Raw genomic sequence first — 55717 nt, forward strand, 5'->3', positions numbered from 1 at the left:
GGCGGGACGGGTCTTCGCGGTCGACCAGCTTGACCCGCGTCCCCGGAACAGGCTGTCCCACGGTGCCCGGCTTGTTCAACCCTTCATATGGATTGGAGCAGACCACGGGGCTGCTCTCCGTCAAGCCATAGCCTTCGCACAGTTTCGCGCCGGTCATGGCTTCGAACCGTTGCTTCAGTTCCAGCGGCAGGGGCGCCCCGCCCGAAATGCAAAGGCGCAGAGAGGAAAAGTCGATATTCGGCGTCGCGGGATGATCCAGCAACGCTTGATACATGGTGGGCACGCCGGGCAGCGACGTGGCCTTCGTCCGTTGGATCGCCGCCAGCACCTGCACCGCTTCAAACCGGGGTAGCATCACCATCTCGCCGCCATTCAACACCGTGCGGTTGAGCACGCATGTGTTGGCGAAGACGTGAAAGAAGGGCAGCACTGCCAGGATGCGGTCGGGCGCTTGCGGATGCGGATCGATCATACGGACCTGACGCGCATTGGCCGTCAGATTCTGATGGGTCAGCATCGCACCCTTGGGCCGTCCGGTGGTGCCGCCGGTATATTGCAGCAGGGCGACATCTTCTTCAGGGTCGATGCTGACCGCCACCGGATCATCGCCATGGCGCAGCAGGTCGGCATAGCTGGTGATGCGGGGATCGTGGGGAACGGCGGCTGTTTCGCTACGTTTGAACAGGCGGAACAGCACTGACTTGGCGGGCGGCAGCGCCTCTGCCACGCATCCGACGACCAGCCGTTCAAGGCTGCTATTGTCCAGCACTTCCTGCGCGGTCGGAAGCAGCGCCTTGGCTGAAAGCGTGAACAGGACCTTGGTCCCGCTATCCTCCACCTGATGTTCCAGTTCGGCGGCAGTATAGAGCGGAGAGAAGTTAACGACGGTGGCGCCCGCCATCATCGCTCCATAATAGGCCGCGACATAATGCGGGACGTTGGGAAGGAAAAGGCCGACCCGATCGCCTTTGCCCACGCCCATATGCTGCAGGCCCTTGGCAACGCGCCTTATGACGTTGAGCATTTCGCCATAACTGGTCTTGCGCCCCAGGAAATCGACCATCACCCCATCGGGCTTGGCCGTTGCGCTGCGCAGAACCATGTCCACCATCGACATGGGGGGGAACGCCTGATCCCATGGCACGGGATGACTATAGTGGTCTTTCCAGACCTCTTCGCTGCTCTCCATATCAACAGGAGTAAGTGAGGGACCTGCTTTACGCAAGCGTAAAGCAGTCCGCGCCCGCCTGTCGGATCGGTCCTTCCATCCCTGCGGGGATGGAGGGAGGTAAAGGCTTAAACGTGGCCCTTATTGTCGCTGAACGGATCCAGGATCTTGGCGGCGCTCGAAATTAGCTCCGCTTCGCTCTTCAGCGCCTCTTCCGCGCGCTGTGCGGCATCGTCGCGTTCACGGCGCAGTTCAGCGATCAACGCTTCGCGATCGCCATCAAGCCGCGAATCGGTTGGCGCTTCGATACCCGCCTTCTTCGCGGCCTTTGTCACCAGTCCGTCCAGTTCACGCTGCGAACACAGGCCAAGCGTCACCGGGTCCTTGGGCACGATGTTGGAAATGTTCCAGTGGGTACGGTCGCGGATCGCGGCGATGGTGGTGCGCGTGGTCCCGATCAGCTTGCCGATGGCGCCATCCGAAATTTCGGGATGGTTGCGCAAAATCCATGCAATGCCATCGGGCTTGTCCTGCCGCTTCGACACGGGCGTGTAGCGAGGCCCCTTGGTCCGGCGCACAGGCTCCGGCCCCTTCAGCATCTTGAGCCGATAGTCAGGGTTCGCTTCGCCCTTATGAATTTCATCCATGGTGATTTCATGGGCGCGCACCGGGTCGCGACCGGTATATTTCGTGCCTGCGGTATCGTCAGCGATAGCCTGCACTTCCAGAATGTGAAGCCCGCAGAATTCCGAAATCTGATCAAAGCTCAGCGCGGTATTGTCGACCAGCCAACTGGCAGTCGCATGGGGCATGAGAGGCTGGGACACGGGGACTTCTCCGGCACTAAAAATGACAAGGGCCGCCCAAGCAGGGCGGCCACGCCCGTGCAGAGATAATGCATGACGTGCGAGCGGGCAAGGAAAAGCGTCAAGCCGCTTTGTCTGTGCCTGTCGAACCGATGCAATGAAGGCCGGTCAGGAACTCCTGCGCGCTGCGTTTCCAGCTGAACGTCCTGCCATAGGCGGCGCACGCCCCACGGTCGCAGGGCAGCGCCGCGACGATAGCATCCTCCAGACAGTCCGACAAAGCGCCCACTTCGGGCGTCACTATGTCGATCGGGCCGGGCACGGGATAGGCTGCGACGGGCGTCCCACATGCCAACGCCTCTATCATCACCAGACCGAAAGTATCGGTGCGGCTGGGAAACACGAACAGGTCCGCCCCGGCATAGGCGCCCGCCAGTTCCTCACCGAACAGGGGGCCAAGGAAGTGTACGTCGGGATAGGCCCGCTCCAGCGCCGCGCGCGCAGGGCCGTCGCCTACCACAACCTTGCTGCCCGGATGATCGCAGGCCAGGAACGCTTCCAGATTCTTCTCGACCGACACACGACCCACGGACAGCAGTATCGGCCTGGGCAGATCGGCGAACAGGGCCGGTGGCGGCGCGTCGGGCGTGAAGGCGTTCAGGTCGACCCCTCGCCCCCATTTGCGCACTTGGGCGATGCCATGGGCGCGCAGTTGCTGCCTGACGGACCGGGTGGACACAAGCACCGCGCGCGCAGGACCATGGAACCAGCGTATATAGCGCCAGAACCAGGCGGCAGGCAGACCAGTGCGCCGCGATACATAATCGGGGAAATGCGTGTGATAGGCAGTGGTGAACGGCACGCCCGATCGCAGGCACCAGCGCCGCGCGGCCAGGCAAAGCGGCCCTTCCGTCGCCAGATGCACGGCGTCGGGCGCAAAATCGGCTATTGCCTGCCCAATGACACCCGATCGAACGAATGCCAGCCGGATTTCAGGATAGGTCGGACAGGCGATGGAGCCGTAGAGATCGGGCGAAATCACCTTTACCGAATGGCCCGCCCTTTCCAGTTCACCCCTGATCGTCAGCAATGTCCGCACGACGCCGTTGACCTGCGGCGACCATGCGTCGGTCACGATGACGATCCGCATCGGACGCGGCCCGGTCATGCCGCCATACGGACGGTCTGGCCCGCCTCCCGCGCGGCGATCTCATCGGCCCAGTGCAATATTTCCATCCGTCCGTCGAAATGTTCGACCAAGGCGGTGCATCCTTCCACCCAGTCGCCGTCATTATAATATTGGATGCCGCCAATTTCGCGCATTTCGGCATTGTGGATGTGGCCGCATACGACGCCATCCACGCCGCGCGATCCGGCCTCATGCGCCACGACCTCCTCAAAGCGGGAGATGAACTCGATGGCATTCTTGACCTTGTGCTTGGCGATCTTGGACAGCGACCAATAGGGCAGGCCCATGCGTTGGCGCACCGCGTTCACCACCACGTTCAGACGCATCAGCAGCGAATAGGCCGCATCCCCGACAAAGGCGAGCCAGCGGTGGGCGAGCATGATCGTGTCGAACTCATCCCCGTGCAGGACCAGCAGCTTGCGGCCGTCGGCAGTCTCATGGATTGCCTTGCGCCGAATCTCCACACCGCCAAAGCTGAGGCCCGTGAACTGGCGGAACATCTCATCATGATTGCCCGGAATGTATATGACCCGCGTGCCGCGCTTGGCCCGCTTCATCACTCGCCAGACAATGTCGCTATGGGCGGCAGGCCAGTAAAAGCGCCGCTTCAACCGCCAGCCGTCGATGATATCGCCCACCAGATACATGGTATCGCTATCAACGCTGTCGAGGAAGTCGATGAGCATTTTGGCATTGCACCCGCGCGTGCCCAGATGAATGTCGGAAATCCAGATCGTGCGATATCTTTGCCGCTCCCCTTCCCTTTCCGGGCTGGCGATGCGGTCGATGCCATCCTGCAGTTCGGCAAGAAAGGGCAAGCGCGTAATGGCGTTCATGATGCGGCCTTCGGAGCTGTTGTCCTCAGGCCCGAATCCCTAGCCTCTCATTATGACAATCTCGCACCGAATATGACCGTAATACTACGGCCATGGCGCGTCAGACAGTCAGCACGATCTTGCCGAAATGATCGCCCGCGCCCATCCGGGCATGCGCCTGGGCCGCGTCGGCCAGGGGGAAGCGCTGGTCCATCGCTGGACGAAGCTTGCCCTGCTCGACAAAGCCCCAGACGTTCTGCACCAACTCATCCGCCACCAGCCCCTTGAACGCTGCCGACCGGGGCCGCAGCGTCGATCCGGTGAGCGTGAGGCGCTTGCTCATGACTTCGGGTATGAAGATGCTGGCCTTCGCTCCGCCCAGCACGGCGATGGAAACATGGCGGCCATCTTCGGCCAGGCATTGCAGATTGCGCGGCACATAGTCGCCCCCAACCATGTCCAGCACAGCCTGCACGCCCTGCCCCCCGGTGATGCTGCGGACCTGCTCCACGAAATCCTGGCTCTTGTAATTGATCACATGGTGCGCGCCCCAGGCCTTTGCCTGTTCGCATTTCGCGTCGCTGCCACAGGTGACGATGATTTTGATGTCGAACAGTCGGCACAGCGAAATGGCCATGGTGCCGATCCCGCTGGTGCCGCCATGGACCAGGACAGTATCGCCACTGACCACATAGGCCCTTTCAAACAGGTTCGTCCAAACCGTGAAAAGCGTTTCGGGCAGCGCCGCCGCTTCGACCAGATCATAACCTTCCGGGACCGGCAGGCACTGACCGGCAGGCGCAACCGCATATTCGGCATATCCTCCACCCGGCAGCAGGGCGCACACGCGCTGGCCGAGTAAAAGGTCGTCGTCGCCGCCAGTAGCAACGATGGTGCCCGCGACTTCCAATCCGGGGATGTCGGTTACACCGGGCGGCGGCGGATATTTGCCTTCTCGCTGCATGACGTCGGGGCGGTTGACGCCAGCGGCTGCCACACGGATCAGCACCTCGCCGGGACCTGCTATCGGTACGGGCCTCCGCTGGGTGACCAACGCTTCCGGTCCCCCTGGGTTGGGGGCCACAACCGCGGTCATTTCAACCGGAAGTCCTTCTTCAACCGCCATTCTGGCTGCCCCCAAAAACCTGTTCGCCCGCCGCTTTCGGTAAACGGTATCAGCGCCTTATTGACAGACTGGCTTAGGCGGTCAACATTGGCGTTATGGACGTGGACGACGATCTTGCCCGTAGGGCTGATGATCCGCTGGCCCAACTGCTCCGACAGGATCTGGGTCCGCTTTCCGTTGCCGAGCTGGAACAGCGCGTCAAAGCGCTTGAGGGCGAAATAGCACGGACCCGCCAAGTGATTGAAAGCGCCGTTAACCATAAAGCAAGTGCCGAGGCGTTATTCAAACGATGAACAAACGCCCCGCCCCCTGCGGCCTTGAATATGGCTTCACCGGGCACGGGCAGTCTGGCAATTCCGGTGATCGGGGACTCCTCCTTGATCCACCGTCGAGCAATGCCGACATAGTGTTCAAGACAACCCCTTTTTGGGGTCAGGAGTAGAACAGAAATGCCATCTTTCGCACCCGCCCTTGAAACCACCCTGCACAATGCGCTGACGCATGCGTCGGAACGTCGCCACGAATATGCGACGCTCGAACATCTGCTGCTCGCCTTGATCGACGACGAACATGCGTCGAAGGTGATGCAGGCATGCGGTGTGGAAATTGGCGAATTGGGCGACGCCGTCACCCAATATCTCGACAGCGAACTCGACAGTCTGAAAGTCGAAGGCGTCAGCGACCCTTCGCCTACCAGCGGCTTCCAGCGCGTCGTCCAGCGTGCGATCCTGCACGTCCAGTCTTCCGGCAAGGATGAAGTGACGGGAGCTAATGTGCTCGTCGCGCTTTTTTCCGAACGGGAAAGCTATGCCGTCTACTTCCTGCAACAGCAGGACATGAGCCGTCTCGATGCCGTCAGCTATATCAGCCACGGCGTAGGCAAGGGCACGTCGGCGCCTGAATCCCGCGAAACGAAAGGATCGCAGGAGGATGAAAAGAAGGCGCAGGATGGCAAGGGCAAGAAGGACAGCGCCTTGGACCAGTTCACGGTCAACCTCAATGAAAAGGCGATGCGGGGCAAGGTTGACCCGCTGATCGGCCGCAGCGCCGAAGTCGACCGGACGATCCAGATTCTGTGCCGCCGGTCCAAGAACAACCCGCTTTATGTGGGTGATCCGGGCGTGGGCAAGACCGCCATCGCGGAGGGCCTGGCGCGCAAGATCGTCGAGGGCGAAGTTCCCGACGTGCTCAAGGAAGCGGTGATCTACTCGCTCGACATGGGCGCGCTGCTCGCCGGCACCCGCTATCGCGGTGATTTCGAGGAGCGGCTGAAGGCCGTCGTGACCGAACTTGAAAAGATGCCGCACGCGGTCCTCTTCATCGACGAAATCCACACCGTCATCGGCGCTGGCGCGACCAGCGGCGGGGCGATGGACGCGTCCAACCTGCTGAAACCCGCTCTGTCGGGTGGCACGATCCGTTGCATCGGTTCGACCACCTACAAGGAGTTCCGCAACCATTTCGAAAAGGACCGCGCCCTGCTGCGCCGGTTCCAGAAGATCGACGTCAACGAACCGACGATCGAGGACACGATCAAGATCCTCGCCGGGCTGCGCAGCGCCTTTGAAGAGCATCACAATGTCAGATACACCCCCGACGCGATCAAGGCGGCGGTGGAACTGTCGGCGCGGTACATCAATGACCGCAAGCTGCCCGACAAGGCTATCGACGTGATCGACGAAGTGGGCGCGATGCAGATGCTGGTGGTGCCGTCGAAGCGCAAGAAGACGATTACCCCGCGCGAGATCGAAGCCGTGATCGCCACCATGGCGCGCATCCCCGCCAAGACCGTCTCTGCGGACGACAAGTCAGTGCTGGGATCGCTCGACACCGATCTAAAGCGCGTCGTCTTCGGGCAGAACCGGGCAATCGAGGTGCTGTCCTCCGCGATCAAACTGTCGCGGGCGGGCCTGCGCGATCCGGAAAAGCCCATCGGCAGCTATCTCTTCTCCGGCCCCACCGGCGTCGGCAAGACAGAGGTCGCGCGCCAGCTCGCCAATCTGCTCGGCATTCCGCTCCAGCGTTTCGACATGTCGGAATATATGGAACGCCACTCGGTCAGCCGCCTGATCGGCGCGCCTCCGGGCTATGTCGGCTATGACCAGGGCGGCCTTCTGACCGATGCAGTTGACCAGAACCCGCACAGCGTGCTGCTTCTGGATGAAATTGAAAAGGCGCATCCCGACCTGTTCAACATCCTGTTGCAGGTGATGGATAATGGCCGCCTGACCGATCACCACGGCAAGACGGTGGATTTCCGCAACACCATCCTCATCATGACCACCAACGCGGGCGCGTCGGACATGGCAAAGGAAAGCATCGGCTTTGGTGAACTCACCCGCGACGATGTGCAGGAAGACGCAGTGAAGAAACTCTTCACCCCGGAATTCCGCAATCGCCTGGATGCCATCGTTCCCTTTGGCTATCTGCCGCCGGAAATCGTGGCGCGGGTCATCGACAAGTTCGTGCTTCAGCTTGAACTGCAGCTGGCCGACCGCGACGTCCACATCACGCTGGACGACGATGCCAAAGGCTGGCTCACCAAGAAGGGCTATGACAAGCTCTATGGTGCCCGCCCAATGGGCCGCTTGATGCAGGAAAAGATCAAGCAGCCGCTGGCCGAGGAATTGCTGTTCGGCAAGCTGGTCCATGGCGGTGAGGTGCATGTCCGGCTGAAAGACGATGCGCTGGCCTTCGAAATCACCCCGGCCGCTCCTAAAAAGGGCAAGAAGGGTGGCAAGGCAAAGCCTGCGGAATCCGCGAAATAGGTCCACCACCGATCTACGTTGAAATTGAGGGCGGCTCTTTTGGGCCGCCCTTTTTCTTGTCCACTCGGCACGGCAGCGGGGCCGTTCGATATGGCGCGAGCCATTGAAATACCGCGATACCAGCTGATAAGGTGCCCCGCCCTACAGCCGTGGAGACTATCGATGGCAGATGAAATCATCTTCTACACCAATCCCATGTCGCGCGGGCAGATCGCCCGCTGGATGCTGGAGGAAGTGGGGCAGCCCTATCGGGCCATCATTCTCGATTACGACACGACGATGAAGGCCGCCGACTATCTGGCCATCAACCCCATGGGCAAGGTTCCAGCCATCCAGCACAGGGGCAAGACCGTCACCGAAGCCGCCGCCATTTGCGCCTATCTGGCCGACGCCTTCCCCGCTGTGGGGCTGGCCCCGCCCACTGACCAGCGCGCCGACTATTATCGCTGGCTGTTCTTCGCAGCCGGGCCGGTGGAAGCAGCCGTGTCCAACAAGGCGCTTGGCCTCGTCGTGCCCGCAGAGCGGGAGAGATCGATTGGCTACGGCAATTATGACCAGACCATCGATACGCTGGAACAGGCCGTATCAGCTGGTCCATGGATATGCGGCGGTCAATTCACGGCAGCCGACGTCTATGTCGGGGCGCAGGTCGACTGGGGCCTGTCCTTCGGCACCATAGCGAGCCGCCCCGCCTTCGAAGCCTATGCCGCCCGCATAAGGGATCGCCCGGCCTACAAGCGGCAGAAGGAAATCGACAACGCCCTGATCACGCAAATGCAACAGCCCACATAAGGAAAAGGCCCGGCAGTTCGCATCGCCGGGCCTTTCGGCTTCAGTCCACTGTCACGCGATCATTCGCGATTGCCCATGAAGCGCAGCAGGAACATGAACATGTTGATGAAGTCGAGATACAGGCTCAACGCCCCCATAACGACCGACTTGCCCATCATGTCCGTTCCCGCGACCTGGGCATAGATGCTCTTGATCTTCTGCGTGTCATAAGCGGTCAGGCCAGCGAACAGCAGGACACCGATGAAGCTGACCACCATGTCCATCACGCCCGACTGCAGGAACAGGTTGATCACCATCGCAACCAGCAGGCCGACCACGCCCATGATCAGGAAGGTGCCAAAACCCGACAAATCCTTCTTAGTCGTATAACCCCACAGGCTAAGGCCCGCGAACGCCGCCGCCGTGGCAAAGAATGTCTGCGCGATCGACGCCTGGGTATACATCAGGAAGATGGACGACAGCGACAGCCCCATCACCGCCGCATAGGCCCAGTAAATGGCCTGTGCCGCAGGTGTCGATAGCTTGCCGATGCCAAAGCTCAACACCATCACGAACAGCAATGGCGAGAACATGATGACATATTTCAATATGCCGGGCTGCAACAGGATCTGAGCAGCGGGCGAGTTCATCCCACCCCATGAAAACAGCAATGCGACGATGCCGGTCAACAGCACGCCGCTGGACATATAATTATAGACTGACAGCATGTAGCTGCGCAGGCCCGCGTCGTACGCCTCCCCTCGCGCTACAGTCGTGCCGCCAAAGCTCGCCATGTCGGAGCGGGGATCGGACCAATTGGCCATGGGAAAATCTCCTTCGCCGACGCTCTTCCGCCGGTGACTCTATTATCGGCATATACGGCCATTAATTCAAGCGTAGAGCGCAATGCTGACTCGACGCGGCTACTATCCTATATGACGGACATGCATCGGCTGTTTATCGCCATTCGTCCGCCTGCTGAAATCCGTGCGAGACTGCTTGCCCTATCCGGCAACATAGCTGGAGCGCGGTGGCAGGATGACATGCAATTGCACCTCACCCTGCGTTTCGTTGGGGAAGTCGACCCGCATCAGGCGCAAGACCTCGCCGACGCGCTGGCCCTGGTCAATTTCACTCCCTTCACCATCGCACTCTCCGGCTTGGGGGAGTTTGAACGAAAGGGCCGGGTCGACACGATCTGGGCAGGCGTCCAGCCGCGCGACATCTGGGCAGGCGTCCAGCCGCGCGACGCCCTTACTCAATTGCATCAAAAGGTCGATCGCGCCTGCGTTCTGGCGGGATTGACTGCGGAAGAACGCGCCTATCTGCCCCACATCACCTTGGCCCGCCTCAGCCGCGGAGCCGGATCCACGCGAGCCTTCCTCGAACAAAATGCCGGTCTGTCCAGCCCACCCTTTCTGATCGACAGGTTCGGACTTTTCGAAAGCCATCTGGGTCAATCAGGCGCGATCTATCATCAGGCGGCGATCTACCACGCCGTGCCCCAAAGCCCAGAGGCGATATAGGCCCACGAAACTCAGCCGCCGGAAATCACCCCGCACGCCACCCGTCCGCCAGCATTTCCGGCCGGGTCAGACTTATTGTCATCGGCCTGCGCGTGGATCACGATGGCCGCGCCGTCGGCATCCAGCATTGGCATGGCGCCATTGTTCAGCCTGGCGCCCGGTATGACATATTCCATCTGGCCCGAACCATCGGCGCCGGCGATCATATTGGGCATGTCCCCCATATGCATGCCTGCCGGATTGTCCCTGCCATGCTGTCGATTGCCGGGATTCCAATGTCCTCCTGCGCTGGTAAAATCGGGCGGAGTGCAACTGCCCGTGCCGTGGATATGGACTGCGTGCATGCCCGGCGTCAGCCCCCTGGCATCGACCATTATGTGCAGACCGTCGGACGCCTCCGTCACCTTAGCCTCTCCACGGGACGACCCGTCCGCCGCCAACAACACAGCCGCAGCGGAAGCGGATGCCGTGCCATCAACACCCTCATCCTGAGTGGTCGCACAGCCAGTCAGCATCGCCGACACCGACAAGGTCATGGCAAGGATAGAATGTCTCATGATGGGCTGGGCTCCAGGTTGATGAACATGTTGGGCAAACGCGACCCGGGCCGCTTTTGTTGCGTATCCATCATGATTACGCGAAATCGACGCTGATTGCGCATCGCGAAACGTATCGACAGATGCAAATCCGCCTCAACGGCTGGCAATCTCAAACAGCAGCAGGCTTGGACAGACCCCGCAACGCTGAATTCATTTTCAACAGCCGCACGCATGGAAAAGGGGCCAGTCTTTCGACCGGCCCCTCCCATTTCTTCCGTCCCGAAAGACGGAATATTCTTACTGACCCGAACCCGGACCGTAGGTGATTTCCACGCGACGGTTCTGCAGTTCGCGAACGCCGTCGGCGGTTTCGACGCGGGGGTTCGATTCACCGAACGCCTGGGTCGTCATCACACCGTCTGGGATGCCCTTCGAAGCCATGTAGGCCTTGACGGCATCAGCGCGACGCTGCGACAGACCAACGTTGTACGAGGCCGAACCCGAACGGTCCGCATAACCCGCCAGCATGACCTGGGCGCTGCCGCAGTTGCTGTAGGCCGAAACCGCGTTGTCCAGAATGGTGGCGGCGTCAGGCGTGACGTCGGCCTTGTCCCATTCGAAGAACACGATGTACGGTCCAGGGCTGCACTCAGCGACCGGCGGAGGCGGCGGAGGCGGCGGGGGAGGCGGCGGAGGCGGCGGGGGAGGCGGCGGCGGAGCAGCCGGCTCACCGAAGTTATACGCCAGACCCAGCAGCAAGCTGTGCGTGCGCAGCTTGGTGCTTACGTCCGAGCCAGCCGGCCCGGCCGTCGGGAACGCGTTAACCAGGTCGATGTCGTCCTGGTTGAAGAAGCGATACTTCAACGAGACGTCAACGTTATTGGTCAGCGGATAACGAACGCCAGCGATTGCCTGCCAGGCAAAGCCAGTGTCGGAATCGTTGACAAGGTCGTTGGCCAGCTTGGCGCGCGAAACGCCAACACCACCGCCGACAAAGCCCTGCAGGCCGTCGTCAGAACCGAAGTCCAGCAGGCCGTTCAGCATGAACGACAGAGCCGAGGCCGAACCGCCGAAGTTGCTCTTGTCCAGATCAACCTTGGCGCGCTTGTAGGCCGCTTCGGCTTCCAGGCGGAAACCGCCGAAGTCATAACCGATGACGGCATCGCCGTCCCAACCCTTGTGGTAGTCCACATCGGGAACAGTCACGCCGGGGGTAAATTCAATGTCCTGATCTTCGACAATCATGACGCCAGAGTCGATACCGATGTACCAGCTGTCGTCACGCGCCAAGGCCGGAGTGGCCAGGGCACTGGTCGCAAGCGCAGCCGCGAGGGCAAGCTTCCGCATTTGGATTCCCCTTTCAAAAGTGTCACGAAGGACTGTGGAAACCATGTATCGGCAAGAAAGTTTCATGGCAAGTCCACATTTGCCGGAACTGTTGCGTTTTTACATCACCCTTCCCGAACGGCGGGCCGCCAAGGCTAATTGGAAACAGCTCCTCATGTAATAGCACCCGCCCCGCAAGTCACGGCGCGATCAATCCATGGTGCCGCATGGCGGCCAGCATAGCGTTGATACAGCTTCTGGCCTCGCCATCGACAGTTGCGCCGCCAGTTGCATCAGTAATCGCCGCCACCTGGGTCCCGACCACTCGCACGCCATCTACATACAGTCCGTCCTCACCTACCCCCCGGTCCTGCCAGACCCCATCCAGATAGTGCATGCTATTGGCACGATCGACCACCCATATGGACAATCCGGTGCGCGGCGCGACGAAGCGCCAACCGCCTTCGGTCCAACAGGCAATTGCCTTTTCCCGTCCGGCCCACGCCCCTGTGGCGGCAGCGGCGACGATCCAGCAATCCCCGACGTCAGGCGTCACCGGCGGGACATTTTCATCGGCGCTTTCAACTTGCCCATGCAACAGCATGTCGATGCGGGCCAGCGCCTCATTATGGAAAACCTCCTTCTGCGCCTGTCCCGAAAATAGCTGCGGCAATGCCCAGCGGGGGGTAACGTCCGTCGTCATATTTCGATTTCCTGTCCCGAACGGTGAAATTTCAAAGCGAAAGCGGCAGCCTGGCTGCCCGCCCCATGGCGAATGATCCGATCTGCCGAATTTCGACCGTCACATCTCCGCCCCCGTCAGCGGCGATCATGGCCGCATCATATGTCCAGGCCGGAACCACCATTTCCACCCGGCGGATAAGGGTGGCGCCGTCCAGCACCTTGACCTCATATCGCTCGCTTTCCTCCGCCAAAGGAACGTCGGCCCCGCTCAGCCATCGCCACCCGGTCCTGCTGCGCCGCGTCCATGTGACAGCCCACCCGCCAGCGCCGTCAGGAACGGCCCCGGCATGAACCGGCGACGGCGGAACCAGCGCTTCGCCGCTCACGGTCAGCTCCGTTTCGGATGGCTCCGCATCGCCCACGCCGATTGCCGCCAGACGAAGCGCCGCGCCGGTTTCGATCCCGCTCTGCGTTGCAAAAGGTTCGACCAGCCGGTCCTCCTCGACCAGCAGGAAAGGCTCATCGGCTTCATGCCCTTCCATCGCCCATTCGGTTCCGCACAGCCCGCGCCGCAATCCGTCCAGGCGGAAACTCAGCGGTCCGGTCTGCACCGCGCGTGAAAACTGGATCAGCTCGCGCCCCGCCAGCGCAAGGTTGCGCCCCAGCGACAGGGCCGCCTCATCGGCATCGCCCAATTCCCATTCCGCCGCCAGCAAGGTGACATGCAGGGAATTGCGCTCATCGATCATCGCCGCGCTGCCCGGCGGCAGCAGTTCGTCCACCTTGCCCATCACGGCGGCAGGCGCGGTTCGACCCACGGGGGTGGCTTCGCCCGTCGGGCTCATCGCGAACAATGCCGCGCCCCGCCAACCGGCCCCGCCGCTGGCCGCCGCGACGATCACCGGGCTGGTAGCCAGCCCGTCCCTGATCGACGGCAGGTCAGCCAGCATCAGTGTCGTCGGGCCATGCGGCGCATCTTCCTGCCGCATAACCGTTCCAGATGAAACGCCCGGCGGCAGCAAGGACTCCCCGCCCGGCACCCGTCGCAGGGTCAGGCGGACCGCCATGGCCTCCCATTCACGTTCCTCGATCCGCCATCGACCGGGCGCGCCTTCCACCAGCACGACATCGCCCGCATCGTAACGCAGCGCGTCCCAGCCACAGCGCAACATGATCGTCGATCGTCCAGCCCACGCATGAGCCAGCCGCCGCGCGGACAGGAACCGCGCCGCACCGCCCGACAGGACCGCTGGCAGGTCAATGCCTTGTTCCACCCTGCCGGGGCCAGGGCGACTTATCCGCTGGACCCCCGCCTGATAATCCCGCTCCGCATCATAATGGCGCAGTGAAAGCGCTACCGGCACGCCCTCCGCAGCCGCGCCGGACCGCTCCGCCGGGTCCAGCTTCCGCCCGTTGACGCGCTGGCACAGAGCGGCCTTGCGCAGTTCGGCCTCTTCCGCACCTTCCTCGGCGACGGTCCCCGCCAGCCGCATACCCCCTGCCCCGTCGATAAAGGCAAGGTCGTGCGCCTGCGCCAAAGGCATGATGGCATCGGCGACATCCGTCCCGCCCGCCGCAAAGCCGTCCACTTCGCCCAGGACCCCGACGCTCAGCAGGTCGCCGCACAAGTCCCGTGCGATAAAATCAATGCCGACAGCCCCATCGTCGGCTTCCACTTCAAAGGTCAGCGACGGTATCCGGTTGCCAAAGTCCGCCAGTTGCAGGTCCTCAAACACCACATAGGCGATGCCGCGATGCGCAGGCGTGTGCGCCAGCCCCTGCGCGGACGCGATCAGCGGGTCCACCGCCTGCGCCTCTCCGCCCAGATATACCCGGAAAGCGCCCCGTTCCGACTTGAAATCCCCTGCCGCCCCGCGCAACAGATTGCCGTCCGCCCAGATGCGCCGCACCGCCTTGATCTTGCGCGTCGACAGCGCGACGGCAAAGCTGGATGAATAGCTGTAGCTGGTGACGCTGGGCCGCCCCTTCCCGCCGCCGCTCTTTTTCCGCTTTTCCTTCAGGTCCGTCGCCCAGATCACCGTGCCCGCGACCCGCATCTTGCCAAAGATCTTCGGCATCTGCGCGCCATAGGTGGATGTCTGGACCTGCAAATCGGCCAGCCGCCGCCCTTCCACGCCCTTGGGCTTGAACAGGACCGCCTGGTCCAGGCTGTTGCCGATCAGCCCGCCGATCGCGGCGCCCAATGGCCCGCCAATCGCCGTGCCCAGCGCCGTCAGCACGATAGTCGCCATCTCTCCTCCTATATTGTTCGCCAGTAACCGATCACCGGCCAGGGTGACTCCCCCGGCATTTCCACCACGCGCCCCAGTCCCGCGTGGGCATGGACATGGCCGCCGGGCACCACCAGCATCAGATGCAGTTGCAGCGGCCCCGGCCGCACCAGCGCCAGATCGCCCGGCTCGCCCTGCGCCACGGCGGCCAGTCCCGCCTGCGCCAGCCAGGCGCGGGCCACCCCTTCATTCCCCGACCGCAGCCCATATCCGCGCGGTGGCGCGACCTGATGCCCGGCCCGCGCGAAAGCCAGCGCCGCCAGCCCCACGCAATCGACGCCCTGCTCCACGCTGCGACCGTGCAGGCGAAAAGGCGCGCCCACCATGGCGCGCGCTGCGGCGACGATGCGCGCCGCCCCCTCCTCCCCGCTCATGCGCCGGGATAGCGGGTCAGCAGGTCGGTGCCCGGCAGATAGGGTTCGCCCCTGAAATTCGCCGCATTGGCAAAGCGCGTGGCGCAACTTTCCAGCTGCCGGTCGCACCCTTCCGTCAGCATCGCGATCGTCCCGGCCTCCACCGCAAAATGCGGCGCGTCCGCCAGCGTCAGCCCGTCCCCGTCATTGTCGATGACCGCCTGCACCATTCCGCCGTTCGCGCCCGTCAGCCAGCGCAGGCTGCCATAGCCATAGGCTCCCGCCGCCAGCCCCGCGACACTCACCACAGCGCCATCCACGCCGGTCACAGTCACGATCCTGCGCCGCCCCGCCATATCGACGCGGCACTGCGCATCGCCCAGCTGCGCCCGGCAATCGGGCGACGTCGATGGCGCGACCGGCGCTTTCAACGCGGCCATCGCGCCCACCAGTTCCGCCGTGAAAGCACCACCCCGGCAAGCGACATTGCCGATCTCACCCCGCGCCAGCAGCAGCCACATGGCTCCCGGCTCTTCCCATTCGGTCAAACACAGCTCCAGCGCCGCGCCGTCCCAGCGCCCGGCCATCAGGTCGCGCTCGCTGATCGCGTCGGCGACCAGAGCGCCCTCCACATCGGTATCGCCGCCTTCCGCCGTGATCCGGCTATGGATCGCCGATGGCATCATCCCCGGCGCGGCGCGATAGCGCACATGGCCGATCTCCAGGTCCCGGTCATGGCTGGTCAGCCCGATCGTCACTCCGTCGCGCCGTTCCAGCCGCCAGCAAAAGGCCAGCGTCGCCAGCGGCCTGTCCAGCCCCTCCAGCCCGCTCATTCCCTGATCTCCACCAGCGGCACCGAAGGCGCTTCGCCCGCCGCGAAAGTCACGCGGTTGATGTCGATCCGGTCCTCGGCAAATCGCACCGGCACATCGAACCGGAACCCCGCCGTCAGCACGACGCCATCGGCAGGAGCGACATCGAAAGCGATGACGCCACCCCCTGCATGGCTCCACCCGTCGGCAATCTCTACGCCGTCCACCGCGACCCGGATGCTGCCCGGCGCAGGCCGCGTGATCCGCCTCGCCTGCGCATCTTCGCCGTCGCCATAATAGCGCTGCAATGGAAATTCGGCGCGCACGCCGTCGCCGATGCCCAGCCGCTGGTCCATCGGCCCCGGCACGCCCCCGATCGCGCAGCTACGGTCGTCATAAGGATCGGTCAGCCGAAATCCCCGCGCCGCCCCCCGCCGCGCCCGGAAGAACGCGATCAGCGTCGCGATGTCCGCTTCCGACCGGACCCCCGGCCCCACATCGAACGACAATCGTGCATCGGCCCAATCGCTGCTCCGCCGCTCATGCCCCGACGGACTTTCAACGATCTGCGTCGAAAAAGCCGGAGCAAGGCTCGTCTCCCGCCCAATACTCAGCGGAAAAGCCACATCGTCAAAGGCTTGCATATCTTCGTCCCCATTCAATCTGAAGCAGGTGAAGCCATCTCGCGCCACCTGCGGCAAAGCCCACACAAATGTCGCCGCCGTGCCCCGCCTGACCGCCGCGTCCGCAGCATCGGCGATCTGTCGCCATTGCCCCGCCTGCTCCGGCATCAGCACGAAGCCGGAAAAATAATGCTGCTCTGCCACCGGATAGCCCAGCCTCTGGGTGGCAAGGTCGATCCCCTTCACGGTCAGGCGCGGTCGCCCTTCGGTGACCCAGTCATAATCTTCCAGTTGCAGCACATCGAATGCGGGCGAAGCCCACCCCACCGGCATGTTCGCCCGCTTTGCTTCGGGGGCCAGCGGGTCCAGCACCGTGGGCAGATAGGCCAGCAGCAAAGTCACAGCATCCGGCGCAATCCCCTTGACCCATGCGCATAGCGCGGCGGTGGATGCCGCCAGCATCGCGCCCGCCTGGTCCAGCAAAGCCTTCTGCCCGCTGTTCAATGTTCCGCGAATATCGGGAATGGACACCGGACTCCCGCCAAAGGCCGCCCGCGCCGCACTGTCGTACAGGCAAATGCGCCCGTCGGCAGGCATCACCCACCACCATGGCTCGCCAACCTGAAACTTGACCGCAATGTCGGTGGCCAAGGCTATGGAAACAAAGGCGCCCGCCACCACCCGTAAATAGCTCATCGCCCCGTCATGCGCGGGCGACAGCAGCGTCGAAGGCGGCGACCATCCCGTCAGGGCCGGATCGCCATTTTCCGCCCGCTGCTTCCAGTCGTTCCAGCAATGGGCGTCGAACAGCTCGTAGGACAGCGACCAGATGACCCCCATGTCCATCGCCCTGGCCCGTCGCGCGAAATCCGCGTGCCATGCGGAACATGGCGTGTTCAATACGCCGCCCGCCAGGCTGACATAATGGCCGCCGCCCAACGGTTCGAGCCGGAAATAATGGCTCATGCCGACATAATGATTGATGTCGCCGCGATAGCCCAGCGCATGGATCGACGCGACGATCCGTTCCGGCGTCTGGTTGAAACAATCGTCATAGCCGGTCGCCATGGACAGCCCATGTTCGGGCACCATCACGTCGCCGATGCTCAGGACGGAACCCGCCCCGTCGCATGCTATTCCGCTGACCTCTGCCCACCCTTCCACCGCCGCGCCAAAGACCGTGGTCCCCGCATCATAGTCCGGCGGCGCGATGGAAATGAACATCCGGTCGACATCCCCGGCCCAGACCGGATCGGCCTCTCCGGGCAGCAGGAACCCGCCATCCAGATCCGAAAAATCCAACCTGACCCACGCATCCTCGGCGGTTCCGTCGGCATAGTTCCACAACCGCACATACCAGGATCGCGGATTGCCAGCCTCGTCCCTGCCTTCGATGGTCAGGGTCGGCCCATGGGTTTCGTCCAACTGCCTCAGCCCGCCGCTGCGCCACCGGAAACGCAGCACGCATTCCCGAAAGTCCCTGGCCGTTTCATAGGCCAGCAGCGGATGGCTCCACTTGTCCTCCGCTTCCCAGATCAGCCCCGCCAGGTCGCCCGATCCGTAAAAGACCGCATCCACCCGCAACGCATCGGGGGCGGTGGTGACGACGCCCGCCATCATCGGTCGGGGGAAATTCACCGTCCAATGGGTCGGCGCAAAGCGTTTCATGTGCCGCGCCTCCTGACCCCTGCGCTTGTCTGCCAGCCAGTAATCCAGTCCGCTCATCCGTTCAGCGCTCCCCTGACCGCGCGCGCCACCTGCCGCGCGCTGCGCGCCAGCAGCCGGTGCCCCTCCTGCCCCTCACCCCGGCCCGACACGGCGATACTGACCCGCACATCGCGCGCACCGCCGCCGCCATTGGGCACCACCTGCCCGCTGGCCGTCGGCACGAACATCTCCGGCCCGCGCTCGCCGACCATATAGGCCCGGCCCGGCGTCACCGGCCCGCCCGTCGCCCGGCCGGGCAGGCCCAGCGCCGCCGATGCGAGCGTCAGCAACGTGCCGCCGGTTCCCCCCATGCCACCCGCCGCCGACCGCACCGCCGCTGCGGCAATGTCCTCCAGGATCGACGAAGCAACGCGCTTCAACTCCTCAAAGCCGAACCGTCCCGACCGCACCGCCCGCAACAGCCCTTGTTCGATCCGCCGCCCGGCCCGTTCGGCGCCGTTCGCCAGTGGCCCTTCCATCTCGCCACGCATCGCATCCACGTCCCGCGAAAGCCCCTGCGTATCGGCGCGCACCCGCACCACCAGCGTCTCGATTTCCTCGTCCATCCAACGCCTCCCGCACACATAAAAAAGCCCCTCCCTTCAGGGAGGGGTTGGGGGAGGGCCTGTCCCTCAACCCGCTTACCTACAGCCGTTCGGGCTGAGCTTGTCGAAGCCTTCCCCTTCCCTTTCACGTGCCAGAGAAGTGAAGCCCTTCGACAAGCTCAGGACGAACGGAGTAATGGCCCCAATCCCACCTTCCCCCTCAATCCGGCATCATCTCCTTCAGCCGCCTCAACTCGCCCGTATCGACGCCGCTATCGGCCTCATCCTCCCCACGCGCGGCGCGCAGAACCGCCTCCAGCTCGACCGGGGTCGACCGCCAGAACTCGTCAGGCCGCCAGCCCAGCAGCCATCCCGCGACCCCCGCCAGGCGCGCCGCCATTTTGAAAAAGCTCATCGTCCCCCCAAAATCTGTTTCAATATGCCGCGCAGCACAGGCGACAGCTTCGCCAGCCCAACCTCGACGATCGCCTCGCCCAGCCCGTCGCGGGTCAGGCCCTGCGGCGGATCGACCAGGCAATGCCAGAACAGCGCCGCCATGTCGGACAGCGACAGCTTGCCGTCCGCCGCCCGGTCGACCAGATCGAACAGCGGTCCCAGCTCTTCCTCTGCCGCCACCAGCGCGGCGAAACTTGGCCGCAGCCTCAGCCGCTCACCCGCCAGTTCCAGCGCCGCCTCGCCCCGCGCGCCGTTGGGCACGTCGCCCGCCCCGCTCATTCCGACACCACCGGGCCGGAGCTTTCCAGGCTCAACGCATAATTGCGCTCGCCATTATAATCCCCGGCATAGTCGAGCCGCGTCACCAGGAAACGGCCGCGCATCCGCTCGCCGCTTTCGAAACTCAGTTCATATTCGTCGATGGTGCCCGACAGCGCATGATTGCGGATACGCACCTCCGCCGCCGATCCGGTGAAAATCCCCGCCGCCGACACGCTGACCGACCGCACGCCCGCGCCAGAAAGCAGTTCGCGCCAGCCGCCTGAATCCTTGCTGGTGACATTGACCGCTTCGCCATTCACCGACAGCTGCGTCGTGCGCATTCCGGCAACCGTGGCATAGACTGGCGGACTCCCGCCATCCCCCACTTTCAACAGAAATGCGCTGCCTTTTTCTATGCCCATGAACCATTCTCCTGTAAGATAAACCGTGTCAGAATCGGGATTTTTGGAGAGGTGCAGATGCTTGCCGCCATTCCCCTCATCATGCTGCTGGCCGCCCCGCAGTCGGGCGACGCGGTCGGCGCTGGACGCCAGTCTTTTTCGAAATGCCTGTCCGACCAGGTGCAGCCTGCGCTCGACAGGAAAATGACCGTCAGCGGCTTCCAGTCCGCGCTGAAGTCAAAATGCCGCGACAAGGAAGCGGCCTTCCACGCCGCCATGGTCGCGGACAACAGGGCCAGCGGCATGTCGGAAAAGGATGCACAGTCCGACGCGGACGATCAGGTCGCCGAATATGTCGACAAGATCACCGGCGAGTTCGAAGATTATATGCGCTGACGCTGGCTGCCTTGCCCAAGCCTCCAAAGGCCACCGACAGTCCGGCTCCACCGCAAGTCAATGCTGCGCCACCACGCGCAGCCGATAATCCACAACCGCGCGCCAGCCATCGCCATCCCGCGCGCCGGCTCGCATCAGCCGCGACCTGATCAGCCGGGCATTGACCACCCGCCACCCGTCGCCATCCATGTCCAGCGCCTGCATGACCGGATCGATCCGGGCCAGCATCGCCCCGATCCGTCCCGCCATGTCGCCCGCATCATGCAGGCTGATGGTCAGGCGCAATTCGCGCCCGTCCACGCCCTTCGCGCCCCAATCGCTCGCAATGCACTCGCCCATCACTGCAAAGGGCGGGGCCGCGCGCGCCGGTTGCCCATCGAACAGGCCGTTCAACAGGTTCATCAGATCGCCGTCCGCCTTCAGCGCGGCGATCACCGCCGCCCGCACCGCTGTCTCCGCGCTCATCGGCTTCCCCTTCCGGCCTCTCGCAGGCCCAGATCGCTCATCCATCGGCGCATCAGGCCGGGACCCGTCAGCCTGACGATTTCCCCATCGACCTGAGCGTCCTCGACGCCAGCGGCGATCGCCGCGCGCGCCACAGCGTCGCGGCGGCGCGCCGCCCCCTCTTGCGTCAGGCGGACCAGCCGCCGCAGCATCGCACCGCTCATGCCAGCCGCATCCGCCGCCATGGCCGCCACAGCGCGCTCACCACGGCTGGCGGGGACGGCATATCGCCGCCACGTGCGGAAAAATGCTCCGCGGCCAGCCGGACAATCCCCTGTCGGATCGATCCGGGCAGCCCGTCCGCATCCTCGGCCAGCCCCGCGCGATACCGCACCGCCGCCACCCGTCGTCCGCTTGAAGCATGGACCCGCACCCATCCATCGCCCGCCGCGTCGATGTCGACCGCATAATCCTCCACCGCCAACGACTCCGCCTCCCCGTCCGGCGCAATCGCCTCGACGCCCAGCACCGCGATCACCGGCCTTGCCGCCAGCCGCTGCCAGCCGCCGTCCGCCCTCACCGTCTCACGCGCCTCGCCCGTCATCAGCCATTGGCCGATAAATTGCTCGCACAGTCCAGTTGCGCTCAGCAGCAACGCCTCCAGCAGCGCGTCCTCGCTGTCTCCCGTGATCCGCAGATAATCCTTCAACTCGCCAAGCGACGCGCCCGGCGCCCCCGCCTCTTCCCGCACCAGCACCATCGCCCCTCCAGATGAAAAAAGGGGGGCGCCATGACGACGACGCCCCCCAGATTGTGCAAAGTCAAACCGTCGCCAATGTCAGGTCGCGGCGAACTTCATCAGCTTGATGGCTTCGCTATTGGCGACCGCCCCGCCGATGCGCTTGACCGCATAGAAGTGGACGAACGGCTTGTTGCTATATGGATCGCGCAGGATGCTGGTTTCGCTGCGCTCCGAAATGACATAGCCCGCCTGGAAATTGCCAAAGGCGATCGACAGGCTGCCCGCCGCAATGTCGGGCATGTCTTCGGCTTCCACCACCGGATAGCCCAGCAGCGTTGCGGGCTGCTCCGCGCTCAGCGACGGCTGCCACAGGAACGCGCCATCGTCCGTCTTCATCTTGCGGATGGCGCTCAGCGTGGTGGAGTTCATCACAAAGCTCGCACCCTGGCGATAGGGCGCGCGCAGGCTCTGCACCAGGTCGATCAGCTTGTCCTGCGGGTTGCTCGCCGCAAAGCCAGCCGCCGCCCCCGACGCGACATATTGCAACGATCCAAAGGCGCGCACGCCGTCCGCTTCGTTGGTCGTCGTGTAGGTCAGGAACCCCTTGGGCTTGTTCGTGCCGTTCCCGTTGACGAACGCCGCGCCCTCCGCCGCCGCAAACTCGCGGGCGATTTCCATCGCCAGCCAGCTTTCGACATCGAACTGCGCATCGTCCAGCATCGCCTGGCTCGCCGCCGGATTGGCGTAAAGCTCACCCGATGGCGGGACGATCTCGTTAAAGCTCGGCGTCGCCGTTTCGGTCCGCGCGCCGGTTTCGCTGGCCCAGCCCGACACGATGCCGCCTGACGTCACCAGCTTGCGATATCCCGCCGTGCCGGTGCGCACCACATTGGCGATCGACCGGATCGGCGAGATGCTTTTCAGCGTGGCGTCGATGATCTGGTCGATCTCGCGCGGCACCGCATAGCCGCCCGCGCCGCCGCTCGCCCCCGAAAAGCTTTTCAGCTCCACACCCGCTTCCATTCCCTGCCGCAGATATCGATCGACAAAGGCCGCCCGCTTCGGATCGAACGCGCCGCCCTTCACCCCGTCCAGCGCCGGACGCTGCTGCTGCAACAGCGCGCCCTTCAGCGCCGCGATTTCCCCTTCCATCGCCTCGATCCGTTCACCCTGCACCGCCGCGTCAAAGCTTGCTTCCAACTGGTCCGTCATTCACCACTCCCACAAAAAAGGCGGCCCGAATGGACCGCCTGAAAAGTCAAACCCTGCCGATCGCGCCTACCCCTCGACCGCGATCACCCGCGCCAGCGGCTGCATCGGATGCGTGACGACGCTCACCTCCACCACCTCCAGCGCCAGCAATTCCCGTGGCGCAGCGCCCCGCGCCTCCCGCACCCGATAGCCAAAGGACAGGCCGTCAATCGCCTTGTCCTTCAAGGCCCGCGCCGCTTCCCGCCCGGCGGCGGTCCGTCCCGACACCCGCCCGATGACGCGCAGCCCCCGCGCATCCTCCTCGATCCGCTCGACCGTGCCGATCGCCTCGCCCGGCCGATGCTGCCACAACAGCGGCACGCCCGCAGCGACGCCAGCGAAAGCGCCCGCCCGCACCACGTCCCCACCCCGGTCGACGCGGTCGAACACCGCCGCATAACCGGCAAAGCGCACGTCACCCTCATGCCCCAGCCCGCTCATGCCCGGATCATCCCCAGCAGCCCGGCCTTCACCGCCACGCCCAGCAGCACCAGCGCCATGACGATCCGCACCGCCCATCCGACGACAGCGCCCCGCGCGGCCTTCTTTGCGTCGCGCCATGCGGACAGCAGTTCGCGCAATTCCCGCACGTCGCCCTCCGCGCCCCGGTCGGCCAGGCCCATCCGTTCCAGCGCCCGCCCTGCGCCCAGTTCGCTCGCCTCCTCGATCAGGGCGCGGATCATCACCATGTCCATCTGTCCCGGCACGCCCTGCGCCTGCGCCACCAGCCGCGCCAGCATCTCGCCATCATATTTCATCGGCCCCTCCCGCCTCGCTGGACGCCATCAAATCCCCAGCATCGCCTTCTTCTCATCCCCCGTCAGAAAGTCCGCCCCGGTCACACGATCCCACAAAGTCGCCCGCTCTTCCGACAGCGCGGGCACGGCGTCCAGGTCGGGGGCCAGCACCAGTCCGGGCCACCACCCGTTCAACCCCTGCGCCACCCCGCCGCAAATCTTGCCCAGCAACGGCAGGATCGTCTGCCGCCACAGCGCCTTGTTCGCCTCCCGATAATTGGCGTAGCTATTGTCGCCCGGCAGGCCCATCAGCATCGGCGGCACGCCAAACGCCAACGCGATTTCCCGTGCCGCCGCCGCCTTCAGGCCAACAAAGTCCATCTCCGCTGGCGACAGGCTCATCGCCTTCCAGCTCAGCCCGCCCTCCAGCAACATGGGCCGCCCCGCATTGGCAGCGCCGGAAAAGGCGACCTCCATCTCGCGCTTCACCCGCTCGAACTGGTCCGGGCTCATCACCGATCCGTCGCCCGGATCGAACACCATCGCACCCGATGGCCGCGCCGCATTGTCCAGCAGCGCCTTGTTCCACACCGTCGCGGCATTGTGGATCGCCACCGCGCCCGCCGCCGCGCTCACGCAGCCCAGGCCATAATGATCGTCCAGCGGATGCAGCGCCTTCAAGTGGATGATGCTGGTCCGCCCCGCCGCATCTTCGGGCAGCAGCCGGGTCACATTGTCCCCGACCCGGTACAGATAGGCGGCGGGCCACCCCCGTGCATCGGCCTCCACGCTGACCCGCTCTGGCCGCAGCGCATAAAGTTCGGCGGGCATGCCGTCCGCGCCCGCCAATATCTGGACATATCCATTGCCGTGCAGCGACAGATGGCTGGCAAGCACCTCCACCATCGCCTGCCCCCCGGCACAGCGCGTCATCAGCGACAGCGCCCGCGCGCCATCCTCCGGCTCGACCCCGGTCGCTGTCAGAACCGCGCCCCCCGCACCTTCCGACACCAGCCGCAAGGCCCGCTGCGCCACCGGATTGCCGACCACACCGGACCGCACCTGCGCTTCATAGGAAGCAGGCCATTCGCCCAAGGCCACCGCGCCAGAACCCCATGCGCGCGCCAACACCGGCCGCGCGGAAGCCCGCGCCGCCTTCGTCCCAAAAAATTTCATATGACCCCGCGACAAAAAAAATCCCCGCCCCATCGGGGAGAGGATAGTGAAGCTCGGCAGCTCGCTGCCTAGCGAAACTTGGAGAGGGGGCGGACCCCCCTCAACTCAGGGATTACGCCGCAGCACCCGGTCGCACGTGGAATTGGTGCCCTCGCTCTTGCCGATGACGCGCCCGGCCACCGCGCCAGCAGCGCCCGCCAGCAGGGATTCTCCCACATTCCCGCCTGCCAGTGCTCCGACACCGACGCCGCCTGCCGCACCGATCACCGTTCCGCGATCGCGGCCCTTCTTCGCCTGCAACAGGCAATAGCGCACATCATCCCGGTCGCGCGGCGCTGCTCTCGCCACGCGCGCCCGATCCTTGCTGCTCAACGACGCCGCCATCACCGGCGACGCCACGAACGTTACGCCAGCGGCTATCATCATGATCCTGGCCAACTTCATGACCTGCACTCCTCATTGAAACTCAACCGACAATATACGCGCCCATGCCTTTGCGGGTTCCTCATATGGACCGCACCCGCGCGTCGCCGCGCCGTCCCAGCATCAGTTCGGTCAGCGCCCACACCAGCGCGTCGGCACGGTCGGGCGACCGACCGGGGCCGACATAGCCGCCCCCCGCCACCAACCCGCACATCTGGTCCTCCATCTGCCAGAATGCGCCCAGATGCAGGACGCGTCCCGCTTCGTACAGCGCCGCCACCGGCTCGGCCCGCGCCGCTTTTCCCCGGCTGGCATGCACCAGCCGCACGGGCAGCGACGCCTCTGCCGCGCGCAGCACGCTTTCCACCATCGCGCCGCCATTATTGGCCTCCGCCACCACCCTGTCCGCGCCATGCGCCACCGCCGCGCTCGCCACCGCCCGCGCCCATGTTTCGGGCGTCGCCTTCTCCACGCTCGCATCCGCAATCACATAGGCGCGCCCGTCGGGGCCGATCCCGGCCACCACGATCCCGCATGCGTCACCTGTCGCCGAAGCGGGAGGATCGACCGCCACCACGACCCGCGACAGCGGACCCGCGCCATCCTTGCCAGCGGGTACATGCACGGCGCGGCATCGCTCCAGCAGGTCCCGGCTCCACAATGCGCCTTCGACCTCTTCGATCAGCTCGCCTTCCAGTTCCTGCCGACCCAGCCGCGTATGGCCATAATTGCGCTCCATCGCCGCGATGAAGCCGTCCGCCAGGTTCGCGCTATTGTCGGCGGTGCGGCCTCGCGTCACCGCTACATCGGCGCCGTCGCGCGCCACCAGATTGCGCACCAGGGCCACCGGTCGCGGCGTCGTGGTCGCCAGCACGCGCGGATCATGCCCCAACCGCATCCCCATCATCAAATTGTCCCAAACCGCCTCGCCGCCTGCCCATTTGGCGATCTCGTCGGCCCAGCCATGGCTGAACTGCGGCCCGCGCAGCGCTTCCGGCTCGGCTGCCCCGAACAGGATCGCCATCGCCCCATTGGGCCAGATCAACCGGCGCAAAGCGGGGGAAAAGGCGGGCCGGTTCCACCAGGGCGCGATCGCCAGCAGGCCGGACGGTCCCTCCACCATGATCGATCGCACTTCGCCCAGCGTCGCCCCGACCAGTGCGATCCGGGCGCGGCCATCGCTTTCCGCTATCGCCCGCACCCATTCGGCCCCCGCGCGCGTCTTGCCAAACCCGCGCCCGGCCATCATCAACCAGATGCGCCAGTCTCCATCGGGCGCCAGCTGTTCGGGCCGCGCCCGCCAGCTCCAGTCATGCGCCAGCGCCTGCGCCGCCGCGTCGTCCAACCCGGCCAATATCCGATCGCGCATCTCGACCGGCATCATCGCCAGCCGTTCGAAATCCGACATGCCCCCCACTGGCCCCCTCCCCGCTCCGTTGCCGCGCTCATTCTCGATTCTGTTACCCGCCAGAATTGATGTAGATTAACTTTCACTTGCCTGAACAAAAAAAGCTCCGCCTAAAGAATAGGCGGAGCAGTTAGGGTCGCACTACAGGCATAACCTGCAAATGCATTACGTCATCAATTTATCGGAATGACCATATATCCAAGGACATATTTTTCACAAAAAAGTCATTATTATTCAATGCATTAAAATGGCACAAAAAGCCCGGTGCGATCAAGCGCTCCAGGTTGCCTTATTCGGAATGAAAACTGAATGTTTCATACTCTAAATAGTTCCGGCATCATGCTACTCATCACTTTCTAACGCCTGAGGATCGCCTCCCTGAAACCCGCCGCTCATTTTGCCTCCACAGCTTCCTTTTCTTCGGTGCTACGCCGGCGAACCGCATCCAGCGCGGCTCGCAACCGCGCTACCGCATCCTCACCGTCGGGCCGATCCGCTTCATCGGCGGCACGCGCTTCCATGGCCTTTCGGGCGTGGGCAGTCAGCAACCGCATGCCCACCACATGGGGATGGCCGCGCTTCACCTTGCGGCTCTTCACCATGCCGTCGGCGTCCATCGTCACCTCTTCTTGCTCACTACCGAACAGGGCCTCGCGCAGCATCAGCGCCTCCAATTCGGAATAGCCGATGTTCAGCGCGTGACTCCATTCCCTTGCAAAGCCCGGATCGCGCCGCTTCTGATAATAGGCCGTCGACAGATTCTTTCCGGCCGCCCGCGCCGCTTCGCTGACGTTGCAGGTTGCCGCCAGCGTCTCCATGAAGATCTTGCGCCGGTCCTCCGTCCACCCATCCTTGCGCACCGCCCGCAACTGCGCATTGGCCTTTGCCGCGCCGACCTGGCTGCGTTGCACCGTCAACTCCCGGTCCTGACCGTCGCTTGCCTTGCCGCCGAAGCGGCGCGAAGCATTCCCGGCCTTCTCCTTCCCCTTCTCCTGCACGCTGCCCCTCCTTTGCCTAACGCAAAAGGGCCGGCCCATCTGGACCAGCCCTTCGCGCCGCCGCCGTGGCGACTCACAATTCCCAATATCGACTTACCTGTCAGAACAGCGTGACGATGTCAAGAAGAATGTTCCATATAGGTTAGTTTCTTCGCATCTTGCTTAGCGCCTTTTCTTCGGCCGCCAACGCATCGGCAAAGCTCGGACGCACGCTCAGGCCCTGCAGCCAGGCGCTGATTTTGGGCCAACGCCCGTCGCTCAATATGCTGCTGCAATGGTTGACGGTGATGATCGGACAGGCCACCGCAATATCGGCCAGGGTGAACCGATCTTCCACCAGGAATCCGCTATCGGGTAAAACTGATTCCAGATAATCATAGATGGGTGGCAGCTTCTCCGTCTCCGCCCGCGTCGCCGCTTCCAGGTCCTGGGGAACGTTCAGCAAAGGCGCGACCAGCCGGTTGAATACGATCGGCATGCCCCCTGCCTGAACGATCGTATCGCCAAATTCTTCATACCAGATGGTCCGGGCACGCGCCCTGGCATCCAGCGGGATCAGATTGGGGTCTGGTTGAACCGCATCCATATAGGTTATGATGGCGCTACTGTCGCTGATCAGGAAATCGCCGTCCTGAAACGCCGGTATCTTGCCAAAGGGGGATGCTTTGGCAAACACATCGCCCCCTTGCCCGAAGCCACCCGGCATCACCTCTGCCGACAGACCTTTTTCCGCCGCGAAGATGATGACCTTCCGTACAAAGGGGGACGGCCTCGCTCCATATATGATCATGACATCATTCCTCTATCCTGGCTGGCCTCAGTATCGGCTCGGCAGGCAGAATGCCATTTACATATCAAAATGCAACCTATGTTGTGATGTTGTGGGTCGGACTAGTCTCATCCCTCATCCCCAGCCGGGGCCTTGGACCGGCTATAGTCGATGCGGATGCGCACCCAGCTTCCGATCATCGGCTTGCCATTGACGCGCGGCGGCCTGACCCGAAACTGCCACGCCGCCAGCCGCACCGCGCGGGCAAAGCCCGACCCTGCGGGCGACTCTCCCAGCGCCTGGCAATTTTCGACATGATAATCATCGACCGTCTTGCATGCGACCAGGCCCCATCCCTGCGCGGGCGCATTGCCCGGAATATAGGTCGACAGTTCCGCATGAGTGGGTCGCCGGTGCCATTCCGCCTCGAACAACTGGACCCCGCCCGGTCCTTCGCCCGGACCCGCCACGGCGGCTTGATCGCCCTGCCCGGTCGCGCTTCCCGCCTCGGCCTTGCGGGGCATGCGCCCTATGTCGGCCGCCGCCATCTGCGGGCTTTCCAGCTCCAGGAACGGCAGCGGCGACGGCAGCGGCGATGGCAATTTCACCAGTGGCGCGGGTAGCGTTTCCACCGGGCGGACGGGCGGCGTCTTCTCCGGCTTGGGCGGCTCGCGCTCCTTGTCCTCGCTGCGTTCCTTGGCCTTCTCCTTCTCCTTCGCTGCCGCCTTTTCCTTCTTCGCCTCCGGTCCGGCGGCCACGTCGAACGTCACCGGCAGGCGCATGTCGTCCTGCCGCTGTTCTGGGTGCGGCGCCAGCGTCAGCAGCGCCAGCAGCAGCAGGCCATTGAGCACCAGTGCGAACAACAGCCCGCCCGCGCGCTCGCGCACCCCTTGCCATGACGCCCGCGTCACATGGCGTCGCCCGGACGGGGCGCAACCCGGCAGGACCCGGCGCCATCTTCCCGCCTTCGTCGTCTGACGCCGCGATCGGCGCTGCATTGCGTGCCCGGCATTCCCCGATCTCCTTTGCCGCCAATCCTTACCGGCACGACCCCCGCCCGATCAAGCTAGCGAGTCATCTCACAGCCCCGGCAAAAGCTCTGGCGGTCGGAAACGATCTCGGCTAGTCCCGCCGCGATGCTCACAAAGCTCTATCAATGGACGCTGGCCAAGGCCGCCCACGCCCATGCCGAACGCTGGCTTTTCGCTGTCTCCTTCATGGAATCCAGCTTTTTTCCCATCCCCCCCCACCCACTTCTGGGCCTGATGTGCCTCGCCCGCCCGGAACGCGCGATCCGCTTCGGCATCATCTGCACTCTGGCGTCAGTTCTCGGCGGCCTGCTCGGCTACGCGATCGGCTATTTCCTCTATGAAGCGCTCGGTCAGCAAATTCTCGACACCCTCGGCCTCGCCGCGAAATTCCCCGTCGCCGCCTGCTACCTGCGCGATTATGGCGCGGAAATCATCCTCGTGAAGGGCGCGACGCCAATCCCCTTCAAACTGATCACGATAACAGCCGGATTCATCGGCCTCTCGCTCTTCACCTTCATCTGGGCCAGCATCCTGTCCCGCGCTTTCCAGTTCATGCTGGTCGGTTTCCTGTTCTGGAAGTTCGGACGACCGATAAAGGCCTTCATCGAAAAATATCTGGCCCTCCTTTCCGCTCTTTTCATCGTCCTCATCGTGGGCGGGTTCCTTGCGGCTTCGGCGCTGTCGGGCGGCGGCACGAAAACCGACAAATGCAGCAGCGCCACCATGGCGACACTTCGCTGATCGGGCATCTATGAAAGACCTGATCACCCGCTTCCCAAAATCCATCGCGCTGGTCGCGGGATTCCTGTCGGCGACCGGATTCGAACCGTTGAAGCTGTGGCCGGTCTCCTTCGCCTGCATCGTCCTGCTGACCCTGCTCGTCGATGGCGCGCCTGATCGACGCGCCGCCTTTTCGCGTGGCTGGCTGTTCGGCGTCGGCCACTTCACCCTCGGCCTCAACTGGATCGCCGACGCATTCAGCTTTCAGGACGCAATGCCGCATTGGTTCGGCTACGGCGCCGTCATCCTCCTGTCGCTATATCTAGCCTTGTATCCAGGCTTGGCGGCGCTGAGCGCATGGTGGCTGCGGAGCGCAATACTGCAAGCACCCCGTTCCGCCCCAAAGCGTCTACTTCCCTTCATCTTCCTGTTCGCCGCCTGCTGGGTCGCCAGCGAATGGCTCCGCGCGGTCCTCTTCACCGGATTTGCCTGGAACCCGCTGGGCGTCACACTGCTTCCTACCGGGATCGCCATCGCCGCGACGCTGATCGGCACCTATGCCCTCGGCGCGCTCGTGGTCCTCGCCGCAGGCGTAATCCTTCTCGCGCTCAGTCGGCAATTCATCCCCGCTGCAGCGCTGGCCGCCCCACTGCTGGCGTGCGCGCTTTGGGGAATCTACGCCCCTGCCCCCTCCACGCCGACCGGTGCGCCGCGCATCCGGGTGGTCCAACCCAACATCGGCCAGGATGAGAAATATTCGCCAGAGCTTGAACAAGCTCACTTCCGCACACTTGCCACTTTGTCGGGCAAACCCCGCCCCGCCCCACGCCTGATCTTCTGGCCCGAAGCTGCAATCCCCGCCTATCTCGACATGGAACCACAGTGGCGCGCCAGCATCGCTGCGCTGCTCGGCCCTGGCGACTTGCTGCTGACCGGCGGCACCAAGATCTATTTCAAACAGGTCGATCGGGGCGGCATCGTCACAAACGCCTTGGCGGGCGCAAACAACAGCCTCTGGATCGTGTCGCCCCGCGCCCAAATATTGGGCCGCTACGACAAGGCGCATCTCGTCCCCTTTGGCGAATATCTTCCGCTGCGCGCGCTGCTCCAGCCGATCGGACTGTCGCGACTGGTTCCTGGAGACGCCGATTTCTGGCCCGGTCCCGGCCCGCAAAGCCTGACCCTGGCCGCCACGCCCGGACGCCCGGAAATGAAGATGGGCGTGCAGATTTGCTACGAAATCATTTTTTCGGGCCATGTGATTGACGCTGCCAACCGCCCGGCATTTCTGTTCAACCCATCGAACGACGCCTGGTTCGGAAGCTGGGGCCCGGTCCAGCATCTCGCCCAGGCCCGCCTCCGGGCTTTGGAAGAAGGCATCCCGATCATCCGCTCCACCCCGACGGGAGTATCCGCGGTAATCGATGCGCGCGGCCATGTGCAGCATGCGCTCGGGCTGCAACGCGCCGGTTTCCTCGACACCGGGCTTCCCCCGACTTTGGAGCCCACGCTTTTCTCTCGGATCGGCAACTGGGCGGCCTTGGCTTTCACCATCCTGCTGCTCGGGCTGGCCATTGCCATGGGCAGGGTGAGAAGCTAATAGCCACATAAACTTTTCTTTATGTCGCCTTTCACGCCAGCCTGCTAACGGGAGTCCCATGCGCAGCAACTATCTTTTCACCTCGGAATCCGTTTCCGAAGGCCACCCCGACAAGGTCGCGGACCAGATTTCCGACGCCATCGTCGACCTGTTCCTGTCCAAGGATCCCGAAGCACGCATCGCCTGCGAAACGCTGACCACGACACAACTGGTCGTGCTGGCGGGCGAGATCCGCTGCAAGGGCGTCTTCGAAAATGGTGAATGGGCTCCGGGCGCCCAGGCGGAGATCGAGCGCACCGTTCGCGAAACGGTAAAGCGCATCGGCTATGAGCAGGATGGTTTCCACTGGGAAACCCTGCGCTTCGAAAACAATCTCCACGCCCAGTCCGCACACATCGCCCAAGGCGTTGACGCCAGCGGCAACAAGGATGAAGGCGCGGGCGATCAAGGCATCATGTTCGGTTTCGCCTGTGACGAAACGCCAGACCTCATGCCCGCGACGCTGGATTACAGCCACAAGATACTGGCCAAGATGGCGCATGACCGCCACTCCGGCCGCGCGCCCTTCCTTGAGCCTGACGCCAAGAGCCAGGTCACGCTGCGCTTCGAACATGGCAAGCCCGCCGCCGCGACAGCGATTGTCGTCTCGACCCAGCATGGCAAGGGCTATGACGAAGGCGACAGGGAATCCCAGCTCAAGGAATATGTGAAGGGCGTCGTCGCAGAAGTCCTTCCAGCCGAACTGCTGTCCGCCGAAACCGTCTATCACATCAATCCCACGGGCAGCTTTGAAATCGGCGGGCCTGACGGTGACGCGGGACTTACCGGTCGCAAGATCATCGTCGACACCTATGGCGGCGCTTCGCCCCATGGCGGCGGCGCCTTTTCGGGCAAGGACCCGACGAAGGTCGACCGTTCGGCCGCGTACATCACCCGCTACCTTGCGAAGAACATCGTCGCCGCAGGCCTCGCGCGTCGCTGCACGATCCAGCTTGCTTATGCGATTGGCGTCTCTGAACCTCTCTCTCTCTACGTCGATACGCATGGCACCGGCAGCGTCGATGATGCAAAGATCGAAGAAGCGATCAAATCGATCAAGGAACTAGGTGGCCTCACCCCGCGCGGCATCCGCACGCATCTGGGCCTCAACAAGCCCATCTATCGCCCCACCGCCGCCTATGGTCATTTCGGCCGCAAAGCTGAAGGCGACTTCTTCCCCTGGGAAAAGCTCGACCTCGTGGACCGGCTCAAGGCCGCCCTATAAAAGCTTCAGGATCATCGAATACGGCGCGCGGAGGGTTACCCCTTGCGCGCCGTTTTCATCCATCCAGCATCCTGCATGGGTCGGCGACTCGTTTGACCCGCCGCTGAAAGCGGGGCAGGTGCGGCAACCATGACTTCCTCACCCCGCTCCCGCATCTACCTGATGCTGCTGCTCGTCATGCTGCTCTGGGCGGGCAATGCGCTGATCGCGCGCGCCATTCGGGCTGACATTCCGCCCTTCACTCTCGCCTTCCTCCGCTGGCTCGGAGCGGCGCTGCTTCTGCTGCCCTTTTCCGCTCGGGGAATCCTGACGGAATGGCCAGTCATGCGCCGACACTGGCCAATGCTGATCCTGCTCGCGATATTCGGCGTCGGCTGCTTCAACGCCCTTCTTTATTCAGGCCTGCGCAGCAGCAGCGCGACAAACGCCCTGCTGATCCAGGCAGCGATCCCGGCGCTGGTGCTGGGATGCAATTTCCTTTTCTTCCGCACCCGTGCCCTGCCCCTCCAAATCGTCGGCGTGCTGGTCGCCGCGCTGGGAGCGATGCTCATCATCTTCCGCGCCGACCTTCGCGCCCTGGCGACGCTCAGCTTCGGCCAGGGCGATGCGCTGATCCTGCTCGGCGTCCTGTGCTGGTCGATCTACACATCCTTGTTGCGCAAACGCCCACCGCTCACCGCCACAACATTCCTGACGCTCAGTTTCCTGGTCGGCGTGCTGATCATGGCTCCGCTTGCGGCGAGCGAATGGCCGGTACATCGGGTGCGCTGGACGCCTGCCGTCGCAGGGGGAATCGTCTATGTCGCCATCTTCCCGTCGATAATCGCTTATTTTCTCTACAATCATGCGGTGGCCCAGATTGGCGCGGCTCAGGCAGGGCAAGTCATCAGTCTCCAGCCTCTGCTCGGCGCCCTTTTGGCCGCTTTATTGTTGGGCGAGCCACTGCACAGCTATCATTTCGCTGGCATGGCGCTGATCCTGCTGGGGATAGCCGCGGCATCGCGCAGCAACCACACCGCGCAATAGCCCGCTTGCTCACTTGGCCCGCCGCCGCTATCGGCGCGTGCCATGACAGCGCATAAATCCGGCGATCCAACGACGCTCAACCGTCTTTACGGCCGCCAGTCGAGCCATAAGCTGCGAGCAGGCCAGCAGGAACTGGTCGAAACGCTCCTGCCCGCCCTTTCCGTCCCGGAAGAAGGCGAACTGAGCGCCGCCAGCCTGTTCGGCTACGACCGCCCCTTGCACTTTGAAATCGGCTTCGGCGGCGGGGAACATCTCGCCTATCGCGCCGACTTGCTCCCCGACCATGGCTTTATCGGCTGCGAGCCCTTTCTCAACGGCGTCGTCACGGCGCTGGCCCATATCCGGGACAAAGCGCTGGGCAATGTCCGCCTTCACATGGGCGACGCGCTTTCCGTACTTAGCCGCATACCGGACGGCAGCCTCAGCTTCGTCTACCTCCTCCATCCCGACCCCTGGCCCAAGGCCCGCCATGCCAAGCGCCGCATGATGAACCCCGGCCCCGTCGCGATGATCGCGCGAAAGCTCAAGCCTGGCGGGGAGTTCCGTTTCGGAACAGATCACCCTGTCTATCTGCGCTGGGCCCTGATGGTGATGAACGGGCACCCCGACTTCGAATGGCTGGCGCAGGAGCCAAAGGATTTCCTGGTCCGTCCCGGCGGCTGGCCTGAAACCCGCTATGAGGCCAAAGCCCGCCGCTTGGGCCATGAAGTGTGGTATTTCCGCTACCGGCGGCGCTGAACCCCCAAGGGCTGTGGCACGTTGGACGGGGTGAAGGAGACTGACCCATGTCCGACAATCACGAAGAAATGATCCGGGAAGACGGCCTGCCCGGCCACGAAAGCAAGCTGGAACCCAAGCCCGAATGGGAACCCCGCTATCCCGGCTCTGGCCGTCTTCAGGGTAAGGTCGCGTTGATCACCGGCGCGGACAGCGGGATCGGTCGCGCCGTGGCCGCCCTCTATGCGCGCGAAGGGGCCGACGTCGCGATCCTCTATCTGTGCGAACATGACGACGCCAAAATGACTGCCCAGATCGTTGAAGCCGAAGGCGGTGAGGCGCTCACCATCGCAGGGGACATTGGCGAAAAATCATTTTGCGATGACGCCGTCGCTCAGGTCATCGAACATTTTGGTCGCCTTGACATATTGGTCAACAATGCCGGCGAACAGCATCCTGATCAGGACATTACGAACATTACGGAGGAACAGCTCCGCCGCACCTTCCAAACCAATATCTTCGGCATGTTCTTCCTGACGCAGGCCGCTCGCCCACATCTCAAAAAAGGCGCGGCCATCGTGAACTGCACGAGTGTCACCATGTATCAAGGTTCAGCAGAATTGCTTGATTATTCCAGTACAAAGGGGGCGATCACCGCCTTTACCCGCAGCCTGTCCGAAAATCTGGTCAAGGATGGCGTACGCGTCAACGCTGTCGCTCCTGGGCCGATCTGGACCCCACTCAATCCCAGCGGCGGCGCGACAAAGGAAAAGCTGGAACATTTCGGCGAATCCACGCCCATGGGCCGCCCCGGCCAACCCAACGAAGTCGCCCCTGCCTTCCTCTTCCTCGCTTGCGATGACAGCAGCTACATGTCGGGCCAGGTGCTCCACCCCAATGGCGGCATCATCGTGAACGGATGAGACTTCGCGCTGGCAAGGGTCAGGACCCGCGCAAATGAAAAGGGCCGGCGGGCATGTGCCCCCGGCCCCTTCATTCACCTTGCCAGCAAGGTTCAGCCGACGATTTCTTCCGCCTTGAAGAAATAGGCGATCTCGATGGCGGCGTTTTCTTCGCTGTCCGAACCATGAACCGAATTGGCTTCGATCGATTCAGCATAATCCTTGCGGATCGTGCCTTCATCAGCATTGGCGGGGTTGGTGGCGCCCATGATGTCGCGATTGCGCTTCACGGCGTCTTCACCTTCCAGAACCTGCACGACCACGGGGCCGGAGATCATGAAAGCGACCAGATCCGCGAAGAAGGGGCGTTCCTTGTGAACGGCATAGAAGCCTTCAGCCTGTTCGCGGCTCATGCGGATGCGCTTGGACGCGACGACCCGCAGGCCCGCTTCCTCAAGCTTCTTGGTCACGGCGCCCGTCAGGTTGCGACGAGTCGCGTCGGGCTTGATGATCGAAAAAGTGCGGGTGACGGCCATGAGGCTCAAAAGCTCCGAATATCTGGGAAAGGATGGCGCGCCCTTTAGACCGGCCTGTCCGCCGCCGCAAGGGGCGTTATCCCCTCCAGTGCTTCATGGCCCTTGCACCCATTTGCGCCCTTCCTGTCGCCAGAAGCGGGGCGTGACGCCTTCCCGCTTTCCCAAGGCGCGCCAGCTTTCCCGCGCGCCATCAATCGTCATCGCATCGAAAAAATAGAAAGCGCGTTCGAAACCCAGCGCTTCGTCGCGCCACAGGCCGTCGGCGATCGCGACATGACGCGCACCGTTGGCGGCAGCGCAATCGTGCGACAACAGCACGGGCTGGACCGATTCGTTACCCTGTCCCGCGCGGCCATGCGCCAGGAAGCTTTCGGGCGGCCCCGCCCACAGGCCTGCGGAGATGCGGCCAAGCTGCGTCTCATCCGCCGCCACGACCAACAACCGCTCCCCCAGCCCCAATATACGCGCCGCGATTGCGGGTAGCACCTGGTCCACCGGATCCTGGTTCAACTGGTAGAAATCGACCTGCATGGCCTATTTCTCGAACTTGTCGGCCACCAGCCTGTCGATCAGACGCACACCATAGCCTGTTGCGCCCTTGTCCCATGTTGCGCCCGGCTTGTCGGCCCAAACCATCCCGGCGATATCGAGATGCGCCCATTTGACGCCGTCATCGACGAAGCGCTTGATGAACTGTGCCGCCGTGATCGATCCGGCGTAACGCGCGCCCATATTCTTCATGTCGGCAATGGGGCTGTCGATCAGCTTGTTATAGGCGTCGGACAACGGAAAACGCCACAGCTGATCGCCTGCCGCCTTGCCAGCGGCAATCAGATCGTCGGCCAATTCGTCGTCGTTGGAAAAGATGCCCGCATATTGATCGCCCAGCGCCACGATCATCGCGCCCGTCAGCGTCGCCAGATCGATAACGATCTCAGGCGCATAGGTTTTTTGCGCCCAGGTGATCACGTCGCAAAGCACCAGACGGCCTTCGGCGTCGGTGTTGATGATCTCGATCGTCTGGCCCGACATGGATGTGACGATATCGCCCGGCCGCTGCGCGTTGCCATCGGGCATATTTTCCACCAGGCCGCAAATGCCGACCACGCGGGCCTTTGCCTTGCGTCCGGCCAGCGCCTTCATCGCGCCCGCAACCGCGCCAGCGCCGCCCATGTCCCATTTCATGTCTTCCATGCCCGCGCCGGGCTTCAGGGAGATGCCGCCCGTGTCGAATGTGACGCCCTTGCCGACAAAGACCAGCGGCTTGTCCGCAGCGCCGTCAGTCCCGTCCCATTCCATGGCGATCAGGCGCGGTTCGCGCACCGACCCCTGCGCCACGCCCAACAGGGCGCCCATGCCCAGATCGGCCATCGCCGACTTGTCGAGGACAGTGATCTTGACGCCCATCTGCTCCAGATGGCGACAACGTTCTACGAAGCTTTCAGGATAAAGGATGTTCGCTGGTTCAGCGACCAGTTCCCGCGTGAAGGCGACGCCATCGGCCACCGCCGACCACCGCTCCCACGCCGCCGCACCGTCCGTGCCGACCAACGTCAGCTTGGTCAGCGTCGGCTTGGCTTTCTCGCTCTGCCGCGTGCGATAGGTGTCGATCCGCCAGCTGCGCAGCAATGCCGCAAAGGCCAGGCTGGCCGCATTCTCGCCGCTCACACCGCCCGGAAATTCGACTGCCGCATGCGAAGCGCCGCTGGTCAGCAGCCGTGCTGCGAGCGCGCCACCCGCCTTCTCATAATCATTGTCGCTGCCGCCCCCGATGCCCAGCAGCACGATCCGCACCACCTTGCCGCTTTCGTCCGCGAAACTTTCAAAGCTCGATCCCGCCTCGCCCGTGAAACGCGCTGCCGATGCGCCTGCCGCCAAGGTAGCGGCCGCATCGATGGGCAAGCCGTCAAGCCGCCCCTTGGCCACCGCCAGAACCAGAGTGTCGGCGTCGGGACGTAACGGGCTGAACGCGATTTCCATCAAGGATCCTTACTATTCTATCTTGTCTGTCGGTCGGGATGCGCAATCCTGTAACCGTCAGATAATGTCGCTTGCCCCGTCTGGCAAAGCCGTTCGCCCGATTTCCTGTAAAAGAAGGATGACGAAATATTGCGGCTTGGGCAAAGCAATGCGATAGGCGGGCAACGAAGCGCCCCTGAGAGGCCCGACCCTTTGCACAATTTCTCCTTTCTCCGACGTTCCCGGCATATGCTGACCGCAGGCGCGGCTTTGGCGTGCATCGCCTTGTCGCAGCACGGCTCCGCCCAGGAACTGAACACGCCACCCGCGCCAGTCAGCGCGCCCGACGCGCCCGTCCCGCAGAACGAGGACCAGATCGGCTTCGCCGCCGACCGGCTGGAATATGACAGTAACAGCGAAGTCGTGACCGCCAGCGGCAATGTGCAGCTGCTTCGGGAAGGCAACCGGCTGCGCGCCGATACGGTCGTCTGGAACCGCACCACCGGCGCGGTCGAGGCGAAGGGCAATGTTTCAGTCACCGACCCGGAAGGCAACATCGCCTATGGCGACCGGTTCGAAGTGACGGATACGCTGAAAGATGGCGTGGTCGACAACATGCTGCTGGTGCTCGAATCTGGAGGGCGGCTGGCTGCGGCTTCGGGTAAGCGGGTGAACGGCGTCTACACCCTGCACAAGGCCGCCTATACCGGTTGCGCGGTAGAGGATTCCGACGGCTGTCCCAAGGAACCGACCTGGCAGATCAAGGCAGTGACGGTCGTCTACGACCCTGTGGAAGCGCGAGTCAGATACAGCAACGCCAGCGTAGAGATATTCGGCCTGCCGCTGATTCCCCTGCCGGGCTTTTCGCATCCGGTTGGGGGCGGGGGAGGAAACGGGCTACTGGTGCCCAATATCCGTTATGACCGCACGAACGGCGTGGAAGTCGCCCTTCCCTATTATCTGAAACTCGCGCCCAACCGCGACCTGACTATAACTCCGCATATCTATTCGGAGACGCTGCCCATGCTGGAGGCGAATTTCCGCCACCGTTGGGACCGGGGCGCCTACCAGATCACCGGCTACGCCACGCATGGCAGCCGCCAGGACGCCAGCAGCTCTCTGCCCAACGCCACGGTGTCGGACGCGTCGCAGAAGGATTTTCGCGGCTATCTCGATGCCAGCGGTGGGATGCAGCTGACGCCCGAATGGAGCATCAACGGGTCGATCCGGGCCGTCAGCGACCGCACTTTCCTGCGCCGCTACGACATCAATCGCGACGACCGGCTGCGCTCTACGCTCGGCGTTCAGCGCATTGGCGAAAACAGCTATTTCTCAGTCGCGGGATGGGCCGTCCAAACTCTGCGTTTGGGCGACTCCCAGGGGCAGACTCCGATCGCCCTGCCCGTCATCGATTACCGGTTGCGCATGACTGATCCGCTGCTGGGCGGTCGCATCCAGCTACAGGCGAACAGCCTCGCGATCACTCGCACCCATGGGCAGGATACGCAACGCGCGTTCGGGGCGTTCGAATGGAACCTGCGCCAATTGACCGGCATGGGTCAGGAAGTCACCTTCACCACCTATCTGCGCGGCGATATCTATCACAGCAGCGACACTCTTCTGAACGACGTCGCGCGTTACGCGGGCGATCCCGGCTGGCAGGCGCGCGGCATCGCGGCGGCGGCTGTCGATGTGCGCTGGCCCTTCATGGGCGAAGCCTTTGGCGGGGTGCAACGCATCGCGCCACGCGTGCAGATCGTTGCCGCCCCCCGAATCGCCAACCTGTCTGTCCCCAATGAGGACGCGCGCGCCATCGATCTGGAGGACAGCAACCTCTTCGCGCTCAATCGCTTCGCCGGCTACGACCGGTTCGAAGATTCGACCCGGATCACCTATGGTCTGGAATATAGCCTGTCGCTGCCGGACTTCTCGCTCGAAAGCATCGTGGGCCAAAGCTATCGGCTGAACAATCGCGAAAGCATCCTGCCGGATGGCACGGGCCTTTCCGATCGCATGTCCGATGTCGTTGGCCGCACGACGGTCCGCTACAAGGATTTCGTCAGCCTCATTCACCGCTTTCGCCTGGATAAGGACGGACTTTCGGTACGCCGCAATGAAATCAACGCCACCGTTGGCAGCCGCAGGACCTATGCGCTGGTCGGCTATCTCCGCCTCAACCGCAACGCCGCTGCGGGGCTGGAAGATTTGCAGGACCGTGAAGAATTGCGCCTGGGCGGCCGTGTTCAGTTCGCGCGCTTCTGGTCGCTCTATGGATCGACCGTCATCGACCTGACCGATGCCAAGGAAGATCCGTTGAGCGTTGCGGACGGATATGAGCCGGTCCGCCATCGGCTGGGCATCACCTATGAAGATGACTGCCTGACGCTGGGGCTGACCTGGCGGCGCGACTATCTGGCGGCTGGTGACGCGCGAAAGGGCAACAGTTTCCAACTACGGCTGGCTTTTCGGAATATCGGTATATAAGGATCACCGTTCCCGCCCTTCCTGCTCAGGACCGGTTAAGGCGGACCGGCGCATCACGCGCCGGACCGTATTGGAGAGTTTTGTCGACGATGCACCCTGTCGTTTCCCCGCCTGCCCGCCTTCGCCACACCCTGCGGACCGGCGCATACACCCTTCTTCTGTCGTCCATGCTGATGACCGGGGGCGTCTCACCCGCCACCGCTCAATCCGTGGATGACAACGGCGCCGTGGCGTCACAGCAGTTAAACCTGCCCAAGGACGTCACCGTCTTTGGCAAGAGTGATCCAAATGTCCGAAAGGCGACCGCAATCGTCAACGGCAGCATCATCACTGGCACGGATGTCGACCAACGGCTGGCCCTGATCATCACCGCCAATGGCGGGAAAGTGTCGCCAGAGGAAAAGGAGCGGCTGCGCGTTCAGGTGCTCCGTAACCTGATCGATGAAACGCTGCAGATCCAGGAAGCTGCCGCCAACGACATCCGCATCGACAAGGCGGAAATCGACCAGAGCTTTGAGCGGGTGGCGGCCAATTTCCGCCAGTCCCCAAGCCAGTTCGACCAATATCTGCGCCAGCAGGGTAGCGCGCCCGCCAGCATCCGGCGCCAGATTGAGGGCGAGCTGGCCTGGAGCCGCCTGCTCCGCCGAAATATCCAGCCGTTCGTCAACGTGTCGGAAGATGAAGTTAAGTCCGTCATCGACCGCATGAACGCGGCCAAGGGCAGCGATGAATATCGGATCGGCGAAATCTACCTGTCGGCCACGCCGGAAAATGAACAGCAGATCGTCGCCAACGCGCGCAACATCATCGAACAGATCAAGCAGGGCGGCAGCTTTGCCGCTTATGCCAGACAGTTTTCGGAAGCCTCGACCGCTGCCGTCGGCGGCGATCTGGGCTGGGTGCGTCCGGTCCAGTTGCCTGACGCACTGGCGCAGGCCGCCAACGAAATGCAGGTCGGCCAGATTGCAGGACCCATCGGCGTACCCGGCGGTGTTTCCGTCATTTACGTCATGGACAAGCGCAAGGTGTTGACTGCCGATCCACGCGACGCGCTGCTCAGTCTCAAGCAATTATCGGTCAGCTTCCCCGCAGGCACGACGAAGGAACAGGCCAGCACCAGGGCCGCCAGCTTCGCCTCCCAGGTGAAGGCGATCAAGGGCTGCGGCCAGGCCAATGAACTGGGCGCAAAGATCGGCGCCGACGTCGTCGATAACGACAATGTGAAGGTTCGCGATCTGCCGCCGCAGCTGCAGGATATTCTGCTGGACCTGCAAGTCGGGCAGGCGACGCCCCCCTTCGGGTCGATCAATGAAGGCGTGCGCGTCCTGGTGGTCTGCGGCCGTGACGACGCTGCTACGGCTGCCGCGCCCGACGCCGCTCAGATCATGGCGCAACTGGAAGAGGAACGGGTCAACAAGCGTGCGCGCATCTACCTGCGAGACCTTCGCCGCGATGCCGTCATCGACTATAATTGATCCCGGCACGCCGCTGCCGCCCTTCGCCGTGCCCTTGGGGGACCCGGCAGGCATAGGCCCGGAAATCGTTGCAAAAAGCTGGGTCATGCGTGAAGCGCGTGGGCTCCCGCCTTTTTTCGCGGTGGGCGATGTCGCTTCGCTGCGCGCCGTATGGCTTGGTCCCGTCGAACTGATCGCGACACCGCAGGAAGCGGCGTCCGTATTCGACCGGGCGCTGCCCTGCCTGCAGGTGACTGACGCTGGCGTTATCACGCCGGGAACGCCCAGCGTCGACGGCGCGCGCACAGCCCTTCAATCGCTGGAAGTCGCCGTGGGCCTGGCCAGAAGCGGATCGGCCGCAGGCATCGTGACCGCACCTGTGGGAAAAGAACAGCTCTACGGGGTCGGCTTCACCCATCCTGGCCAGACCGAATTCGTGGCGGAACGTTGCGGCGTCGCGCCCCACAATGCTGTGATGATGCTGGCCGGGCCTTCGCTCAAGGTCGTGCCGGTCACGATCCACATCCCCCTGGGCGATGTGCCGTCGGTGTTGACCGTGGACCTCATCCGCGCACGCGCGATCACGACCGTCAAAGGGCTGCAACGCAATTTCGGCATCGCTCGCCCGCGCATCGTCGTCGCCGGGCTGAATCCCCATGCGGGTGAAGGCGGCGCGCTGGGCCGTGAGGAAATCGACATCATCGCCCCCGCGATAGAATCGCTGCGGGACGAAGGCATGGACATTCGCGGCCCTTTGGCGGCGGACGGCCTGTTTCACAGCCGCGCGCGCGAAACCTACGACGCCGTTCTATGCATGTACCATGACCAGGCTTTGATCCCGCTCAAGACGCTGCATTTCGATGAGGGCGTAAACCTGACCCTTGGCCTGCCCATCGTGCGCACCTCACCCGACCATGGCACCGCGTTCGGGATTGCCGGAACCGACAGCGCCAATCCCGGCGCGATGATGGCGGCGCTCAAAATGGCCGCCGAAGCTGCCCGCGCGCGCCTGACCCATGGCTGCTGACATGCGGCCCGCATTGCCGCCGCTGCGGGAAGTGATCGCCATGCATGGGCTTCAGGCCAGTAAGGCGCTGGGTCAGAATTTCCTGCTCGACGAACAGTTGCTCGACCGGATCGCGGCTATTCCCGGCCCGCTAAAGGACGCTCCGGCATTTGAAGTCGGTCCCGGTCCCGGCGGTCTAACCCGTGCGATCCTGCGTGCAGGCGCGCGACTGGTAGCCGTAGAGCGCGACCATAGGTGCCTGCCAGCCCTCGCTCAGCTTTCAGAGGCCTTTCCTGGACAATTGCGCGTGATTTCGGGCGACGCGATGCAGGTCGACGCCCGCACCGAAGCAGGGGAAGGCGCGCATATCATCGCGAACCTTCCCTATAATGTGGGAACGGCCCTGCTGGTGGGCTGGCTATCGGCGGGATGGAACCCGCTTCCCTGGTGGTCGTCGCTCACACTCATGTTCCAGATGGAAGTGGCGGAACGGATCGTCGCCAAGGCTGGCGGCGACCATTATGGCAGGCTCGCCGTGCTGGCTCAGTGGCGTGGCGAAGCCCGCATCGCGATGAAGGTGCACCGCAGCGCCTTCACCCCACCACCCAAGGTCATGTCCGCCGTCGTGCACATCACGCCTCGGCCAGCACCTGCCGATGTCCAGCTCAAGACCCTCGAACGCCTGACCGCCGCCGCCTTCGGCCAGCGCCGCAAGATGCTCCGCCAAAGCCTCAAGGGCCTGCCCGGCGCATTAGCCGCGCTGGAATCAGCTGGAATAGACCCGCAACGTCGCGCCGAAACGGTCAGCGTCGATGAATTTGTGGAAGTCGCACGCCTGATGGATCGCAGCTGACCGCGCCTGAAGGTGAGGAGAAGTTCCAGGCCGCCTTATGTCGCCCTGCCTCAAGGCAAGTCCAGGTGCAGAAACTGGTTAAAGGCGCTTTGCTCGTAGCCCCCGAACGCCATCCCATTCCTGAAACCTCTGCGTCGGTAGAGCGCGAGCGCTGGCTCAAACGCAGGCCCACTTCCAGTCTCCAGGCTCAACCGGCGGATACCGCGTACAGTCGCTGCGGTAATGATGGTCTCCAGGATCGCGGCGCCCGCCCCCATTCTCAGGAAATGCGGGTGCGTCCGCATGGATTTGACTTCAGCCAAACCATCTCCGAAAATCTTCATGGCGCCGATGGCAGCAACGCGGCCATCGCGCCACGCGGTCCAGACCGTGACTTCAGGAACCTGCAAGCCGGAAAGATCGAGGGCAAAGACACTCCCCGGCGGCGAACTGGCGTGCATGTCGGCAAGGTGAAGCTCCAGCAGCGCCCGAACCTGTTTCCCGGTCAGGTCATCTTCCCGGACCTCAAACATATCGGCCGCCTTCAGCGCCTCAGCTCAGGGCGTCTCCATCTCCACCGCCTTGGGCACCGTCACGCCTTCCTTGGCGCTCAACACGGTCGCTGGCGGGCCTTTATCGATCGCCGCGGCCAGCTTGCCGACCCCGGCGCAATCAGCCTTGCAGACATTTTTCGCCTGGGCCAGATTTTCCCGGGCCTTGGCGATTGCGCCCTTTTCGACCATGGCTTCGCCCTGCCCGACCAGCGCGCCGACATCGGTCGGGTCCAGCAACAGCGCTTCACGATAAAGACGGATGGCTTTACCCTGCAACCCCTGCGCCCGCGCCACCTGGGCCAGTTCGATATAGGCGTTGCGATTGCGCGGATCGACCGCCAACGCCGTTTCCAGCGCATCGGTCGCTGCCTGATAATTGCCCGCCTTGCGCGCCGCCATCCCCTTATGCTGCCATTCGACAGACAAGGGCGTGATCTGCGCGTCAGGACGCTGGGACAGGCCCACGCTGGACACAGTCGTCAACAGGACGGCAAGGGCGATCGAGGCAGGGGTAAAACGCATGCATAACTCCAGCCATGTTTCAGGCGCTGATTTCGCCTGAGTGTCGTCATTTTGCCGGGCCTTGTCCATCGTCTCTTTCAGGCCATCCGCCGAAGCCGGGCGAAATAGAAACCGTCCGTCCCATCATGGCCAGGGGTCAGCAATATGCCGTCGCCATGGGGCCGTCCCATGGGGGAAAGGACCGTATCAGCCGCCCAGCCCGCGTGCCGTTCCAGAAAAGCGCGCGTCTGGTCCTGCCCCTCCCTGTCCGTCAACGCGCAAGTGGCGTAAACAAGCACCCCGTCCGGCTTTACCAGAGGAGCCGAAAAATCCAGGATACGCGCCTGTTCCTGGATCAACCGGTCCAACCTGGCCGGGGTCAGCCGCCAGCGCGCCTCAGGATTACGCCGCCATGTGCCGGTGCCCGAACAAGGCGCATCGACCAACACGACATCGGCCCGACCGTGCAAGGATTCCAGCGCCCGGCTTTCATGGACCTGGTCCAGAAGCAATGTTTCGATGAAGGTTGCTCCGGCCCGCTCGGCGCGCGGGCCCAACCGGGCGAGGCGCGATCGTATAGTGTCGGCGGCGATCAGCGTACCCTGACCCGCCATCGCACTCGCCAGCGCCAAAGTCTTGCCGCCCGCGCCTGCGCACATATCCACCACCGTCATGCCGGGTTGTGCCTGGCATGCGGCCGAAATCATCTGGCTTCCTGCGTCCTGCACCTCGACCAGCCCCTGTTTCCAGGGTTCGCTCTGTTCGACCGGCCAACCTTCGGACAGTCGCATCGCATCACTCAGCCCCTCTATCGGCACCGCATCGGGATAAAGCGGCGCGACATCCTTCATCGCTGCCTTCAATCGGTTCACGCGAAGGTCGACCGGCGCCCGCCCTAGCAAGGCACCCTGCTCGACTGGCCCAGCCAGCAACGGCCTCAGCCAATCGGGCACGTCGCCCGAAATTGCCCCTTCTTCGCCTAGCTCGATCGGTGCCGGACCGTGAGCAGAACCATCGAACAACACCTCGATGTCGAGCCGCTCGCGCGCAAGCCCGATCATCGCCGCCCGGCCTGTGGAGGGGCGCTCGCCCGCCCGGCGGACAGCGTCATAAACATGGTCGCGCACCGCTCGGCGATCCCGCGATCCGGCATAACGCCGTTCCTTGAAATAGCGCGCGATCAATGTGTCCGCCGCCGGGCCGCCGTCCCGTGCGGACGCTATGATGGCGTCCAGCAGTTCGATCGCGGCCTGCACCCGTGCGGAAGGGGTCACGCCCGCCGCCCCTCAGCGCGTAGGATAATTGGGGGCCTCGCGCGTGATGGTGACGTCGTGGACATGGCTTTCGGACAGCCCGGCATTGGTGATCTGGACGAAACGGGCACGTTCCTGCAGATCCTTGATCGTGCGGCTGCCGGTATAGCCCATCGCCGCTTTCACGCCGCCGACAAGCTGATGGATGACGTCCTTGGCCGGTCCTTTGAACGGCACCTGGCCTTCAATCCCTTCGGGGACCAGCTTCATCTGATCCTTGATATCCGCCTGGAAATAGCGGTCGGCAGAGCCGCGCGCCATCGCGCCGACGCTACCCATGCCACGATAGCTCTTATAAGCCCGTCCCTGATAAAGGAATGTCTCCCCCGGAGCCTCCGCCGTGCCCGCCAGCAGCGATCCGACCATGACGCAGCCCGCGCCAGCCGCCAGCGCCTTGGCAAGATCGCCCGACGTACGCAGGCCACCGTCGGCGATAACGGGAACGCCCTGCTTGGCCGCTTCGTTGGCCGAATCCATGACCGCAGTCAGCTGCGGCACGCCGACGCCCGCGACGACGCGAGTGGTGCAGATGGAACCGGGGCCAATCCCGACCTTCACGCAGTCCGCGCCCGCGTCGATCAACGCTTTGGTGGCTTCGGCAGTCGCCACATTGCCAGCGACGACCTGCACATGGCTGGACAAGCGCTTGACCGCTTCGACGGCGGCGGAAACCTGCTTGCTATGCCCGTGCGCCGTGTCGATGACGATCAGGTCGCATTCGGCATCGATCAACGCCTCGCTGCGCTCCAACCCCTTGTCGCCCACCGTCGTCGCCGCAGCAACGCGCAACCGCCCTGAACCATCCTTGGTCGCCTTGGGATAGGTTACCGCCTTTTCGATGTCCTTGACGGTGATCAGGCCGACGCAATGATAATCATCGTCGACGACCAGCAGCTTTTCGATCCGGCGCTGGTGCAGCAGGCGCATCGCCTCATCCTGACCGACGCCCACCTTCACAGTGGCCAGATTGTCCTTGGTCATCAATTCACTGACGGGCTGCCCCGGATTTTCCGCAAAGCGCACGTCGCGGTGCGTAAGGATGCCGACCAGCTTGCCCGAATCTTCAACGACGGGGATGCCGCTGAACCTGTGGCGTTCCATCAGCATCTGCGCGTCGGCCAGCGTGGCGCGCGGCGTGATGGTGATGGGATTGACGACCATGCCGCTTTCGAAGCGTTTGACCGCGCGGACCGCTGCCGCCTGTTCCTCGACCGACAGGTTGCGATGCAGAACGCCGATGCCACCCAATTGCGCCATGACGATCGCCATGTCCGCTTCCGTCACCGTATCCATGGCGGACGACAGGACCGGGATGTTCAGCTTGATGCTTTTCGTCACAAAGGTGCTGGTGTCCGCCTGGCTTGGCAACACATCGGATTCGCCGGGCTGCAACAGCACGTCGTCAAAGGTGAGGCCGAGGCGGATGTCCATTTGAAAGCCACTTTCTGCTGTGCGATCTGCCAAGAGGCATAGGGTGATCGCCGGGGATTCGTGGCGGCCCATGTAACCATTAACCAGTGAAACAGCCAGACCTTACGGCGCTTTTTGTTGCGGCAACGCGAACGGGCCGGTCAAACCTTCCGTTTCGTCAGCCTCGCCTTGATCCGAGGGCGCCATTTCTGCCGCATAACCTGCCAGAATGACGATTACGGCCCTGCTCCTGCACCGTCGGCCCGCCCCCAACCATGGACAGCAAAAAGGGCGCGATCACCGACCGCGCCCCCTTCAACCCTGTAGCCGGTCGTCACACGCCAGCAGGCGAAGGTTCCCCAAATGGTCCCTTGCGCTTGCGCGTCTTGGGAATGGACGACCCCGCCGCCGGCACGGCGGAAGGCTTGATCGTGGTGCCGTCATCGCGGGTAATCTCACCCTTGTCGAGCAGCGTCTTGATCTCCTCACCGCTCAGAGTCTCATATTCCAGCAACGCATTGGCCAGCAGGTGAAGCTGATCTTCATGCCCGGTCAGCACGTCCTTCGCCCTGTCATATCCGCCCTCCACGATCATGCGAATTTCATGATCAATCGCCTTTGCCGTTTCATCCGACATGTGCGTGCGCTGGCTCTGCGAATATCCCAGGAAAGTTTCGCCCTGCTGCTCTTCATATTGCAACGGGCCGAGCTTGTCCGACATGCCCCATTGCGTGACCATGTCGCGCGCTAGTTTGGTGGCATATTGAATGTCGCCCGAAGCGCCGGACGACACCTTGCTGTGGCCAAAGATGATCTCTTCCGCCACGCGGCCGCCCATGGCCACGGCCAGGTTCGCGTGCATCTTGTCACGGTGATAGCTGTAGCTGTCACGCTCCGGCAGGCGCATCACCATACCCAGCGCACGCCCGCGTGGGATGATCGTCGCCTTGTGGATCGGATCGGACGCCGGTTCATGGACCGCAACGATGGCATGGCCCGCCTCATGATAGGCGGTCATCTTCTTTTCATCGTCGGTCATGACCATCGATCGGCGCTCACTGCCCATCATGACCTTATCCTTGGCCGCCTCGAACTCGTCCATCGCGACCAGGCGCTTGCCCCGACGAGCCGCCATCAAAGCCGCCTCATTGACCAGGTTGGCAAGATCAGCGCCCGAAAAGCCGGGCGTGCCCCGTGCGATGGTGCGCGGGTCGACATCCGGCGCCAGTGGCACCTTCTTCATATGCACGGCCAGGATTTTCTCGCGGCCCTCGATATCGGGGCGCGGCACAACAACCTGACGGTCAAAGCGGCCCGGACGCAACAGCGCGGGGTCGAGTACGTCGGGGCGGTTGGTCGCCGCGACGATGATGATGCCCTCATTCGCCTCAAAGCCGTCCATTTCGACCAGCAGCTGGTTGAGGGTCTGTTCGCGCTCATCATTGCCGTTGCCCAGGCCCGCGCCACGATGACGGCCCACCGCGTCGATTTCGTCGATGAAGACGATGCAAGGCGCGTTCTTCTTCGCCTGCTCGAACATGTCGCGCACGCGGCTCGCGCCGACGCCGACGAACATCTCGACGAAATCCGAACCGGAAATGGTGAAGAAGGGCACGCCCGCCTCCCCCGCGATCGCACGCGCCAGCAGCGTCTTGCCCGTGCCCGGCGAACCCACCAGCAGCGCACCCTTGGGAATCTTGCCGCCCAGCCGCGCAAACTTCGTCGGGTCCTTCAGGAACTCAACGATTTCCTGCAATTCCTCGCGCGCTTCATCGATGCCTGCGACATCGTCGAACGTGACCTTGCCATGCTTTTCGGTCAGCAACTTCGCCTTGGACTTGCCAAAGCCCATCGCGCCGCCCGCGCCTCCGCCCTTCTGCATCTGGCGCAGCACAAAGAAGGCAATGCCCAGGATCAGCAGGAACGGCAGCGACTGGTAGAGCATGATCTGCCAGAAGCTCGGCTGCTCCTCCGTCTGGCCGGAATATTTGACGTTATAATCGTCCAGCAGGCCGGTCAGGCCCGGATCGTTGACCGGCACGGTGTTGAACCGCTGTCCGCTGCTCAGCGTCCCGGTGATCTTGTTCGGGGCGATGGCAACGTCCTTGACTTGCCCTTCCTGAACCTTGGAACGGAACTCGGAATAGGCGATGCCGGTGCCCGCCTGCGTAGCGGTCCGGCTGTCGAACATGGAGACGAACAGCAGCAGGGCGATAATCACGCCTGCCCAGATCATCGCGCTCTTGATCCAGGGGTTACCCTGGGGGTCCTTCTCGTCGTTCATTCAACACTCTCTTTCACCGGGCAAGATAGGGTGCTCCGGCGAAATCGCAAGCTGACTAAGGCCGATGAAGTGCGATCAGCCGCCAGCAAATTGAGAAAGGGCGATATAAGCCAGGATCACGGCCACGCCGCCGGAAACGCCGCAGAGCAGATAGCCGGTATAGAGCAGCAGTGGCGGGTGGGGCCGCGCCATTTTCCGGTTACGTTGCGCTGCCGAAAGGATGATGCTGGCAATCACGCCATAGGTCAGCGCAGCAAATTCGAACATGACTCACTTTCCTAGCCGAAGGGTCGCTCTGTTAAGCATTCCAGCCATTAAGGATAGCGCATCGCACTGCAACATTTCGACAAGCCGTTCCCAGCGCGCGGCGGGCGGTGGAACCTTTCCGAAACGACCTGCTCAGCGGCGCGGCGGGGCGATCCACGCGGTCCATTGTGGCCCGCCTTTAAGCAGGACAGGGCCAATGCTCATCTGCCGCCCTTCCGTCCCGGCTATGATCGCGCGGTCGATCGCTTCCCCCCTCGGCTCAGGAGCATCCGGCGCCACGCGAGCGATCATCTGCATCAGCAGCCGCCGCAGAATTTCGCGGGGAAAGTCCGTGCGCTCCAGCACCCATCCCTCACCCTGCCGCCGCAGATACCGCGCCGCCAGATCCTCCACCATCCACTCCAGCGCCCCGACAGCCTCCGCCAGCGCCCCGGCACTACGCGTCACCGCCAGTGGGTCGAGCCAGTCCGCCCCTTGCAGATGCGCGCGAATCGATGCCCGGTCGAACCGCAGGTTGCTGTTCGACGGGTCGTCTACATAGGGAATCTCCCGGCGCTTCACATGAGCCAACAATTGGGAACGACGCACGCCCAGCAGTGGACGCAGCACCCGCCCATGACGCGCCCTCACGCCTGCAAGGCCACCGACACCTGCCCCACGATTGAGCCGCATCAAAATCGTTTCCAGCTGATCGTCCGCATGATGGGCGGTGAAAATCCAGTCCAGCCGTTGGTCTGTCCGCCACTTTTCCAACAGGGCATAGCGTTGCTGCCTGGCCCACTGCTGGACATTCCCGGCCAGCGGCTCTCCCGGATGCAGGATGACATGAGGCACGCCATGGCCGTCGCACCAGGCGGCAACCATCGATGCTTCCGCCGCCGATGCATCCCGCAGTCCATGGTCCACGGTCGCAGCCTCTACCCTGCCGGGGAACAGCCGGGCGCTCAGGTCCAGCAGCGCCATGCTGTCTGGGCCACCGGATACCGCAACACCAAAGCGCCAGTCTTCCCCCGGCCCGGCCAGGTCTTCGACCCGCCGCGACAACAATGTGTCCAGGTCAGGCGGCTCCGGTTCCGACCCGGCCATGGGGCCTTAGCTGCACTTCGCCTTGGCGCGCCCCTTGTCCATCATGCCGCGCAGGCTGGCCGACAGATTTGCGCCATAGGCCTGGTCCAGTTCACTATAGACCTTGCAAGCGTCGGCAGGCTTTTTAAGCTGCATCAGCGCCTCACCCAACCAGGCCAGGCTGTCGGGCGCGCGATCGCCTTGCGGGCGCTTCTGGTAATTTTCATAGAAGGCGACCGACGCCAAAGCCGGTTTGGCATCATCCAGATAGGCTCGGCCCAGCAGGTTTGACGCCCGGCTCGCGACTGGGGACGATCCGTATTTTTCGACCGTCGCCTTCAATTGTGCCTGCGCTTCAGGGTAGAATTTCGCATCCCACAGCCGGAAACCATAAGTGTAGGCGTCGTCGGCGGCATTGCCAGTGGATGGCCGCTCGATCGCCGCCACGGCCAGCTTGCGCGCTTCGGTGGCGCCGCCATTGACGCTCGGTTTCGGCGGGGGCGTCGTCGTCGCTCCGGCGGACGGAACGACAGGTTTAACCGGCGGAGACACAGCGACGTCGGCCCGGCTTTGCGCTTCGGCCTTGAATCTGTTGAACGCTTCTTCCAGCTGCCGCAGCTTGAAGCTGTTTTCCTCAACCTGACCCGTCATTGACGCGAGCTGCGATTCCAGCGCGGATACCCGTGCCGTCAGGTCCGCGATTGGCGACGAAGATGGCGAACCGGGCGAAATGACGGGCGTGGCGGGGCGGGTAATCTCCGCTTGCAACGGGGCGCCCGCGGGGAACACTTTTCGCTGCACCGCCTTCATCTCCTTTTCCAGGCGGTCGACGCGTACGTCGATTTCGACCCTCTGGGCAGCAGCCGATGGCGCGAGCATGACTAGAGCCGGCCCTCCCATCAGAAAGGCGGTTGTCGCAATGAAAGCGTGACGCATGATGATCCCCGACTATATCTCCGCCTTAACCATAAGGCGATATTCGCCGCCGTAAAGCGCCACGTGCGGACGATTTAGCCTCTTGCCGTCCCGCGCATCATTCAGGGGTGGGCGCAGCCGTGGGTGAAGGGGCAGGGTTTGCAGTCGCAGGGACCGGTGCCGATGGCACAGGCGCTGGGGCGGTGGCCGCAGCAGCTGGTGCAGGTCGCGCACCCGACCCCGCCGGAACCTGCTGCCCGGCAGCAGTTGGCGCAGCCCGGGCCAGCAATGCCTCGGCGGAAACGGGCACATCGGAAATCGTGCGATCCGGCGCTCCAAGTGGCGCGATGGGCTTTCCGCCCACCGTCACGGTCAACGCCTGCGGACGACCGGTCAGGATCATCGGGTTGCGGGCCGTTGCGGGCAGGGTGAAACTTTCACCCTTCTTCATCAGCCCATCCTTCAGCCGCTCGCCTGCTTCGTCATAGATGCGCAGCCACACGTCGTCATTGGCGGTAAACACCACGGTCTGAACCGCCGGAACAACGGGTTGTGCACTGGCAGCAGGTTTCGGGGCAGCCGCAGCGGGGTCCGCTTTGCCCTCGGCGATTTCCTGTTGGGTCGGGGGCGTCAGCAACTGGGTGCGCCAGATCGCGAAACCCGCAACAAGGATGATGACAATCGCAGCGGCAGTCCATGCCAGAACCCGTGACGGAACCCGCGCCGGATCGGCAGGCTCGAATGTTTCATATCGGCTGGCGCCCAGGTCGGAATTATGGACGGCATGGCGGACATCCGCGGCGATGGCGACTTCGTCCAGGCCGACAGCACGCGCATAGGCACGCGCGAAGCCGACCGCATAGGGTATGCCGGGCAAAGCGGAATAATCATCACGCTCAATCGCCTCCAGCTGGCGCTGGGCGATACGGGTCCGCGTCGCCACGTCCTGCACCGACAGGCCCTGCGCTTCGCGCGCCGTGCGCAGCTTCGTGCCGGGACTGATCGACTGTGATTCCGATCCTTCCAGAGCGGTTTCCATTTCTGGTTCTTCTGCCATGCTGCTCCGCGACCTTTGAAGGCGGTCTTGTCTCATTCAGGGACAGGGATTGTCAACGCCGTGCTTCGGCCCCGTCCCCCCTAATCGGTTCAATTCAATTCGATTTCGCGTTCCGTTGCCCATGCCGTCAGCCGGGCGCGGAAATCGACGGCGCCATTGTCCAGCAGCGACCGCATCAAAGCCCGAAGTTCGGACGCATCGACGCCGCGGATCATCGCCTTCACCGGCCCGACCGAAGCCGGAGTGATCGACAACCGCCGCACACCCAGGCCGATCAGCGCCATGGCCTCCAGCGTCCGTCCGCCCATTTCGCCGCACACGCCGACGGGACATTCATAGGCCTCGCAGGTCCGCACCACCCGGTCCAGAAAGCGCAGAATGGCGACGCTCAGCCAGTCATAACGCTCAGCCAGCTTGGGGTGGGCGCGATCGGCGGCGAACAGGAACTGGGTCAGGTCGTTGGTGCCGACTGACAGGAAATCCAGTTTGGGCAGCAGGATGTCCAACACCTCCGCCAAAGCGGGCACTTCCAGCATCGCGCCATAGCGCACCGCCGTCGGCAACTTCTTGCGCTGTGACAGCAACCATTCCCGCTGATGTTCGACCAACGCGCGCGCCTGTTCATATTCCCACGGTTCGGAAACCATTGGGAACATGATGTTCAAAACCTTGCCCGCCGATGCTTCCAGCAACGCCCGCGCCTGCGCCTTCATCAGGCCGTCGCGGTCCAGCGCCAGCCGCAGCGCGCGCCAGCCCATCGCCGGATTATCCTCTAGCTCCTCGTCCCCGTCGCGCGTCATATAGGGCAGCGCCTTGTCGCCACCGATATCGACCGTGCGGAAGATAACCGGGCGGTCCCCCGCCGCGTCCAGCACATCCTTGTAAAGGCGCTGCTGCTTTTCCCGCTGCGGCAATGTGGCGGACACCAGAAACTGGAATTCCGTGCGGAACAGGCCGATGCCGTCCGCGCCGACAAGGTCCAGCGCCTGGGCATCTTCACGCAGCCCGGCGTTGACCATCAGTTCGATGCGCTGCCCATCCGTCGTCACCGATGGCAGGTCGCGCATGGCGGCAAATTCCGCGCGGCGCTTTTGCGTGACGTGCAACCTGTTTTCGAACGCCTCGTCCATGTCGGGCGTCGGCCGGATCAGCAGGCTGTTGGATGCGACATCCATCAGGATCAGGTCGCCTTCATTCACCTTGTGCCGGATTTCGCGGACGCGCCCCAGCACAGGCACGCCCATGGCCCGCGCGACGATGGTGACATGGGCGGTCAGCGACCCTTCCTCCAGGATCACGCCCTTCAATCGCCTGCGATCATATTCCAGCAGTTCCGCGGGGCCCAGGTTGCGCGCGATCAGGATCGCGTCCTGCCGCAGGCCCATTTGCGCGGCCGTGCCCAACTGCCCCGACACGATCCGCAGCAGCCGGTTCGCCAGATCCTCCAGATCATGCATCCGGTCGCTCAGCAGCGGGTCGTCAATCTGCCGCATGCGCATCCGGGTGCGTTGCTGCACCCGTTCGATCGCGGCCTCGGCGGTCAGGCCACTGTCGATCGCTTCATTGATGCGCCGGGCCCAGCCTTCGTCATAGGCGAACATCTTGTAGGTTTCGAGCACCTCCTGATGCTCGCCCTCCGTGCCGAATTCGGCCGTGCCCGTCATCCGGTCAATCTGTTCGCGCATCTTGGTAAAGGCGGAAATAACCCGCTGGCGCTCGGCTTCGGTATCCTCTGCAACCGTATGTTCGATATGGACGCGCGGCTGGTGGAACACGGCGTGCCCGCGCCCCATGCCCATGACCAGCTGCAGGCCCTGCAGCATGATGGTGCCGGTATCCTGCACGCGCGAATCCGTCGGACCATCGTCCGCCAGTTCGGCATTGGCGATCAGTTCGGACAGCACCATGGCCACGGTCTGCAGCGCCTCGATCTCTACCTCGTCATAGCGGCGCGGTTCGACATGCTGGACGCACAGCACCCCGATCGCCCGCTCCCGCCGCACGATGGGCACGCCCGCGAAACTGTGGAACAGTTCTTCCCCCGTTTCCGGGCGATAGCTATAGTCGGGATGCGAAGCTGCCTCGTCCAGGTTCAGCGTTTCGACATTGGTCGCGATCAGGCCGACAAGCCCCTCGCCCATGGCCATGCGCGTCACATGGACCGCTTCCTGCTTCAGGCCCCGCGTGGCGAACAGTTCCAGCAGGCCTTCGCGCACCAGATAGATTGAGCAGACCTCGCTCGAAAGCGCCTTGCCGATGATGTCCACGACCTTGTTCAGCTTGGCCTGGGCGCTGTTGCGCGCGGCCAT

At 63.5% G+C, this 55717-nt stretch carries 57 protein-coding genes (1 of these 57 cut by a window edge); 15 read left to right on the top strand and 42 right to left on the bottom strand.

What is annotated here, in order from left to right:
- From ACI3KQ_RS13710 to ACI3KQ_RS13730, 5 genes are all read right to left on the bottom strand, one after another.
- A partial coding sequence (locus tag ACI3KQ_RS13710) for an AMP-binding protein (RefSeq protein ID WP_404958516.1) occupies positions 1-1189 on the bottom strand: 1189 nt, incomplete at its 3' end.
- A 107-nt stretch (positions 1190-1296) separates the two neighbouring features.
- On the bottom strand, positions 1297-1980 hold the full coding sequence (locus ACI3KQ_RS13715; RefSeq protein ID WP_404958660.1) for a DUF1013 domain-containing protein: 684 nt from the start codon (positions 1978-1980) through the stop codon (positions 1297-1299).
- 115 nt (positions 1981-2095) lie between these two features.
- Positions 2096-3124: a glycosyltransferase family 4 protein gene (locus tag ACI3KQ_RS13720; protein ID WP_404958662.1), complete on the bottom strand. Its 1029-nt coding sequence runs from the start codon at positions 3122-3124 to the stop codon at positions 2096-2098.
- A 14-nt stretch (positions 3125-3138) separates the two neighbouring features.
- Positions 3139-3999: a UDP-2,3-diacylglucosamine diphosphatase gene (locus ACI3KQ_RS13725; protein ID WP_404958518.1), complete on the bottom strand. Its 861-nt coding sequence runs from the start codon at positions 3997-3999 to the stop codon at positions 3139-3141.
- Positions 4000-4099: 100 nt separating this feature from the next.
- Complete coding sequence (locus tag ACI3KQ_RS13730; RefSeq protein WP_404958520.1) at positions 4100-5074, bottom strand: NAD(P)H-quinone oxidoreductase; 975 nt, start codon at positions 5072-5074, stop codon at positions 4100-4102.
- A 125-nt stretch (positions 5075-5199) separates the two neighbouring features.
- Here ACI3KQ_RS13730 and ACI3KQ_RS13735 point away from each other — a divergent pair, with 125 nt between their 5' ends.
- From ACI3KQ_RS13735 to ACI3KQ_RS13745, 3 genes are all read left to right on the top strand, one after another.
- The gene (locus ACI3KQ_RS13735) at positions 5200-5397 is read left to right on the top strand and encodes a DUF1192 domain-containing protein (RefSeq protein ID WP_404958522.1); all 198 of its coding nucleotides are present in this window, start codon (positions 5200-5202) and stop codon (positions 5395-5397) included.
- Positions 5398-5553: 156 nt separating this feature from the next.
- Positions 5554-7872: an ATP-dependent Clp protease ATP-binding subunit ClpA gene (gene clpA, locus ACI3KQ_RS13740; protein WP_404958524.1), complete on the top strand. Its 2319-nt coding sequence runs from the start codon at positions 5554-5556 to the stop codon at positions 7870-7872.
- Positions 7873-8034: 162 nt separating this feature from the next.
- The gene (locus ACI3KQ_RS13745) at positions 8035-8664 is read left to right on the top strand and encodes a glutathione S-transferase family protein (RefSeq protein WP_404958526.1); all 630 of its coding nucleotides are present in this window, start codon (positions 8035-8037) and stop codon (positions 8662-8664) included.
- 59 nt (positions 8665-8723) lie between these two features.
- Here ACI3KQ_RS13745 and ACI3KQ_RS13750 read toward each other — a convergent pair whose 3' ends face one another.
- The gene (locus ACI3KQ_RS13750) at positions 8724-9467 is read right to left on the bottom strand and encodes a Bax inhibitor-1 family protein (protein WP_404958528.1); all 744 of its coding nucleotides are present in this window, start codon (positions 9465-9467) and stop codon (positions 8724-8726) included.
- Between the two features lie 120 nt (positions 9468-9587).
- Between ACI3KQ_RS13750 and thpR the strand changes: the two genes are divergently transcribed.
- Positions 9588-10169: an RNA 2',3'-cyclic phosphodiesterase gene (thpR, locus tag ACI3KQ_RS13755; protein WP_404958664.1), complete on the top strand. Its 582-nt coding sequence runs from the start codon at positions 9588-9590 to the stop codon at positions 10167-10169.
- 11 nt (positions 10170-10180) lie between these two features.
- Here the strand turns inward: thpR and ACI3KQ_RS13760 are convergent, their stop codons facing one another.
- From ACI3KQ_RS13760 to ACI3KQ_RS13810, 11 genes are all read right to left on the bottom strand, one after another.
- On the bottom strand, positions 10181-10726 hold the full coding sequence (locus ACI3KQ_RS13760) for a superoxide dismutase family protein (protein ID WP_404958530.1): 546 nt from the start codon (positions 10724-10726) through the stop codon (positions 10181-10183).
- Between the two features lie 279 nt (positions 10727-11005).
- Complete coding sequence (locus ACI3KQ_RS13765) at positions 11006-12055, bottom strand: OmpA family protein (RefSeq protein ID WP_404958532.1); 1050 nt, start codon at positions 12053-12055, stop codon at positions 11006-11008.
- A gap of 178 nt (positions 12056-12233) precedes the next feature.
- The gene (locus ACI3KQ_RS13770) at positions 12234-12737 is read right to left on the bottom strand and encodes a DUF2793 domain-containing protein (protein WP_404958534.1); all 504 of its coding nucleotides are present in this window, start codon (positions 12735-12737) and stop codon (positions 12234-12236) included.
- Positions 12738-12768: 31 nt separating this feature from the next.
- Complete coding sequence (locus tag ACI3KQ_RS13775; protein ID WP_404958536.1) at positions 12769-14970, bottom strand: phage tail protein; 2202 nt, start codon at positions 14968-14970, stop codon at positions 12769-12771.
- Positions 14971-14978: 8 nt separating this feature from the next.
- Complete coding sequence (locus ACI3KQ_RS13780) at positions 14979-15383, bottom strand: peptidoglycan endopeptidase (RefSeq protein WP_404958538.1); 405 nt, start codon at positions 15381-15383, stop codon at positions 14979-14981.
- Positions 15380-16195 carry a DUF2163 domain-containing protein gene (locus ACI3KQ_RS13785; RefSeq protein WP_404958540.1) on the bottom strand — a complete coding sequence of 272 codons (816 nt, stop codon included), beginning with the start codon at positions 16193-16195 and terminating at the stop codon, positions 15380-15382. The genes ACI3KQ_RS13780 and ACI3KQ_RS13785 overlap by 4 nt, the downstream gene beginning before the upstream one ends.
- A complete protein-coding gene (locus ACI3KQ_RS13790; RefSeq protein WP_404958542.1) occupies positions 16192-18522 on the bottom strand; it encodes a DUF2460 domain-containing protein in 2331 nt (776 codons plus the stop codon). Before ACI3KQ_RS13790 ends, ACI3KQ_RS13785 begins: the two co-directional genes overlap by 4 nt.
- Complete coding sequence (locus ACI3KQ_RS13795) at positions 18519-19070, bottom strand: tail tape measure protein (RefSeq protein ID WP_404958544.1); 552 nt, start codon at positions 19068-19070, stop codon at positions 18519-18521. The genes ACI3KQ_RS13790 and ACI3KQ_RS13795 overlap by 4 nt, the downstream gene beginning before the upstream one ends.
- Positions 19071-19269: 199 nt before the next feature.
- Complete coding sequence (locus ACI3KQ_RS13800) at positions 19270-19464, bottom strand: phage tail assembly chaperone (RefSeq protein WP_404958546.1); 195 nt, start codon at positions 19462-19464, stop codon at positions 19270-19272.
- On the bottom strand, positions 19461-19784 hold the full coding sequence (locus ACI3KQ_RS13805; protein ID WP_404958548.1) for a gene transfer agent family protein: 324 nt from the start codon (positions 19782-19784) through the stop codon (positions 19461-19463). Before ACI3KQ_RS13805 ends, ACI3KQ_RS13800 begins: the two co-directional genes overlap by 4 nt.
- The gene (locus tag ACI3KQ_RS13810) at positions 19781-20188 is read right to left on the bottom strand and encodes a phage tail tube protein (protein WP_404958550.1); all 408 of its coding nucleotides are present in this window, start codon (positions 20186-20188) and stop codon (positions 19781-19783) included. The genes ACI3KQ_RS13805 and ACI3KQ_RS13810 overlap by 4 nt, the downstream gene beginning before the upstream one ends.
- Before the next feature lie 57 nt (positions 20189-20245).
- Between ACI3KQ_RS13810 and ACI3KQ_RS13815 the strand changes: the two genes are divergently transcribed.
- On the top strand, positions 20246-20563 hold the full coding sequence (locus ACI3KQ_RS13815; RefSeq protein WP_404958666.1) for a hypothetical protein: 318 nt from the start codon (positions 20246-20248) through the stop codon (positions 20561-20563).
- Positions 20564-20620: 57 nt separating this feature from the next.
- Here ACI3KQ_RS13815 and ACI3KQ_RS13820 read toward each other — a convergent pair whose 3' ends face one another.
- The 12 genes from ACI3KQ_RS13820 to ACI3KQ_RS13875 form a co-directional block, all read right to left on the bottom strand.
- The gene (locus tag ACI3KQ_RS13820) at positions 20621-21028 is read right to left on the bottom strand and encodes a DUF3168 domain-containing protein (RefSeq protein WP_404958552.1); all 408 of its coding nucleotides are present in this window, start codon (positions 21026-21028) and stop codon (positions 20621-20623) included.
- On the bottom strand, positions 21025-21231 hold the full coding sequence (locus tag ACI3KQ_RS13825; RefSeq protein WP_404958554.1) for a hypothetical protein: 207 nt from the start codon (positions 21229-21231) through the stop codon (positions 21025-21027). The genes ACI3KQ_RS13820 and ACI3KQ_RS13825 overlap by 4 nt, the downstream gene beginning before the upstream one ends.
- On the bottom strand, positions 21228-21767 hold the full coding sequence (locus ACI3KQ_RS13830; RefSeq protein WP_404958556.1) for a head-tail connector protein: 540 nt from the start codon (positions 21765-21767) through the stop codon (positions 21228-21230). The genes ACI3KQ_RS13825 and ACI3KQ_RS13830 overlap by 4 nt, the downstream gene beginning before the upstream one ends.
- A gap of 78 nt (positions 21768-21845) precedes the next feature.
- Positions 21846-22961, bottom strand: coding sequence for a phage major capsid protein (locus ACI3KQ_RS13835; RefSeq protein WP_404958558.1), 1116 nt, complete (start codon positions 22959-22961; stop codon positions 21846-21848).
- A 66-nt stretch (positions 22962-23027) separates the two neighbouring features.
- Positions 23028-23441, bottom strand: coding sequence for an HK97 family phage prohead protease (locus ACI3KQ_RS13840; RefSeq protein ID WP_404958560.1), 414 nt, complete (start codon positions 23439-23441; stop codon positions 23028-23030).
- Entirely contained in the window at positions 23438-23758 is a 321-nt protein-coding gene (locus ACI3KQ_RS13845) for a DUF6127 family protein (RefSeq protein ID WP_404958561.1), read from the bottom strand. Before ACI3KQ_RS13845 ends, ACI3KQ_RS13840 begins: the two co-directional genes overlap by 4 nt.
- Before the next feature lie 27 nt (positions 23759-23785).
- A complete protein-coding gene (locus ACI3KQ_RS13850; RefSeq protein ID WP_404958563.1) occupies positions 23786-24913 on the bottom strand; it encodes a phage portal protein in 1128 nt (375 codons plus the stop codon).
- Between the two features lie 105 nt (positions 24914-25018).
- Positions 25019-25357: a hypothetical protein gene (locus ACI3KQ_RS13855; protein WP_404958565.1), complete on the bottom strand. Its 339-nt coding sequence runs from the start codon at positions 25355-25357 to the stop codon at positions 25019-25021.
- A 61-nt stretch (positions 25358-25418) separates the two neighbouring features.
- Positions 25419-26705: a DNA-packaging protein gene (locus ACI3KQ_RS13860; RefSeq protein WP_404958668.1), complete on the bottom strand. Its 1287-nt coding sequence runs from the start codon at positions 26703-26705 to the stop codon at positions 25419-25421.
- A 431-nt stretch (positions 26706-27136) separates the two neighbouring features.
- Complete coding sequence (locus ACI3KQ_RS13865) at positions 27137-27742, bottom strand: hypothetical protein (RefSeq protein WP_404958567.1); 606 nt, start codon at positions 27740-27742, stop codon at positions 27137-27139.
- Positions 27743-27884: 142 nt separating this feature from the next.
- Complete coding sequence (locus ACI3KQ_RS13870) at positions 27885-28532, bottom strand: glutathione S-transferase family protein (RefSeq protein ID WP_404958569.1); 648 nt, start codon at positions 28530-28532, stop codon at positions 27885-27887.
- 107 nt (positions 28533-28639) lie between these two features.
- A complete protein-coding gene (locus ACI3KQ_RS13875) occupies positions 28640-29377 on the bottom strand; it encodes a hypothetical protein (protein ID WP_404958670.1) in 738 nt (245 codons plus the stop codon).
- Between the two features lie 270 nt (positions 29378-29647).
- On the opposite strand from ACI3KQ_RS13875, the gene ACI3KQ_RS13880 reads away from it, so the two are divergent.
- From ACI3KQ_RS13880 to ACI3KQ_RS13905, 6 genes are all read left to right on the top strand, one after another.
- Entirely contained in the window at positions 29648-30283 is a 636-nt protein-coding gene (locus ACI3KQ_RS13880) for a YqaA family protein (protein WP_404958571.1), read from the top strand.
- Positions 30284-30293: 10 nt separating this feature from the next.
- Positions 30294-31862: an apolipoprotein N-acyltransferase gene (gene lnt / locus ACI3KQ_RS13885; protein WP_404958573.1), complete on the top strand. Its 1569-nt coding sequence runs from the start codon at positions 30294-30296 to the stop codon at positions 31860-31862.
- A 58-nt stretch (positions 31863-31920) separates the two neighbouring features.
- Positions 31921-33126: a methionine adenosyltransferase gene (gene metK, locus ACI3KQ_RS13890; protein ID WP_404958575.1), complete on the top strand. Its 1206-nt coding sequence runs from the start codon at positions 31921-31923 to the stop codon at positions 33124-33126.
- Between the two features lie 129 nt (positions 33127-33255).
- Positions 33256-34152 (top strand): DMT family transporter, encoded by an 897-nt coding sequence (locus ACI3KQ_RS13895; RefSeq protein WP_404958577.1) that lies wholly within the window; start codon positions 33256-33258, stop codon positions 34150-34152.
- Positions 34153-34194: 42 nt separating this feature from the next.
- A complete protein-coding gene (trmB, locus tag ACI3KQ_RS13900; protein WP_404958579.1) occupies positions 34195-34890 on the top strand; it encodes a tRNA (guanosine(46)-N7)-methyltransferase TrmB in 696 nt (231 codons plus the stop codon).
- Between the two features lie 47 nt (positions 34891-34937).
- Positions 34938-35792, top strand: a complete 855-nt coding sequence (locus ACI3KQ_RS13905; protein ID WP_404958581.1) for an SDR family oxidoreductase — start codon at positions 34938-34940, stop codon at positions 35790-35792.
- A 92-nt stretch (positions 35793-35884) separates the two neighbouring features.
- Here ACI3KQ_RS13905 and ndk read toward each other — a convergent pair whose 3' ends face one another.
- The 3 genes from ndk to ACI3KQ_RS13920 form a co-directional block, all read right to left on the bottom strand.
- A complete protein-coding gene (gene ndk, locus ACI3KQ_RS13910) occupies positions 35885-36307 on the bottom strand; it encodes a nucleoside-diphosphate kinase (RefSeq protein WP_167303770.1) in 423 nt (140 codons plus the stop codon).
- A 93-nt stretch (positions 36308-36400) separates the two neighbouring features.
- Positions 36401-36838: a DNA polymerase III subunit chi gene (locus tag ACI3KQ_RS13915; protein ID WP_404958583.1), complete on the bottom strand. Its 438-nt coding sequence runs from the start codon at positions 36836-36838 to the stop codon at positions 36401-36403.
- Positions 36839-36841: 3 nt separating this feature from the next.
- Positions 36842-38287 carry a leucyl aminopeptidase gene (locus ACI3KQ_RS13920; RefSeq protein WP_404958585.1) on the bottom strand — a complete coding sequence of 482 codons (1446 nt, stop codon included), beginning with the start codon at positions 38285-38287 and terminating at the stop codon, positions 36842-36844.
- Between the two features lie 228 nt (positions 38288-38515).
- Between ACI3KQ_RS13920 and ACI3KQ_RS13925 the strand changes: the two genes are divergently transcribed.
- The 4 genes from ACI3KQ_RS13925 (at position 38516) to rsmA (ending at position 44063) form a co-directional block, all read left to right on the top strand.
- A complete protein-coding gene (locus ACI3KQ_RS13925) occupies positions 38516-40750 on the top strand; it encodes an LPS-assembly protein LptD (protein WP_404958587.1) in 2235 nt (744 codons plus the stop codon).
- Positions 40751-40839: 89 nt separating this feature from the next.
- Positions 40840-42225 (top strand): peptidylprolyl isomerase, encoded by a 1386-nt coding sequence (locus ACI3KQ_RS13930; RefSeq protein WP_404958672.1) that lies wholly within the window; start codon positions 40840-40842, stop codon positions 42223-42225.
- The gene (gene pdxA / locus ACI3KQ_RS13935; protein ID WP_404958674.1) at positions 42203-43231 is read left to right on the top strand and encodes a 4-hydroxythreonine-4-phosphate dehydrogenase PdxA; all 1029 of its coding nucleotides are present in this window, start codon (positions 42203-42205) and stop codon (positions 43229-43231) included. The genes ACI3KQ_RS13930 and pdxA overlap by 23 nt, the downstream gene beginning before the upstream one ends.
- Complete coding sequence (gene rsmA / locus ACI3KQ_RS13940; RefSeq protein WP_404958589.1) at positions 43221-44063, top strand: 16S rRNA (adenine(1518)-N(6)/adenine(1519)-N(6))-dimethyltransferase RsmA; 843 nt, start codon at positions 43221-43223, stop codon at positions 44061-44063. The genes pdxA and rsmA overlap by 11 nt, the downstream gene beginning before the upstream one ends.
- Before the next feature lie 50 nt (positions 44064-44113).
- On the opposite strand, the gene ACI3KQ_RS13945 is transcribed toward rsmA, so the two are convergent.
- From ACI3KQ_RS13945 to ptsP, 10 genes are all read right to left on the bottom strand, one after another.
- Positions 44114-44575, bottom strand: coding sequence for a GNAT family N-acetyltransferase (locus ACI3KQ_RS13945; RefSeq protein ID WP_404958591.1), 462 nt, complete (start codon positions 44573-44575; stop codon positions 44114-44116).
- Positions 44576-44599: 24 nt separating this feature from the next.
- Entirely contained in the window at positions 44600-45118 is a 519-nt protein-coding gene (locus ACI3KQ_RS13950) for a tetratricopeptide repeat protein (RefSeq protein WP_404958593.1), read from the bottom strand.
- Positions 45119-45195: 77 nt separating this feature from the next.
- Complete coding sequence (locus tag ACI3KQ_RS13955; protein ID WP_404958594.1) at positions 45196-46371, bottom strand: RsmB/NOP family class I SAM-dependent RNA methyltransferase; 1176 nt, start codon at positions 46369-46371, stop codon at positions 45196-45198.
- 12 nt (positions 46372-46383) lie between these two features.
- Complete coding sequence (gene guaB / locus ACI3KQ_RS13960) at positions 46384-47841, bottom strand: IMP dehydrogenase (protein ID WP_404958596.1); 1458 nt, start codon at positions 47839-47841, stop codon at positions 46384-46386.
- A gap of 313 nt (positions 47842-48154) precedes the next feature.
- Positions 48155-50104: an ATP-dependent zinc metalloprotease FtsH gene (gene ftsH, locus ACI3KQ_RS13965; RefSeq protein ID WP_404958598.1), complete on the bottom strand. Its 1950-nt coding sequence runs from the start codon at positions 50102-50104 to the stop codon at positions 48155-48157.
- A 75-nt stretch (positions 50105-50179) separates the two neighbouring features.
- Positions 50180-50371, bottom strand: a complete 192-nt coding sequence (locus ACI3KQ_RS13970) for a hypothetical protein (protein WP_404958600.1) — start codon at positions 50369-50371, stop codon at positions 50180-50182.
- A 132-nt stretch (positions 50372-50503) separates the two neighbouring features.
- Positions 50504-51457 carry a tRNA lysidine(34) synthetase TilS gene (gene tilS / locus ACI3KQ_RS13975; RefSeq protein ID WP_404958602.1) on the bottom strand — a complete coding sequence of 318 codons (954 nt, stop codon included), beginning with the start codon at positions 51455-51457 and terminating at the stop codon, positions 50504-50506.
- Positions 51458-51463: 6 nt separating this feature from the next.
- Positions 51464-52372: a hypothetical protein gene (locus tag ACI3KQ_RS13980; protein ID WP_404958604.1), complete on the bottom strand. Its 909-nt coding sequence runs from the start codon at positions 52370-52372 to the stop codon at positions 51464-51466.
- A gap of 97 nt (positions 52373-52469) precedes the next feature.
- A complete protein-coding gene (locus ACI3KQ_RS13985) occupies positions 52470-53408 on the bottom strand; it encodes a helix-turn-helix domain-containing protein (RefSeq protein ID WP_404958606.1) in 939 nt (312 codons plus the stop codon).
- A gap of 89 nt (positions 53409-53497) precedes the next feature.
- Positions 53498-55717 carry the 3' portion of a phosphoenolpyruvate--protein phosphotransferase gene (ptsP, locus tag ACI3KQ_RS13990; protein WP_404958608.1) on the bottom strand. Its footprint extends 57 nt past the window's final position, so 2220 of the gene's 2277 nt are visible here — the last part of the coding sequence; the start codon falls outside the window, past its right edge — the gene reads right to left on this strand; the stop codon is at positions 53498-53500.

Origin of the sequence: Sphingobium sp. ZW T5_29 (assembly GCF_044987515.1) — a bacterium.
GTDB lineage: Bacteria > Pseudomonadota > Alphaproteobacteria > Sphingomonadales > Sphingomonadaceae > Sphingobium.

Coding starts and splice junctions, on each gene's coding strand:
- ACI3KQ_RS13765 (WP_404958532.1), bottom strand. CDS start 12,055: ATGCGGAAGCTTGCCCTCGCGGCTGCGCTTGCGACCAGTGCCCTGGCC.
- tilS (WP_404958602.1), bottom strand. CDS start 51,457: ATGGCCGGGTCGGAACCGGAGCCGCCTGACCTGGACACATTGTTGTCG.
- ACI3KQ_RS13855 (WP_404958565.1), bottom strand. CDS start 25,357: ATGAAGTTGGCCAGGATCATGATGATAGCCGCTGGCGTAACGTTCGTG.
- ACI3KQ_RS13870 (WP_404958569.1), bottom strand. CDS start 28,532: ATGATCATATATGGAGCGAGGCCGTCCCCCTTTGTACGGAAGGTCATC.
- ACI3KQ_RS13830 (WP_404958556.1), bottom strand. CDS start 21,767: ATGGTGCTGGTGCGGGAAGAGGCGGGGGCGCCGGGCGCGTCGCTTGGC.
- ACI3KQ_RS13805 (WP_404958548.1), bottom strand. CDS start 19,784: ATGAGCGGGGCGGGCGACGTGCCCAACGGCGCGCGGGGCGAGGCGGCG.
- ACI3KQ_RS13880 (WP_404958571.1), top strand. CDS start 29,648: ATGCTCACAAAGCTCTATCAATGGACGCTGGCCAAGGCCGCCCACGCC.
- ACI3KQ_RS13860 (WP_404958668.1), bottom strand. CDS start 26,705: ATGCGCGATCGGATATTGGCCGGGTTGGACGACGCGGCGGCGCAGGCG.
- ACI3KQ_RS13820 (WP_404958552.1), bottom strand. CDS start 21,028: ATGAGCGCGGAGACAGCGGTGCGGGCGGCGGTGATCGCCGCGCTGAAG.
- ACI3KQ_RS13840 (WP_404958560.1), bottom strand. CDS start 23,441: ATGAGCGGGCTGGGGCATGAGGGTGACGTGCGCTTTGCCGGTTATGCG.
- ACI3KQ_RS13750 (WP_404958528.1), bottom strand. CDS start 9,467: ATGGCCAATTGGTCCGATCCCCGCTCCGACATGGCGAGCTTTGGCGGC.
- metK (WP_404958575.1), top strand. CDS start 31,921: ATGCGCAGCAACTATCTTTTCACCTCGGAATCCGTTTCCGAAGGCCAC.
- ACI3KQ_RS13770 (WP_404958534.1), bottom strand. CDS start 12,737: ATGACGACGGACGTTACCCCCCGCTGGGCATTGCCGCAGCTATTTTCG.
- ACI3KQ_RS13915 (WP_404958583.1), bottom strand. CDS start 36,838: ATGCAGGTCGATTTCTACCAGTTGAACCAGGATCCGGTGGACCAGGTG.
- ACI3KQ_RS13985 (WP_404958606.1), bottom strand. CDS start 53,408: ATGGCAGAAGAACCAGAAATGGAAACCGCTCTGGAAGGATCGGAATCA.
- trmB (WP_404958579.1), top strand. CDS start 34,195: ATGACAGCGCATAAATCCGGCGATCCAACGACGCTCAACCGTCTTTAC.
- ACI3KQ_RS13715 (WP_404958660.1), bottom strand. CDS start 1,980: ATGCCCCATGCGACTGCCAGTTGGCTGGTCGACAATACCGCGCTGAGC.
- ACI3KQ_RS13850 (WP_404958563.1), bottom strand. CDS start 24,913: ATGAAATTTTTTGGGACGAAGGCGGCGCGGGCTTCCGCGCGGCCGGTG.
- guaB (WP_404958596.1), bottom strand. CDS start 47,841: ATGGACATCCGCCTCGGCCTCACCTTTGACGACGTGCTGTTGCAGCCC.
- ACI3KQ_RS13980 (WP_404958604.1), bottom strand. CDS start 52,372: ATGCGTCACGCTTTCATTGCGACAACCGCCTTTCTGATGGGAGGGCCG.
- ACI3KQ_RS13970 (WP_404958600.1), bottom strand. CDS start 50,371: ATGTTCGAATTTGCTGCGCTGACCTATGGCGTGATTGCCAGCATCATC.
- ftsH (WP_404958598.1), bottom strand. CDS start 50,104: ATGAACGACGAGAAGGACCCCCAGGGTAACCCCTGGATCAAGAGCGCG.
- ACI3KQ_RS13920 (WP_404958585.1), bottom strand. CDS start 38,287: ATGGAAATCGCGTTCAGCCCGTTACGTCCCGACGCCGACACTCTGGTT.
- ACI3KQ_RS13930 (WP_404958672.1), top strand. CDS start 40,840: ATGCACCCTGTCGTTTCCCCGCCTGCCCGCCTTCGCCACACCCTGCGG.
- ACI3KQ_RS13785 (WP_404958540.1), bottom strand. CDS start 16,195: ATGAGCGGGCTGGAGGGGCTGGACAGGCCGCTGGCGACGCTGGCCTTT.
- ACI3KQ_RS13780 (WP_404958538.1), bottom strand. CDS start 15,383: ATGAGCGGGGAGGAGGGGGCGGCGCGCATCGTCGCCGCAGCGCGCGCC.
- ndk (WP_167303770.1), bottom strand. CDS start 36,307: ATGGCCGTCACCCGCACTTTTTCGATCATCAAGCCCGACGCGACTCGT.
- ACI3KQ_RS13795 (WP_404958544.1), bottom strand. CDS start 19,070: ATGGACGAGGAAATCGAGACGCTGGTGGTGCGGGTGCGCGCCGATACG.
- pdxA (WP_404958674.1), top strand. CDS start 42,203: ATGCCGTCATCGACTATAATTGATCCCGGCACGCCGCTGCCGCCCTTC.
- ACI3KQ_RS13790 (WP_404958542.1), bottom strand. CDS start 18,522: ATGAGCGGACTGGATTACTGGCTGGCAGACAAGCGCAGGGGTCAGGAG.
- ACI3KQ_RS13720 (WP_404958662.1), bottom strand. CDS start 3,124: ATGCGGATCGTCATCGTGACCGACGCATGGTCGCCGCAGGTCAACGGC.
- ACI3KQ_RS13725 (WP_404958518.1), bottom strand. CDS start 3,999: ATGAACGCCATTACGCGCTTGCCCTTTCTTGCCGAACTGCAGGATGGC.
- ACI3KQ_RS13895 (WP_404958577.1), top strand. CDS start 33,256: ATGACTTCCTCACCCCGCTCCCGCATCTACCTGATGCTGCTGCTCGTC.
- ACI3KQ_RS13835 (WP_404958558.1), bottom strand. CDS start 22,961: ATGACGGACCAGTTGGAAGCAAGCTTTGACGCGGCGGTGCAGGGTGAA.
- ACI3KQ_RS13745 (WP_404958526.1), top strand. CDS start 8,035: ATGGCAGATGAAATCATCTTCTACACCAATCCCATGTCGCGCGGGCAG.
- ACI3KQ_RS13905 (WP_404958581.1), top strand. CDS start 34,938: ATGTCCGACAATCACGAAGAAATGATCCGGGAAGACGGCCTGCCCGGC.
- ACI3KQ_RS13815 (WP_404958666.1), top strand. CDS start 20,246: ATGCTTGCCGCCATTCCCCTCATCATGCTGCTGGCCGCCCCGCAGTCG.
- ACI3KQ_RS13775 (WP_404958536.1), bottom strand. CDS start 14,970: ATGGCGACTATCGTGCTGACGGCGCTGGGCACGGCGATTGGCGGGCCA.
- clpA (WP_404958524.1), top strand. CDS start 5,554: ATGCCATCTTTCGCACCCGCCCTTGAAACCACCCTGCACAATGCGCTG.
- ACI3KQ_RS13730 (WP_404958520.1), bottom strand. CDS start 5,074: ATGACCGCGGTTGTGGCCCCCAACCCAGGGGGACCGGAAGCGTTGGTC.
- thpR (WP_404958664.1), top strand. CDS start 9,588: ATGCATCGGCTGTTTATCGCCATTCGTCCGCCTGCTGAAATCCGTGCG.
- ACI3KQ_RS13925 (WP_404958587.1), top strand. CDS start 38,516: ATGCTGACCGCAGGCGCGGCTTTGGCGTGCATCGCCTTGTCGCAGCAC.
- ACI3KQ_RS13735 (WP_404958522.1), top strand. CDS start 5,200: ATGGACGTGGACGACGATCTTGCCCGTAGGGCTGATGATCCGCTGGCC.
- rsmA (WP_404958589.1), top strand. CDS start 43,221: ATGGCTGCTGACATGCGGCCCGCATTGCCGCCGCTGCGGGAAGTGATC.
- ACI3KQ_RS13800 (WP_404958546.1), bottom strand. CDS start 19,464: ATGAGCTTTTTCAAAATGGCGGCGCGCCTGGCGGGGGTCGCGGGATGG.
- ACI3KQ_RS13760 (WP_404958530.1), bottom strand. CDS start 10,726: ATGAGACATTCTATCCTTGCCATGACCTTGTCGGTGTCGGCGATGCTG.
- ACI3KQ_RS13950 (WP_404958593.1), bottom strand. CDS start 45,118: ATGCGTTTTACCCCTGCCTCGATCGCCCTTGCCGTCCTGTTGACGACT.
- ACI3KQ_RS13825 (WP_404958554.1), bottom strand. CDS start 21,231: ATGAGCGGTGCGATGCTGCGGCGGCTGGTCCGCCTGACGCAAGAGGGG.
- ACI3KQ_RS13945 (WP_404958591.1), bottom strand. CDS start 44,575: ATGTTTGAGGTCCGGGAAGATGACCTGACCGGGAAACAGGTTCGGGCG.
- lnt (WP_404958573.1), top strand. CDS start 30,294: ATGAAAGACCTGATCACCCGCTTCCCAAAATCCATCGCGCTGGTCGCG.
- ACI3KQ_RS13845 (WP_404958561.1), bottom strand. CDS start 23,758: ATGAAATATGATGGCGAGATGCTGGCGCGGCTGGTGGCGCAGGCGCAG.
- ACI3KQ_RS13810 (WP_404958550.1), bottom strand. CDS start 20,188: ATGGGCATAGAAAAAGGCAGCGCATTTCTGTTGAAAGTGGGGGATGGC.